The following is a 56954-nucleotide window of genomic DNA, read 5'->3' on the forward strand; positions in this document are numbered from 1 at the left end:
CAACCTCCTGCTGCATTATCCTCAGCGCAATGGCGGACGGAATCAGCGAACTATTATAAAACAGAGATAAGAGAACATATCATAAATCCTTTTATAGCATGGATTTCGAGAGAAAAGTAAGAAAATAAAGATAAAATCTCCGGGAAGGAAAGAGTCCCGGAGGTTTTTTTATGATGAAGTAAAATGGCTGGACTTTTCATAAAACTACTCCTACGTAAGCACAGTGTGTTTTCAGGCTTTTGCCCCTGGCATCATAATAAAATATTAAGAATTTTGCAATGGAAATATTAACAATTAAGGAATATGCTTTCCATGTAAAGCAAATATACAGACGCGATGACAAGAATGGAGGAGAACAACATGAGGAAAGCATTAAGAAAGTATCTGTTTGTCGCAGCAATTTGCCTGTGCACGGCACTGACAATGGCTCCGGCACATGCGAAGGCAGCCGGTAAAGTGAAGAATCCGGCGTTTGTCAGACTGAAACCGGGGAAAACTTATACAAAATATGATATTACCGGGGATAAAAAGAAAGATAAGATCAAGATTACACTCGGAAAACGTGATGAAAGTGACTTTATCAAGCGGATCACAGTATCTGTCAACGGAAAGAAAATTGTGAAAAAAGGAATCGGTTCTTTCTATTATAAGACCAGCCTTGTAACACTGAAAAACGGAAAAGTATATCTCTGGGTGAAGAGTTCTTCAGAAGATGCAGATGATACATGGGGATGCCTGTATCAATATCGCAAAGGCAAACTGGAAAAGAAACTGAAATTTGATGGATATGTAAAGAAATATTACTATCATCTGAGTACGGATGTAGTTAAAGTTTCCGGCAACACGCTTACTGTAAAGCAGAGCAATATGACGAGCCCGCTTGGTGAGGTTGTTTATAAATATGATTACAAATATGAGAATGGAAAATTCCATATCGTATCAAGAACTGCTGCTATCGTAAAAGCATCCTATTCTTATCGCACGAAGAGCAGCTGGGGCACATTGAAAAATAATAAAATGCTTTATACCAGTCCATCCACAAGTAAATCAACCGGTGTTGCTGTGACTGCGGGAACAAAAGCAAAAGCAACAAATATTTATATGTGCGATAAATTTATAAGCGTAAAGATTAAGACTGCTGACGGTAAAACCGGATGGTTAAAATGCAGCAAGAAATTTGACGAAAGCAAATTGCTCTTTAAAGAGTGCTTTTATGCGGGATAGATAGTAAGAGTTAGTTGAAAAAATATATAAATGGGGACGGGGCTTTTTTAGAAAAGAACCGTCCCCATTTAACGGTAATTGCACTTTTGTCACTGAAAAATCGGAACAGAAAAGCGAATATATGACTGGTAGTATCTTGTGTGATCTGCAAGTCAATGCTATCATCAAAGTATCAATTGTTGCAGGAAAACATAGAAGAAAAGGAGGAGCTTATGAGAAAATGGAAAAAGGCAGCAGTAGCTGCAATGGTATGCTTGACAGGAGTTTTATTTATGTCGCCGATGAAAGCAGAAGCAAAGAATCCGTCCATGGTGGAACTGAAAGCAGGAAAGACTTACAAAAGTTATGATATCACCGGTGATAAAAAGAAAGATACAGTGAAGATCAGTATTCCAAAAGACCAGTATGACAGATACGGGACTGTAAAGATTACGGTGAACAAGAAAACGACAAAGATTACAAGAACATGGACTTCCTATGCAATCCACACAAGACTGGTAACATTAAAGAACGGAAAAGCGTATCTCTGGGTACAGGGTGAGACGGATAATGAAGACGATCCGTGGGAATGTATTTACCAGTATAAAAAAGGAAGATTTAAAAAAGTCGTTGATTTCTCAAAGACATCTTACAATTATACGAACCATCATCATACGGATATCCTGAAAGTGTCAGGCAACACGATCAGCACAAAACAGTATATTATGTCTACAGCGATGGCTGGTGTTGAGTACAAAGTAAATTATACTTATAAAAAAGGCGCATTAAAGAAGACATCTTCCGCATATGAGATTACAAGTGCCGGTTACACTTATCGTGCAAATGGAAAATACGGAACGATGAAGAATACGAAAGCATTATACAACAGTGTTTCCTGCAAGAAGAAAGTAGCTACTGTAAAAGCCGGAACAAAAGCAAAAGCAGTGAAGATTTATATGACAGGCAAAGCATTTAACATTAAGATTAAAACCGCGAGCGGCAAGACCGGCTGGGTAAAAGGATCAAGAAAATTTAGCGACAAATCGTTACTTTTCAAAGAGTGCTTTTACGCAGGATAGATGATTAAAAATCAAGTATAGCAGGAAAAGGTGGTCTGAAAATGAGAAAGTTAAAAAAGAAAGTATGTTTAATTGCTTTTTGTATTTTAGGAATGATGTTAGTAACACCTGTTCATGTACATGCGAAAACAAAGAATCCTTCTATTGTTAACTTGAAATCTGGAAAAGTATATAAAAAATATGATATAACGGGTGATCAAAAGAAGGATAGAATATTAATTAAAAAGTATAAAGATAAGGCAGATTACTATACAGGTTTTACTATATCAATTAATGGAAAGAAAATAAAAAAAGACAAGAGTAATAGTTGGGGATCAATTACTCTTAGTACTAAACTTGTTACGTTAAAGAATGGTAAAGTTTATTTATGGGTACAAGGCATTGCAGATGGAGAAAATGAGGTATGGGGAGTCTTATATCGATATAAGTCGGGCAAGTTAATCAAGGCGCTTAGGTTTGCAAATTATAGTGAGAAATATGGACGTCATGTAATTACAGATAAGTTAAAAGTATCTGGAAATCGACTTATTACAGTAGAAGAATCCGTATGTGTTCCGTTAGGAGTTGCTACTTATAAATATAATTATATTTATAAAGATGGAAAATTAAAAATTGAATCTAGAGCTGCTAAGGTGACAAGTGTTGCAATGACTGATTTGATTACTGATAAAGTTTATTTACACGGATATGGAACAATGAGAAAAGCAAAGACTTTATATACGAGTCCATCTACTAAAAAGACTACAGGAACAGTGTTACGTGCAAAAACAGAGGCAAAGCCATTAGAAATATATATGTCTAAGAAAATTCTTAGTGTAAAGATTAAGACAAGAGATGGAAAAACAGGCTGGGTAAAATGTGGAAAAAAAGAAAAAGATTCAAATTTACTTTTTAGAGAATGTTTTTACGCTGGCTAGACGAGGAGGAACAGCCATGTTTCGAAAAGCGAAACAGGACGATATCGCAGCAGTAGCTGATATTTACGAACATATTCATGAATAGGAGTCAGCCGGTCTTGTAAAGATTGGCTAGCTTAAGGGTGTGTATCGGGTAGAGCAGACAGCAAAGGATGCATACGAAAGAGACGACCTTTTTGTGTGCGAAGAGGATGGAGAAATACTGGCAGCCGCGATCATCAATCAGACACAGGTGGATGTGTATGCAGATGGAAAATGGACGTATCCGGCAAAGGATGAAGAAGTAATGGTTCTGCACATGCTGGTAGTTGATCCACAGAAAGGAAAGCGCGGGATCGGCAAAGCATTTGTGGCATTTTATGAACAGTATGCAACCGAAAATGGATGCAAATTGTTGCGCATGGATACCAATGAGAAAAATGTGAGAGCAAGAGTTATGTACAAAAAGCTAGGATATAACGAGGCAGACATTGTGCCATGTGAATTTAACAGGATTCCGGGGGTACAGCTTGTACTTCTGGAAAAGAGATTATAATTGTAAAGATAAGCGTTGTTATGATATAATAGGGAAAGCAGTGAAACGAGCAAACAATATATTCTTATGAAATATAAGGAGGGAGAAACCGGTGAATTATTCACACGAGATTATTATGCCAAATGACGATATCCCTTTTAAAATGTTTGTTTTCGAGGGACGACGCGGTAATTACTCGAGAGAGAAGCACTGGCATCGTTCTATCGAAATCTTTGCTTTGTTCGAAGGAGAGATTGAATTTTACGTGAATGAGATTAAGTATTCCCTGAATCCGGGAGAATTCATGTTGGTCAACTCCAATGAGATCCATTCGATCCACTCTCCGAAAGAGAATTTTACTGTAGTGCTTCAGATTCCGCTGACAACGTTTGAACGATATTATACGGATGAGAAGTTTATTTATTTTACACACAGCAGAAGGATACATGATGAGGAATTCATGCAGGTGATCCGGGACATGTACGATGCTTATGAGAAGAAAGAGGTCGGATACGATCTGAAAGTACAGAGCTATTTTTATGAGCTGATCTATCTGCTTGTGAGTAAGTACAGAGAAGTATCTGTGGACAGTGAAATGATACGAAGCAACAAAAAACTGAACAAGTTATCGGCGATAACGGCATACATGAAGGAAAACTACACGAAGGATTTATCGCTTGAAAGCCTGGCACAGACTTTTGGATATTCCGCAACCTATCTGTCGAGGATGTTTCAAAAATATGCGAAGACGAATTATAAGAATTATCTCGATGACATACGTCTGGAGCATGCATATAAGGATCTGGTCAACAGCGATATGCCTATCGGAATGATCGCGAGTCAGAACGGATTCCCAAACAGTAAGGCATTTACAAAGGTATTTCAGAAAAAATACAATAAATTGCCTAGTGAATTCAGGAAAGAATTATAGGACAGAGCGCAGTAACAATATTTGTTACTGCGCTCTGTTTCTGTTTTTGCGGGGGAAATAGGAAGAAAATAAAAAAGTTCACAGGACAAAGTGCTCAAATTGCAAGAAGGACAAGAATTTGCCATGAACGGTTAAGTATTTGGTCGAAAGATCGTTAAAAAATTGCTATAATAATCTTGTGTTTTAGGAGGAATTATTATGAAAATTCAACAAGTGGAAGACAAAGCGTTTTCGACATATGGACGAGTACTGAAAGGGTATGCGTTATCACCGCTTTTAAAAGCCATGGAACATACACCGCTTCCTAAAGGGGAAGTGATCTATGTGCCGGGGATGGAAGAGCTGGAAGATCTTCCTGTTGCAAAGGCTTTTAAAGACCGTGCGTTTGGAGGACTGCCGATCCAGGTGGGATTCTGCAACGGGTTCAATACTTATCTGAACGCAGTAGAGTATCACAGAAGTTCAGAAATCAATGTAGCAGTGACAGATATGATTCTCCTCGTAGGAAGGCAGCAGGATATTACAGAAGATTATACTTACGATACAGATCAGATCAAAGCATTCCTTGTTCCGGCAGGAACAGCCGTAGAGATGTATGCAACAACGCTGCATTATGCACCATGTATGACGAGTGAGAAAGGGTTTCGCTGTGTTGTGATCCTGCCAAAGGGGACAAACACAGACGTAGAGATACCGGCGGATGCCAAGGGAGAAGCAAGACTTCTCACAGCGAGAAACAAGTGGCTCATCGCACATGAGGATGCAAAGATTGAAGGCGCCTTTTGCGGGCTGAAAGGCGAGAATGTGTCGGTTTAATGCCGGCGGCGTTACGAGTGTAACGGATTTATAAAACAAAAGATTTACAAAACATGTATTATGAAAAACAACATTTTTGAAGGAGGAATTGGTATTATGAACAACATGCCAGAAGTAAAACTTGGAATTGTAGCAGTAAGCCGTGACTGTTTCCCGGAGAGCTTATCTGTAAACAGAAGAAAGGCACTGATCGATGCCTACACAAAGAAATACGGAGCAGAGAACATTTACGAATGTCCAATCTGTATCGTTGAAAGCGAGATCCATATGGTGCAGGCACTCGAAGACATTAAGAAAGCAGGATGTAATGCACTTTGTGTATATCTTGGAAACTTTGGACCAGAGATTTCTGAGACATTGCTTGCAAAACATTTTGACGGACCGAAGATGTTCGTGGCAGCAGCAGAAGAGACAGGAGACAACCTGGTACAGGGACGTGGAGATGCTTACTGTGGTATGCTTAATGCAAGCTACAATTTACAGCTTCGCAATATTAATGCATATATTCCGGAATATCCGGTCGGAGATGCAGAAGAATGTGCAGATATGATCCATGAGTTTATGCCGGTAGCAAGAGCTGTCATCGGATTAAATGATTTAAAGATCATCAGCTTTGGACCAAGACCGTTAAATTTCTTAGCATGTAATGCGCCGATCAAACAGCTTTATAATCTGGGTGTAGAGATTGAAGAAAATTCAGAGCTGGACCTGTTTGAAGCATTTAACAAACATGCAGGAGATGAGAGAATCCCGGCAGTTGTCAAAGAGATGGAAGCAGAACTTGGAGCCGGTAATAAGAAACCGGAGATCCTTGAGAAACTCGCACAGTATGAGATCACATTAAAAGACTGGGTAGAAGATCACAGAGGTTACAGAAAATATGTTGCGATCGCAGGAAAATGCTGGCCTGCATTCCAGACACAGTTTGGATTCGTACCATGTTATGTCAACAGCCGTCTGACAGACCAGGGAATCCCGGTTTCCTGCGAAGTAGATATTTACGGAGCGCTCAGTGAGTTCATCGGAACGGTTGTCAGCGAAGATACAGTAACACTTCTGGATATTAACAACACAGTACCGAAGGATATGTATGAGAGCGAGATTAAAGGAAAATACGATTATACACAGAAAGATACTTTCATGGGATTCCACTGTGGAAATACAGCATCCAGCAAGCTTGCATTCTGTGAAATGAAGAACCAGATGATTATGGCAAGAACACTTCCGGAAGAAGTAACACAGGGAACTCTGGAAGGGGATATCATTCCTGGAGATATTACGTTCTATCGTCTGCAGAGCACAGCAGACTGCAAACTGCGTGCATACATTGCGCATGGTGAAGTCCTTCCGGTAGCAACAAAATCTTTCGGAGGCGTTGGTATTTTCGCAATTCCGGAGATGGGAAGATTCTACCGCCACGTACTGCTCGAGGGAGGATACCCACATCACGGAGCAGTTGCATTTGGACATTTCGGAAAAGCTTTATATGAAGTTTTCAAATATATCGGAGTTCCTGTAGAAGAGATTGGCTATAATCAGCCAAAAGGTGTAAGATATAAGACAGAGAATCCATTTGCATAAGAAAGGGGATAAAAACAATGTTATTCATTGGTGTAGATTTAGGAACATCAGCAGTTAAATTGTTATTAATGGATGAAGAGGGAGATATTAAGAAGATTGTCTCCAGAGAGTATCCGTTGTTCTTCCCGCATCCGGGTTGGTCTGAGCAGAAACCGGAAGACTGGTTTGCACAGTCTATGGAAGGAATCAAAGAACTGACAGCAGAGTGTGATAAGTCACAGGTTGCAGGAATCAGCTTTGGCGGACAGATGCACGGACTTGTTGCACTGGACGCAGAAGATAATGTGATCCGCCCGGCAATTCTGTGGAACGATGGAAGAACCGGAGAAGAGACAGATTATCTGAATACAGTAATTGGAAAGGATAAATTATCCGCTTACACAGCAAATATTGCATTTGCAGGATTTACAGCACCGAAGATTCTTTGGATGAAGAAGAATGAACCTGAGAATTTCGCTAAAATTGCAAAGATCATGCTTCCAAAAGATTACCTGGCATACAAGCTGTCCGGATCTTTCTGTACAGACGTATCCGATGCATCCGGTATGCTTCTTATGGACGTTAAGAATCGCTGCTGGTCAAAAGAAATGCTTGATATCTGCGGAATCACAGAAGAGATGCTTCCGAAGTTATATGAAAGTTATGAAGTAGTAGGAACTCTGAAAGAAGACATTGCGAAAGAACTTGGACTTCCTGCAGAAGTAAAAGTTATCGCAGGTGCCGGAGACAATGCCGCAGCAGCTGTTGGAACAGGAACTGTAGGTGACGGAAGATGTAATATTTCTCTTGGAACTTCCGGAACAATTTTCATTTCCAGCAAGAACTTTGGAGTAGATGAACACAACGCTTTACATTCCTTTGCACACGCAGACGGATATTATCATCTGATGGGATGTATGTTAAGTGCAGCTTCCTGCAACAAGTGGTGGAATGAGGAAATCCTCAAGACAACAGACTTTGCGGCAGAGCAGGCAGGCATTCAGAAATTGGGTGAGAACAATGTATTCTTCCTGCCATATCTGATGGGTGAACGTTCTCCACACAACAATCCGGACGCAAGAGCAATGTTTATCGGAATGTCTATGGACACAACAAGAGAAGACATGACACAGGCTGTTCTGGAAGGTGTTGCATTCGGACTTCGTGATTCTCTGGAAGTTGCAAGAAGTCTTGGAATTAAGATTGAGAGAACAAAGATCTGCGGTGGCGGAGCAAAGAGCCCACTGTGGAAGAAGATCATTGCAAATGTTATGAACATGAAGGTAGATGTTATTGAAAGCGAAGAAGGGCCGGCACTTGGCGGAGCTATGCTGGCAGCAGTCGGATGCGGAGCATATCCGGATGTTGAGACGATCGCTTCCAAACTTGTAAAAGTTATCGATACAGTTGAGCCGGAGAAAGAACTGGTTGACAAATACGAAGAGAAATACCAGAAATTCAGAAAGATTTATCCAACTGTAAAATGCTTATACTAAAAGCATACATAAAGGATTGAGATGCCGGTAAGGTTATTCTATAAAATCTTGTATCATATAATGGGACAAAAGGAGATTGCAAAGGAGATTTTGCAATCTCCTTTTTCTTTTCTTATAGATACCTATATGATACAATGGACAAAGTGAAATAATATAATTACACAAACTTAAAGGAATGAAAGGTACAGGAGGAAAACATGGGAGAACGTAAAATTATTCAAATTGAGGACAAAGTGCCATTTAAACTGCTGCTTCCACTCAGCATCCAGCATATGTTTGCAATGTTTGGGGCTTCGGTTCTGGTGCCGTTTGTATTCGGTATTAATCCGGCGATTGTATTATTTATGAACGGTGTCGGAACATTGATTTTTATGACAGTAACAAAGGGGCAGGCGCCGGCATATCTTGGCTCCAGCTTTGCATTTCTGGCACCGGCAGGTGTTGTTATTTCGAAAATGGGATATGAATATGCACTGGGCGGTTTCGTTGCGGTTGGATTCTGCGGATGTATCTTATCGCTTATTATTTACAAATGTGGAACAGACTGGATTGATGTTGTATTGCCGCCGGCAGCGATGGGACCTGTAGTAGCATTGATTGGATTGGAACTTTCCAGTTCAGCAGCGAGTAATGCAGGACTTCTGGATGACAAACTGGACATGAGAAATGTGATCGTATTTCTTGTGACACTCGGTGTTGCGGTCTTTGGGAATATTTTATTCCGCGGATTTTTATCGGTTATTCCAATTCTGATTGCGGTCATCGCAGGATATCTGACAGCGCTTGGCTGTGGCATCCTTGATTTTTCTAAAGTGGCTTCTGCATCCTGGTTTGCACTGCCGAACTTTACAATGGCAAAATTCGATACAGGTGCAATCCTGATGATTCTTCCGGTACTTCTCGTTATTACGTCAGAACATATCGGACATCAGGTTGTAACGAGTAAGATTGTAGGCCGTGATCTGTTGAAAACACCGGGCCTACACAGATCTTTATTCGGAGATAACTTCTCTACCATGATCTCCGGTTTGATCGGTTCCGTACCGACAACGACTTACGGTGAGAATATCGGTGTTATGGCGGTTACAAAAGTATACAGCGTGCGCGTGATCGCAGGGGCGGCAGTGCTTTCTATCATCTGCTCTTTCGTAGGAAAATTATCTATGCTGATCCAGACGATTCCGGGACCGGTTATCGGAGGAATTTCCTTCCTGTTATACGGTATGATCGGAGCATCCGGTATCCGTATTCTGGTTGACTCACAGGTGGACTATGGCAGATCAAGAAACCTGACACTTACTTCAGTAGTATTTGTAACTGGACTTTCCGGAATCAAAGTGGCGTTTGGGGATATTGAGCTGACCGGTATGGTGCTTGCATGTGTAGTCGGCATGATTTTAAGTCTTATTTTCTACATTCTTGACAGACTGCATCTGACGAACGATCAGGATGAAGAAGCGTAAAAACCAGAGACTGTGGAAAAAAGAAAAGTAAGAAAGTTGGCAAGAAAATGTCAGAGAAACAAAATATAATAAAAAATGAATTAACAGCAGCGAATCCGTGTGATCTGCATGTGCACACGACACATTCAGATGCATCCAGAACAGTTGCACAGGTGATAGAATACGCTGCAATGATCGGACTTAAGTATATTGCAATCACAGACCATGATACAATGGCAGGTGTGGATGAAGCTGTGGAGCTTGGCGGGAAACTTGGCGTGCATGTGGTTCAGGGCGTGGAAATGTCTACGCTTGATGAAGAAAGTGGAAGAAATGTGCATTTGCTCTGCTATCTGCCAAAGGATCGTCAGATGATCGATGGATTTCTGGAAAATACATTGAAATGGCGAAGAGAGCAGAAGCTGGAGATGGCGCGCAGAGTACATGAAATATATCCGCTTGTGACACCGGAACTGGTGGAATCTTATGCAAAAGACAGCGAATCGATATATGAATGTCATGTGATGCAGCCGTTATGTGATTTTGGCTATACAAATGTGGCAATCGGAGAGCTGATGAGTTCACTGATTTCTTCAAAGGGAAGCTGTTATGTACCGAAACGATATCCGACGACGTTAGAAGCGGCGACGGTAATCCGGGAAGCTGGAGGTGTTCCGGTGGTAGCGCATGCGGAGCAGTTTGACAGCTTTGAGCTGATTGAGCGATATGCCAAAGAGGGTCTGCTTGCAGGTGTAGAAGTATGGCATCCAAGAAACGGAACGGAATCCAGACAGCGTCTTCTGGAGATTGCGAAGAAATATGATCTTCTTACAACCGGTGGCAGCGATTTTCACGGGCAGTATACAAAGAAACCTCATCCGCTCGGCTTCTGTGGCTGTGAAATCGCAGATGTGGAAGCTATGCTTGCGCGGAAGTAGCAAAATGTCTTAATTTTAGAACTTATAGATTTGATAAAAAAGAAGCTGGATAAAGGAAAGTTCCTTCAATAGATTGTAGGTGAGTTAGAAAAAACAGAAGAGAGCATCCAGAAGATAATGGAAAAATATAAATTATAAAAAAGTTGCCAATGTTTTTCGTGATACATTGGCAACTTTTTTGCTAAGTGAAATTACTGTACGGAATATCCGCCGTCTACGATAATATCGCTTCCGGTTGTATATCCGGAGGCATCGGATGCAAGATAGAGAACTGCAGGGATGAGTTCTTCCGGTTTTCCCATTCTGTGCATTGGCATAAGCGGAATCCATGCGTCAATCAAGTCTTTCGGTACATCGACTGACATTGGTGTTGCAATATATCCAGGGCTTAAAGAGTTTACACGGATGCCGTATTCAGCCCATTCAATGGCAAGAGATTTGCTCATGTGGATAACACCTGCTTTGGAAGCGTTGTAAGAAACCTGCCACTGTGGGATGTTAACGATCGTTCCGGACATAGAAGCCATATTGATGATGCTTCCTTTGATGCCACGTTCGATCATGATACGTCCAACGGCACGGCACATGATAAATTCTCCGGTCAAGTTGATATCAACAACTTCGCGAAATTCTTCAACAGTAGCTTCTAATGTGGACTGATGCATGCAGATACCGGCATTATTGAACAGGATATCGATAGAACCTGAACGCTCAAGAATCTCTGCAAGAGCTTTGTCCACCTGTGTTTCATCTGTAACATCAGCTTTGAGATCGTAAGCTTTTCCACCTGCATCTGTAATTAATTTTACAGTTTCTTCAGCACCGGAACGGCTTAAGATTACAACTTCGGCACCTGCTTCGGCAAGCCCCTGTGCGATAACCTGTCCGATACCGCGTCCGCCACCTGTTACGATAGCAACTTTTCCGTTAAGTCCAAACATTTTTTCTAAGTACATCTTTAAGTTTCCTCCTGGTAAAATATATTATTTCTTTTTAATCCAGATAGCCTTCTCTTGGTGTTACACCAAAGCTTCTGGCAAGTTCGCCTAACTGCTCTTCCGGAATTTTATTTACGATCGGAAGCGGAGCAATCTTCATATAAATTTCAGCTGCTTTCTCGACTGTCTCGATCAGACCGAATGCCTCATCAAGCGTATGTCCGGCAGCGAAAATTCCGTGCTGTGCCCAGAGAATGATTCTGCGGTCGCGGATCTTCTCGGCTGTGAGTTCGCCGATTTTGTTCGTTCCTGCGATCATCCAAGGAACGATTCCGACACCGTCCGGGAATACAACGATACATTCTGTGCACATACCCCACAGAGTTTTTGTAAATTCTTTTTCGTCGATGGAATGTACAAATGTCATTGCAATTGTGTTTACCGGGTGGCAGTGCATAATAACACGGTGTGTAGGATCTACTTTCAGACGCTCCATGTGGTTCATCAGATGTGTTGGAAATTCGCTTGTCGGAGCGGCATTTCCTTCAAATCCCCATAACAACTCCAGACTTTTTCCATCCTGTGCCACACGTACGATACCAAGGTTCTCTGCCGGGTTTGGAGTAATATTTTTGAAATATTTTCCGGTTCCTGTTACCATAAAGATACGACCTGCAACATAAGAAGCATCGAAGTTAATCGGGATCGTACGGATAACATGATCAAGATCCAGATAATATTCCAGAGGTTCATCCTCAAGCAGCCAGCTGATGTTTCCGCCGTTTCGTTCATCCCAGCCAAGGCGGTACATGTTCGCTGTCATTTCAGAAATTTCCTGAATAAATGGTGCGGTTAAAATGTTTTTCATAGTTTTTCCTCCTCATAATGTATGTGATGTATGTGATTTATTTGTTAATGATACATTTCTGATATTTAACATCCCACTCTTCGTGATTCTGAGGTAAATATTCGCGCATTTTGGAGGCAGATGCCATGATATTTTTTGCTTCATCAAGGGAAGAAGCGGCTCCGATGGCAATTAACTGTACAGTAATATTTCCGATGGCAGTTGCCTCGTCCGGTCCTGCAATGACTTTGCGTCCGCAGGCGTTGGCAACAAACTGGCAAAGGATTTCAGCCTTGGAACCGCCACCCATCATGTTGATGACCGGTAATTCTTTTCCGGATACCTTCTCAAGCTGTTCGACTGTCCAGCGGAATTTCATGGCAAGGCTTTCGTAGATACAGCGGATAATCTCGCCGACTGTTTCCGGAGCCTCTCCGTAGTGTTCCATACAGTACTTCTGGATTTTCTTTGGCATATTACCCGGATTATAAAAAACAGGTTCATCCGGATCAAATAGAAAACGGAATGGTTCTGCAGCTTCGGCGAGTTCACCGAGTTCACTGAAACTGTAGTCTTTTCCATGTTCTTTGTAATAACGTTTGCTCTCCTGTATGAACCAGGAACCCATCACATTGCGCAGGATGCGGTGATGACCTTCGTAGCCACCTTCATTTGCCAGATTGGCGGCATAGCCTTCCGGGGTGATCACGCAGTGGTCAAGCTCCGTACCGATCAGTGACCATGTACCACAGCTTACAAGTGCGCAGTCTGTGTGGAGCGGTGAAGACAGATATGCAGAAGCAGTATCGTGCTCACAGACAACGGATACAGGGAATCCCTTTGTTCCCATCATTTCATTGTAACTTTCCTGCGTATTTCCAAGCAGTGTACCCGGCTTTGTAAGCGTGCCGAATAATTCGCGTGGAATATCATAACTGTCAAGGATTTCCTGACACCAGTCATCTTTCTTAAAATCATACAGCTGGCTGACAGAAGAAATCGTATATTCGGAAATTGTCTTGCCGGTCAGGAAATTGATCAGAAGATCCGGGATAAACAGAAGTTTATAAGCGTTATCTAATAAAAATCCGTGACCGTCTTCGCGCATAGCGCCTAATTGCAGATAAGTGTTAAAGAGTGCATTCTGGTTGCCGCTCAGTTCATAAAGCTTTTCTTTTGAAAGCTTGCTGTAAATCTTGTCTGCATGTCTGGCAGTACGCTCATCACGGTAGCAGCGTACCTGTGTGAGTAACTGACCGTTTTTGTCGATCAGACCAAAGTCATTGGAAAAAGAATCGATGGCAAATGAGTCGATCTGATCATCTGTCATTTCAATGGCTTTTTTGATTCCGACATTCATTTCTTTATAAATGTTAATGATGTCCCAGAAAAGTGCGCCGTTTGCTGAATAGGAAACATTGTCAAAACGGTGGATATTCTCAATCGATACATTGTCCCCATCGATTTTGGCGAGAAATAATTTGCCACCGCTTGCGCCGAGATCAAAAGCTAAAATATTCAATTGTACATCCTCCCTTACGCAGTGATGATCCGGACCCCATGTTTTTTTGTAATGGTCCGGAGAGTTTCGGAAACCTCTGGAGTATAGTTGAAGTTGTCTGTCACAATGCAGTCAATTTCATTGAAATTGCCGAGGAAGAAAGGACCTGCTACTTCAAACTTTGTGTGGTCAACAAGAAGGTAAGTCTCTTCAGACTTGTCCATCATTGCTTTCTTGGTGTCAATTTCGTTCAGACTGATATCTGTGAGTCTTTTGTTCAATGTAACTCCCGTGCAGGAAATAAAAGTTTTATCCGGATAAAATTCTTCGGAACTCTTAATTGTACGTGTTCCGTAAAGAGAATAGTTATTACCATTGTAAAATCCTGCAAGGCAGATCAGAGACAGATTCGGATTCTCTAATTTGGCGGCTTCCAGTAAAACTTTTACAGAGTTGGTAATGATAGTCAGATGCATCTCTTTTGGAATATAATCCAGTAAAAATAAAGTTGTGGAACTGTTATCAATAAAAATAGTATCCCTGTTTTCAATCAGAGAAGCAGCTTTTTGTGCAATGAGCTTTTTCTGTGGGATATTGCGCCCGTGACGCAGCAAAAAAGGAGACTCACTGTTTAAAACGGTGTCTCCATATTTGGCTGCGGTTCCTACATTTAAAGGATTCGCATTCAGAATGGCACCACCATGTGTACGGGTTAAAATGCCCTCGGCTTCCAGGCTTTTAAGATCCCGACGGATTGTTTCTTTGGATGTGTGAAGCATATCTGCGAGGACGTTCACACTGACCGAAGACTGAGCCCCCAGAAGATCTATGATTTTTGTTTTTCGTTCCTGACTATACATGTTAATACCATCCTTTTAATATATTTCATGATACCTACGGATTGCTATGTGCAGAGCACTCTCGCAATCCTACACAATATTCGCATATCGCAAGGCTACGCCTTAGCTTTTATGCTCATATTGCTATTAGGTACATTTCTAATGATACCTACGGATTGCTACGTGCCAGGCACTCTCGCAATCCTACACAATATTCGCATATCGCAAGGCTACGCCTTAGCTTTTATGCTCATATTGTTGCAGGTCTCTCAAACTCGCAAGCACTTTTATGCAAGCATAACGTGCATACGAGTTCGGAGACCTTAGGTATCATTAGATTAAATTCTTTGTAATTGTGCAGAATGCGTCGCATTCGATTCTCTCAAGCATGCTGTATGCGAGGTAGATGCTTGGACCGGATACAACAACGCCGTGTTTTGGCATGATCATTCCGATTGGTTTTTTCACTGCTGTCTCGCGGTGATCTTCGAAATACTGATATACATTTCTGCTCAGCTCTTCAGAGTAAGCTTTTGTCCATTCGATACATCCGACTTCGCCACGTCCCATAGTAGCTTCTGTTACGTTCGGAATCGGTTTGGACTGAGCAACGAATGGCATACAGTAGAACGGATGTGCATGGATTGTACACTCGATCTCTTTGAAGTTCTGTAAGATCAGTACATGCATCAGACTTTCTCTGGAAAGTTTGCCTTCGCCTTCAATGATGTTGCGGTCATAGTCGATCAGAAGGAAATCTTCCGGCTGCATCTCGCAATGTTTTCTTTCAGACATCAGAGATGGAGAGATTAAGATACGGTTCTCGTCTACGCGTACAGCAAAGTTACCGCCTGCAGCATTTGTCAGTCTGCGGTCCCACATCATTTTTGCTACCTTGCACATTTCCAGTCTCATTTCATAGTAAGATAAGTTGCTCATAATTCATTCTCCTTTTATTGTATTTGATTTATTTGTTTTTTTCAATTGTTACCTGTTGGTTTTGGGTATCTATTTGATCTTCTCGATTGTTACCTGCTCTTTTAATTCTTTCGCGCGTTCCAGATCATAACCGGCAGAAAGCTTGGATTCTGCGGTTGCGGCAGATACGGCAGTTGCGATACGAATGGTATCCTCAATGGAATATCCTTCGGATAAACCATATACAAAACCAGAAAGGAAGCAGTCGCCACATCCGATCGTGTTCTGTACATTTACTTTCGGCGGGTGTACACGGTAATAACCTTCCGGAGCTTTTACAATAGATCCGTCTCCGCCTAATGAAACGGCGATGATCGGGACATTGTAAGAATCCAGTGATTCAATCGCTTCTACTATAGAGGCGTCGTCTTCAGCAATCGGATGACCGGCAAGTGTGGACAGCTCATCCAGGTTCGGCTTGATCATATATGGAGTCTCGCGGATACATTCTTTCAGAGATTTACCACTTGTATCTAAGAAAAACTTTAAATCCCGGTCGCGGAACATCTCGAGGATCTTATTATATACGGAAGGATCCGGTGAGTTGGATGCGTCTCCGGAGAAAATAAGGTAATCACCCGGCTGGATGGTTGCTTTCATATCTTCAAGAAGTTCATTTAACTCCTCTGTCTTTAAAGTAACACCACGCTCGGCTGCAATTGTGCAGTCACCTGTATCTTCTATAATAAGGTAATTTGTTCTTGTCTCTCTGGAACCGTCATCATAATGTTTAAAACGGACCTCGATGCCGTATTCATTCAGCATATTTATGACTTTCTGCCCGCTTTTGCCATGGCTGATTCCGAATGCAGTGTTCTCTTTGCCGAGAATCTTCAGATTAATAGAAACGTGTGTACCTTTGCCTCCGATCGTATCGACAGTTTTTTGGATTCGATTTGTAATATTTTTGTCGAATCTGCTCAAATAAAGAATTCTGTCAATAGCGGGGTTAAGTGTCAATGTGTGTATCATATTCTACCCCTTTCTGTATTACACAAGTAAACAAACAAGTTCTGAAAGTATAATAACACAGAAACGGAAATAAAACAACACAAAACTAAGAAAGTTAATAAAATAACAAATGCAAACGGATAAGATTATGAACGAGATATGAACAAAAAAATCATAAATTTACAACAAAATTAACAAAAAAGACAAAAAATAACATGCCGAAAGGTGAAAAATTGACTTGACATACAACGCGATAGGTAGTAGTATTGAGTACATAGAAAGCGTATTGCATAAATAAATTGATATAAACGTGAACGGAATTATGAAAAATGTATAATCCAAAACATATACAATCATAAACGGTCACAAACAAACACAAAAGTAACATCAAAACAACATGCAAGAGCGAAATATTTAAGGGAGGGAATGGAAAGTGGAGAACATCAAAATGCGTGTCAGTGGAATTAACAAGTCGTTTCCGGGTGTTAAAGCTCTGGACAATGTTAATTTCGCCGTTAGAAAAGGAACGGTTCACGCTCTTTGTGGAGAGAACGGTGCCGGTAAGTCAACATTGATGAAAATCATTAACGGAATTTACAAAGCAGATTCCGGACAGATCTTTCTTGATGAGAAACCGGTAACAATTAAAGATCCGATTCAGGCGAGAGATTATGGTATCGCAATGATCGCACAGGAACTGAACTATGTACCGGAAATGTCAATCGAAGAGAACTTGTTCTTAGGACGCCTTCCGGTGACTAAATTTGGCAATGTTGATTGGAAGAGAGTTCGTAGAGAGACGATTGAATTTCTGAGACAGGAGAATCTTCCATATAAACCGGATCAGAAATTAAAAACATTAACAGTATCTGACATTCAGATGCTTGAGATCATCAAAGCAATTTCCAACAACGCTCAGATCGTAATCATGGATGAGCCTACATCAGCAATCACAAACCGTGAGGTTGAGGTGTTGTTCGGCAAGATCGCAGAGCTGAAAAAGAAAGGCGTAAGTATTATTTACATTTCTCATAAGATGGAAGAAGTATTCCGTATTGCGGATGACATCACAGTTCTTCGAGACGGTAAGACAGTTGAGACACATCCGGCATCAGAGATCGATCTTGACAAAGTCATTGCACTGATGGTTGGACGTAAGATGGACAATGTTTATCCGAAAGAAGAAGTTGAAATTGGTGAGCCGATCCTTGAAATAGAAGGACTTGGAAGCAAAGGTGTATTTAAAGATATTAACTTTAAAGCTAACAAAGGTGAGATCGTAGGATTTGCCGGACTGATGGGTGCAGGACGTACCGAAACAATGAGAGCAATCTTCGGACTGGATCCTTATGATGAAGGAAAGATCAAAGTTCACGGCAAAGAAGTTACTATTAAGAAGGTAAGCGACAGTATCGCACAGAAAGTCGTAATGCTTTCCGAAGACAGAAGACGTTATGGTATCATCCCGATCCGAAGCGTTATGGAAAATGCAAGCATTTCCAGTCTGGACAAGATTATCTATGGCGGAAGATGGCATCCGAAGGTAGAAAAAGAACTGGTAAGCAAATATTTTGAAAAGATGCATGTTAAAACACCATCTCTTGAAACTGCAATTCAGGGACTGAGTGGTGGTAACCAGCAGAAAGTACTTCTGGCTAAATGGATGTTAAGAGATCCGGATGTATTGATTCTGGATGAGCCTACCAGAGGTATCGACGTCGGAGCTAAATTCGAGATCTACAGACTGATGACAGACCTGGTTAAAGAAGGAAAGACAGTTATTATGGTTTCCTCTGAACTGCCAGAGCTGATCGGAATGTGCGACAGAATTTACATAATGAACAAAGGTAGAATCACTGGTTGTCTGAGCAAGGATGAGTTCTCACAAGAGACAATCATGAGATATGCAATGTAATTAGCGGAGGGATTGAGAAAATGAAAAATTCAAAAGCGAGAGATTTTATACACAAGTTTTCGATCTATATCATCCTGGTGGCAATGTTCATCATCTGTGCGATCGTAAATGACAACTTTTTATCTGCACGTAACTTAATCAACGTTGCCCGCCAGCTTTCAGTTGGAACAATCCTGGCATACGGTGAAATGTTACTGGTAATCGCAGGACTGATCGACTTGTCTGTTGGTTCTGTACTGGCACTCGCTGGTGTGCTTTCAATCGCAGCATACCAGTCAACCGGATCACTGTTAGTTGGTTTCCTTGTAGCAATCGCAGTTGGTGTTGCATGTAACTTCATCAACGCAATCCTGGTTACACACTTTGATGTACCGGCATTCATTGCTACACTGGCTATGCAGATGTCAGCCAGAGGTGCGGCACTTCGTTTCACAAACGGACAGAACTTACTTCAGTTAAAAGATTACACAGTATTTGGACAGGGTAACTTAGGACCGATTCCGATGCCTGTAGTATTCATGATCATTATTACAATTATTACATGGTATATTATGACACATACAAGATTCGGTCGTTCTCTTTACGCTATCGGTGGTAATGAAGGAGCAGCAATCGCATCTGGTATCAATGTTAAGAGGAACAAATACATCATCTACATCATCAATGGTATCTTTGCAGGTATCGCAGGTGTGCTCTTTATGTCTCGTGTAAATGCAGGTCTTCCGAACGGAGCTGTAGGATATGAGATGGAAGGTTTGACAGCTACTATCGTCGGTGGTACTAGTTTCTCAGGTGGTGTTGGTACAACAATGGGAACTCTTGCCGGTGGATTTATCATCGGTTTCCTGAACAACATCATGAACCTGATGGGTGTAGACTCTTATGTACAGCAGATCGTTAAAGGTATCATCATCGCACTCGCCGTAGTTGCAGATATCAGATCTAAGAATAAGAAGACACAGAAAGTTATCCTTGCAGCAGATGACAATGATGACAAGAAAGAAAAAGCAGCAGCCAAATAATGAATGCACAAGTTGCAGAACTTTTACAATATAAACCAAATAAGGAGGATTTCAATCTATGAAAAAGAAAGTAATCAGCGCTATCCTTTGCGCAGCAATGGTATCTACAATGGCAGTAGGATGTAGCTCATCCGACAGCAAAAAAGACTCTAAGAGTGACAAAAAAGACGGCTACAAAGTAGCTTATATCGCAAGAGCTCAGGAAGACTCTTTCGCAGCTTGGTTAGCTGACGAGATGAGAGCAGCATTCAAGAAAACAGGGGACATGTCATTAGAGGTATTCGATGGAGAAGCTAACGACGAGAAAGAGAACTCTATCATTGAGAACTGTATCGCAAACGGATATGACGGAATTATTGTTCAGGCTAACAATGGAGAAGCTCAGCTCCCATACATTCAGCAGATCGTAGAAGCTGACATCCCATGTATCACAACAAACCCACGTGTTGAGTGTGAAGGAACAGGATCTGTAGATGCTGATCCATACGAGCAGGCAAAAGTAAACTGTGAACTGGCTCTTAAGAAGATCCCGAAAAACGCTAAAGTTGTAGTTCTTCAGGGACCTGCAGGAAACTTCCACAGCACAAAGAGAAGAGAAGCATGGAAGAAAGAATTCTTCGACAAGAGATCTGATGTTAAGATCTTAGCAGAAGATATCGCTAACTGGAACAAAGACGAAGCTATGCAGCTCATGGAAGACTGGGTACAGGCTTATGGAAAGATTGACGCTGTTATCTCTATGAACGACAACATGGCAGCTGGAGCAATCGAAGCAGTTAAAGATAACGCTAAATACAAAAACATGCAGGCATATGGTGTAGACGGAACTGCAGAGGCTTGCTTACTTATCAAAGAAGGTAAGATGACATCTACAGGACTTCAGTCAGCTATCGACCTTGCTAAGATGAATACAGAAGCTATGCATGATGTATTAACAGGTAAGAAGAAAGTTACTGACATCAACGACAACGTTCCTGCACCACTTATCACATCTGACAATGTTGACGAATACATCCAGATGTACAAAGACAACGGACAGATTAAAGAATAATTTGAACGTATGAAAAATTAATCACAGAATTAGATTAATGACTTAATCAATGTCAGTGAGAAAAAGTATATTGTAAGAGTAGACATAACTGGCAGGTCAAATATCGGCTTGCCAGTTATTATTTTCAAAAAATAGTTCGAGAAATTTTTAACAGATTGAAAGGAGATACGTGAAATGAAAAACAGAGGAGCATTTATGACAGACCTGGATAAAATGGAAATCCGTGATATTCCAATGCCAACACCGAAAGAGAAAGAAGTTCTGGTTGAACTGGAATATGTAGGAATCTGTGGTTCTGATGTACATTATTTCCATGATGGAAGATGCGGAAGCTATGTAGTAGATGGAGACTTCATGCTTGGACATGAGTGTGCCGGAACAGTTGTAGAACTTGGAGAAGGTGTAGAGAACCTGAAAGTCGGAGACAGAGTAGCTCTGGAGCCGGGAATCACATGCGGACAGTGTGAATTCTGTAAATCAGGACGTTACAACCTTTGCCCGGATGTACAGTTCCTTGCAACACCACCGGTACAGGGATGCTATGAGAACTACATCGCATTCCCGGAGAACATGTGCTTCAAACTTCCGGACAACATCAGCACAAAAGAAGGTGCACTTGTTGAGCCATTATCAGTAGGTATGCACGCAGCTAACCAGGGAAATGTACAGCTTGGAGACTCTGTAGTAATTCTTGGAGCAGGTTGTATCGGACTTGTAACATTACTTGCTTGTAAAGCACACGGTGCTACAGATATCACAGTTGTTGACGTAATTCCAAAACGTCTGGACTATGCTATGAAATTAGGAGCTACACGTGTGATCAACGGAAAAGAAGTAGATGCTATCGAAGAAGTTAAGAAGATCACAAACGGAGCCGGTGTTGACAAAGTTATGGAAACAGCAGGATCTCCATTTACAATCAAAGAGACTCCATTCATGGTTAAGAGAGGCGGAACAATCGTATTAGTTGGTATTTCTGCTCAGGAAACGGTTGAATTTAACTTTGCTCAGATCATGGACAAAGAGCCGGAAATCAAATCTGTATTCCGTTACAGAAACATCTACCCACAGGCAATCGCAGCTATCTCTGATGGCCTGATCGATGTATCCGGAATCGTTACACATGAATTTGATTTCGATAACATTCAGGAAGCATTTGACTGTGCAATCAATAACAAGGACGATGTAGTAAAAGCTGTAATTAAGATCAAATAATGTAATACCAAGGTAAAAAGGTCGGTCGCCACGTGAGCTAGATCATATGTGGCGGACAGACCTTGGGACCTGTCCCACTATTCGCATAAAAGTGGGATATTAATCCCACGATATGCGAATAGTGGGTAGGATTGCGGGAGTGCAACGCACGTAGCAATCCGTGGGTATTATAAAAAACAGATTAACACAGCAAAATGGAGGTTTATGATGGTAGACTATAGAAATTTTAATGAAGATTTCAGTCTGGAAGGCAAGACAGCAATTGTAACTGGTGCAGCTAGTGGTATCGGATATGAGATTGCAAAAATGTATGCAAGAAAAGGCGCTAACGTAGTAAGCTTTGACATGAACAAGGCAGATGACCTTGACGATTACATGAAGGAGCAGGGCGTAGGCTATCTCGCATATGTTGGAAACATTACAAAAACTGCAGATATTGATGACTGTGTGGCAAAGACAGTTGAGACATTCGGAAGACTGGATATTCTTGTAAACTGCGCAGGAATCGGTGTTGTACAGAGTGTTCTGGATCATGAGGAAGATCTCTGGGATAAGACACTTAGCATCAACCTGACAGGAACAGTAAGATTTGGACGTGCTGCTGCAAAAGTTATGAAAGAACAGGGCGGCGGAAAGATCATCAACATGGGTTCCCAGGCAGGAGTTGTTGCACTTGACGGACATCTGACCTACGGATGTTGTAAAGCTGCTGTAATCTATGCTACAAAACAGTTCGCTATGGAACTGGCACAGTACAACATTAATGTAAATGCAATCTCTCCAACAATTATCCTGACTCCGATGGGAGAAGAAAACTGGAATAATGAACGTGGAGTAGAATTTAAAAAGAAAATTCCGGCACATAGATTTGGTTATCCGGAAGAAGTGGCAGCATGCGCAGTATTCCTTGCAAGTGACGCATCCAGCCTCGTAAACGGAGCAAATCTTGTGATCGATGGTGGATTTACCATCTGCTAAACAAGAGTAATTACTCAAATATTTTATTTCAATGATGCTTTCGCCGTGCAGTCGTTAGCCCCGCTGCATGGCGATATAGCTAAAAAAGCTAAGAAAACAATGACGGAGGTCTAAAACAATGGAAGAAAAAAGAGTGCAGGAGCTGGCTGCGAAGGCAGTAAATGTCCGCAGAACAGCATTAGAAGCAATCGAAGCCGCTCATTCAGGACACGTAGGTGGATCCTTTTCAGTGGCAGATATTTTGACAGTTTTATATTGGGAAAAAATGAACATCAACCCGGAGCAGCCTAAAGATCCCGACAGAGACAGATTTGTACTGTCAAAAGGTCATTGTACACCGACTATGTACGCGACATTGGCACTTCGTGGATTCTTCCCGGTAGAAGATCTGAAAACATTCAGAAATGTAGACAGTTATCTCTCCGGACACGTAGAGATGACAAAGGTACCTGGTGTAGATATGTCAGCAGGTTCCCTTGGACAGGGCTTATCCGCAGCAATCGGAATGGCTCTGTGCGGAAAAGTGGATAAGAAAGATTATCGTGTATATGCAGCATTAGGAGATGGCGAGATTCAGGAAGGACAGATCTGGGAGGCAGCTATGGCAGCCGGAAATTACGGACTGGACAACCTGACCGTATTCGTAGATAACAACAATCTGCAGATTGACGGAACCATTGAAGAAGTAATGTCACCATATCCGATTGAAGATAAATTCAAAGCCTTCAAGTGGAATGTACTTACAATCGACGGACACGATTATGCACAGATTGCAGATGCAATTGACAAAGCAAAAGAGACAAAAGGTGCTCCGACGGTTATCGTAGCAAAGACTGTAAAAGGAAAAGGTGTTTCCTTCATGGAAAACAATGTAAAATTCCATGGAAGCACACCGACACCGGAACAGTTTGAACAGGCATTCAAAGAATTAGATGCACAGGCTGCATCATTGGAGGTGTAATTATGGGAGAAGTAATAGCAACAAGAGAAGCCTATGGAAGAGCTCTGTGTGAATTCGGAGCAGATGAGAACATCATGGTATTTGATGCGGATCTTACAATTTGTACAATGTCCTGCTATTTTGCACAGAAGTATCCGGAGAGATTCTTCAACGCAGGTATCGCAGAGTGTAACATGGCAGGTATGGCAGCAGGAGCAGCATCCTGCGGAAAGACAGCATTTATCCATACATTTGCAATGTTTGCAGCAGGAAGAATTTACGATCAGGTAAGAAACTCCATTGCATATCCGGGACTTAATGTAAAAGTTGTCGGAACACATGCAGGACTTTCTGTAGGAGAAGATGGAGCAACTCATCAGTGTATCGAAGACTTAAGTCTGATGCGCACCATCCCGGGAATGACAGTTATCTGTCCATGTGATGCAAATGAGACAAGAGAAGTTGTAAAAGCAATGATCGATTATGACGGACCGTGCTATTTAAGACTGGGACGTTCCGGAGTTGAAAATATAACTGACTCTATTCCGGGATATAAATTTGAACTTGGCAAGGGTGCACAGTTAAAGGACGGAGATGATGTAACAATCATCGCAACAGGTCTGATGGTTCAGGAAGCATTAAAAGCAGCAGATCTTCTCGCAGCAGAAGGAATCAAAGCCCGTGTGATCGACCTGCATACGATCAAACCGATTGACAAAGACATTATCATCAAAGCAGCCAAAGAAACGGGTGCAATTGTAACAACAGAAGAGCACAATGTTATCGGCGGACTTGGCGCAGCAGTAGCAGAAGTCGTTACAGAAAGCTGCCCGGTACCGGTTGTGAAACATGGTGTAGAAGATGTATTCGGACATTCCGGAACTGCAGAAGCACTGATGGTAAAATATGGTTTAACACCGGAGAAGATTGTAGAAAAAGCAAAACAGGCAATCGCCTTAAAAAAATAAACTACAAACAATAATTCAATCGACAAAGGCGACAGCAAAGGAGAAGTTACTATGGACATGATGAAAGCAAACGTATATGACAAACCAGGTCATTGCGAAGTAAAACAGGTTCCGGTACCGGAGATCGGACCACATCAGGTACTGATCAAAGTTATGTCTTGCGGTATTTGTAAAGGCGCAGACGTAGCACTTGCAGCAGGTGGATTCCTTGCAGAGTTCCCACTGTTAAACGGACATGAATTTGCCGGATATGTATACAAAGTCGGTGAGCATGTAGACACATTTAAAGTTGGAGACAGAGTAACAGCAGATAACACAGTACTGTGTGGAGACTGCTACTACTGCAGAAAAGACGAGCCATTATATTGCAAAAATTTCTACTCACTGGGATGCAACGGCCCTGGAGGATTCGCTGAGTATGTAGCAGTGAATGCAGATAAAGTATTCCCGATCAGCGATAACTTGTCTTTCAACGAGGCAATTTTCGCAGAACCGACTGCATGTGCGGTACATTCCATGGACCGTATCCAGGTGAAATTCGGTGATGACGTTCTTGTATATGGATGCGGACCGACAGGAATCATCATGACACAGCTGCTGATGCACTCTAACGCAAATCGTGTTGTAGTATGCGGACCAAGCCAGGACAAACTGGATATCCTGAAGAAATATGGATGTAAAGAGACAATCCTTATGGATCGTAACGATCCAAGCAAACACGAAGCTAAATTAAGAGAAATCGCTCCGGAAGGATTTGATATTCTTGTTGATACAACTGCAAATGTAGATGTAATGGAAAGCATGATCAAATTCGGAAAAATGGGTGCAAAATTCATGATGTTTGCAATGCCGCACGCAGGTGCAAAATGGGCAATTGATCCAGAGTACTGGTATCTCCACGAGATCCAGCTGATCCCGACATGGGCACAGACACACTGCTTCGGGCGTGCACTGGAATATCTTGAGGCTGGAAAAGTACAGGTAAAAGAACTTGTTACACATGAAATGCCACTGGATGATTACGATAAAGGAATTGCGCTGGCTGCCAAGGGAGGTCCGGGCACACTGAAAGTCATCCTTCATCCAAACTACGAAGAATAATAACGGAAAATAAACAGTTAGTGTAGAATTTACAGATTGAATATAAGATTTTCATATGCGCTCCGACAGGTTACTATCGGGGCGCATGCTATATAAAAATTCAGAAGATAATCGTCAGATCGGTTTGGAAAAAGGGAAGGCAGGAAGATGAAAGCAATAGGATTAGATATCGGAACAACAACCGTATGTGGAGTGCTTGTAGACGCGAAGACAGGAGAACTTTTGGATGCGAAGACGCTTACCAATGACTCTGTGATAGAGAGTGTACATACATACGAACGCACACAGGATGCAGGTAAAATTCTTGTGAAATGCAAAAATATATTAGAAGAGTATCTTTCCGAACAGGAAGATATTGTGAGCATTGGCGTAACCGGACAGATGCACGGAATTGTCTATGTAGATGAAAATGGCGTGGCAGTCAGTCCGCTGTATACATGGCAGGACGGCAGAGGAGATTTAGTATGTGCTGATATCCAGAAGAAACAACCAGTAGTGGATTCTGAGGGCATGGGAAATACAGATACTGAAAGCAAAGTGGCAGACAATTCAGAGATGGGTGATTCTGGAAATATAGATAGCGGAAACAAAGTGGCAGACAACGCAGAGACTGGCGAATCAGGAAATGTTTGTATGACATATGCCGCTGAGTTATCTAAAATAACCGGCTATCACATGGCATCCGGATTTGGACTGACAACCAATTATTACAATACAAAACACGGACTTGTACCGGAAGAAGCAAAGTCATTTTGCACGATCCCGGATTATGTTGCAATGTCTCTGGCAGGTGAGAAGAGACCGAAGATGCATCAGACAATGGCGGCAAGTCTCGGACTTTACAATATGGAAGCCGGAGATTTCGACCGCACGTCGGTAGAAAAAGCCGGTATGAACCCGGAATTACTTCCGGAAGTAGCAACAACAAGCACGATATGCGGGGCTTATACAGCAGATATGGAGAAATATCCGGCATATGCGGGGAAAACAATCCCGGTCGCAGTTGCATTTGGAGATAACCAGGCAAGTTTCTTAGGTTCTGTCAATCAGGACTGCAAAGTATTGTTAAATGTAGGAACCGGCGGACAGGTATCTGTTTACAGCGAAGAGTTGATAAAAGCAGATGGAATCGAGTGCCGCCCATATTTGAAAGGTTCCTATCTGATGGCAGGCTCTTCTTTGTGTGGTGGATATTCCTACAATCTTGTGAAACGATTTTTTGAGGAAATCTATGCACTGGCAGGCGTAGGCTGCCCGAAAGATATTTACAGTATCATGAACCGGATCGCAGGAGAAGCTGCAGAAAAAGAGAAAACATTGACAGTCGATACAAGATTCAATGGAAGTCGTGAGAATCCGGCACTGACCGGAAGTATTACCGGGCTGACAGTAGATACCTTCCATCCGGGAGATCTGGCGTACGGTGTACTTCGAGGACTGTGCGAAGAGCTGTATCAGTTTTATAATGTACTGCCGGAGAAGCTGAAAGATGGCAGTCACTTTGTTGGAAGCGGAAATGGAATTCGCAAAAACCCACTGTTGCAGAAGATTGCAAGCGATCGTTTCCGGATGAAACTTCGTATCCCGAAATACGCAGAAGAAGCGGCATATGGAGCAGTGTTATTTTCCCTGCTTGCAAGCGGCGAGCGTGAAACTCTGGAAGATGTGCAGAGGCTGATACGGTATGAAGCGTAGAAAGCTGCAGAAGATTGTATTTGATGAGTGGATATATAAAAGACTCTTAGCAATACGTAGGAGGAAATGATGTTAAGAGGGCTCTTTTTAATAGATTTGTAAAAATATTTGGTAAAGATTGCTGAAAATGGAAAGAATTTCGAAACGAAAGTAAACGAAAGTAGACAAAAACAATCGATAATGCTAGAATAATTTTATAAGAAATTTACGTATTATATAGGAGGAATGAACCATGAAAATTGCAATCGGATGCGATCCAAACGCACAGGCAGCAAAAGAGGAAGTTATCAAGTATATCGAATCTAAAGGATACGGAGAAGTTACAGACTTCGGAAGCGAAGACCCGATTTACGCACATACAGCAGTTAAAGTTGCAGAAGCAGTTGCAGCAAAAGAATATGATCGTGGTATTCTGATCTGCGGAACAGGTATTGGAGTATCTATCGCAGCTAATAAAGTTAAAGGTGCATATGCAGCACTGATCTCTGATGTATATTCAGCACAGAGAGCAAGACTGAGCAACGATGCTAATATCGCTTGTATGGGAGCTTTCACAACAGGAAATAAAGTAAGAGAACTTCTTGTAGATGCATTCCTTGGCAACGAATTCGTACCGGGATGCTCATCACAGCCGAAGGTAGACGCATTCGTTAAATACGATAACGAGAGATAATAAAAAATAAGACAGACACCGCTTATGGAAAACCATAGGCGGTTTTTTTACAGCTTCTTTTATATATGAGAAGCCAAAACTATATAATTTTTGGATATTCCGTCCCTCTTATTCGTATATAAAGTGAAAACAAAAAGGAGGTGGAAAGATATTGGAATGGACAAAAGACAAATTCTATCGTATGTATGAAGAATATAATGGCATGGTGTATCGGTTGTGTATGTTGTACCTGAAAAATGAGAGTGATGCAGGGGATGCGGTTCAGGATATATTTTTGAAAATGTGGGAGAAGGAGCCGGAATTTGCAAATGAAGTACACATTCGTGCGTGGCTTCTTCGTACAACAAAACATACATGTCTGGATATATTAAAGAGTGGTTGGTTTAAAAGAAGAGCAGATCGCGAGCCGGATTTGCAACAAATTCCACAGGAACAAAAAGAAGAATATTGCTTGTTGGAAAAGGTTCAAAAGCTTCCGGAAAAGTATAGGGAAGTATTGTATTTTTATTACTATGAAGAATATTCAGTAAAGGAAATCAGTGCTATGACCGGAATAAAAGAAAGCACGATACAATCCAGATTATCAGCAGCAAGAAAACAGTTAAAAATGATGTTAGAAACGAGAAAGGAGGAAGAAATATGAAGTATGGGCAGATGAATAAGAATCAGATAAAAAAAGCATTTTTGCTGTTAGAGCCTTCAGCGCAGGTGCAGGAAGATATATGGAATAAAATAGAAAAACAGATAGATGAACCAACAGTGGGACGGATGATAAAATCGGAAAATAGGAAAAGAACAAAGGAAAAAGGATATTACAGGAAGTTTTTTCTAAAAGCGGCAGCATTTTTGGTGCTTGCAGTCGGAATTTTAGGAGCCATTGACAGTATGAATGGTGGAAAAATGATGGAGGTTCTTGCAAATTTCTGGAAAGTGGATAAAGACAGTCAACATGTAGTGCAGAAGATGACGGACTATCATGTGAAAGTAGATACTGCTTACGCACCGGAACTTCTGGAAGATACGAAAGAAAGAATTATTTTTGCAGGGACATTTGGCGTCGTTATTTATGATCAGGAGAGAGGACAGGTAGAAGGGACGATAGATCTTGATAAAATTCAAAGTAATTTCTTCGGTACAGAGACATTAAAGACAAGATTTATTGTTGATGGAGATAATTTGTATATTTACAATTGCCAAGAAGGGAAGCCATATGGAAAATATTATCGCTATGATCTTGGTATGTGTAAGGGAAATTTAAAGAAGAAGGAAATTTCTTCGCTGTCGCCGGTCGAGACAAAAAAAGTTACAGAAAATCTGGAAAAACAAAGAAAGAAATCACAAAGATATAAAACAACCTGGGAGCAATTTTCAAATGCAGAAAAAATATTTGAAGGAAAGATTTACAGTGAAAAATGTTTGAGAACGAAAGTAAAAAATGGGGGAATCCAGAACTCTTGCCTGGTATTGAAAAAGAATGCCGGTACATCAAAGTATCAGATGTATATATATCGACAAAACCAGAACACGAAAAAGATAACAAAAGATAAACTTTCTGTTTTTGCTACGGAACCGGATGCAGAAGAGAAAAACTATCCAAAATATTATGCAGCGGATAAAAATTCAGTGAAACAGGCATTAATTAATTGCTTTTATGAAAATCCAAAAGTATATGCAGGAAGTGTATATTATGGAAAGAATATAGAATCTACATTGCCTGAAAAGCAATATGAATTGGTGCTTCCGATTATTCAAATTACAGGTATAAAAAAGCAGGGTGATACGGTTAAAATAATTGGTACATTTTACTGGTATGGCTTTGTGACTTCAGGTAAGACATTATACGAGTCAGATGCGGATGGAAACAGAGCGGTTGCATATCTAAAAGAAACAAAAGATGGCTATAAAGTGGAGAAAATTATCTGTCCAAGAGGTGGAGGCTATTACCGGAAAGACTTGGAACAAATATATGGAAAAGATGATGTGGCAGTTCAAAAGACATTGGACATGGATGTCGAGAGTGGTGTAGTTGAAACATTAAAAGAATATGTGAAACAAAATCAGCAGAAATTTGTATATTATAAAGCGTTTGGACGGGATCCGCAAAATCTGAAATAAGACGGATGGGGTTGCCGAACGAATGATATATTCATTCTTTTTGATAATAAAATTTGCATACAAAAGTTGTGAAATAAGTTGAAAAGATGCTTTGATAGTGCTAAACTCCTATAAAAGCATCTTTTTCTTTTGCGCTTTTGAAGCGTGTCTTATTCATATCTAAAGTATCTGAAAGGAATTCATGCTTTTAAATTTCACTAATAGCAGCAGGAGTCCTTGAGGTACTTAAAAGACCGCACAAATTTCTTGTGAAGGACTCATAATCAAAGAAGGGAGAAATTCATGAGAAAAAACAGAGAGTACAAAAGCGATGTGTTTTCCATGTTAATGGAAAGCAAAGAAAATGCGCTGGAAGACTGGTTGAAAGATAATGACAAAGATTTATTCAGCAGAAGGCAAATACAGATACCGACACCGCACTTTATTGTATTTTATAATGGGATGCAAAAGAAACCGGAATACGAAGAAATGAGATTGTCGGATTCTTTTTACCACAAAGCACAGGAACCACAGATAGAGATCATCTGCAAGGTTTATAATATCAATCCGGAAAATAATCAGAAGTTGAAAAAGAAATCAACAGTGCTGGAGGGATATACATACTTTGTGGAAAAAGTAAGAGAGAATCAAAGACAGCAAATGAATCTGGAAGAGGCAGTTGACAGTGCGATACATGATTGTATAGATCATCATGTATTGGAAGATTTTTTCAGGAGAAGAAAGGATGAAGTAAAGAAAATGACACATCTGGATTACACATGGGAAAAGCGGGAAAGGTTAATACGCATGGAAGAATATGCAGATGGCGAAGCGGCTGGACTGCGTGAAGGCAAAGCTGTCGGAATACGTGATTCTCTACTGGAACTCTTACAGGAGTTTGGCGATATACCGGAAGCACTTCAAACCCGGATTGAATCAGAAAAAGATTTGCAGTTTTTAACAAGCTGGTTGAAAGTCGCCGCGAGAGCGGACTCCCTGGAAGAATTTCAAGAGAAAACAGGACTGCTGTGATGGTGGTATGAGTAAATAAAGTGAAGAAGCACCCACAAAACCTGCCACTGGCAGCTTCTTTCGGATGCAATAGATGTTTTAGAAAAGATAGTGTCGTAGTACCGATTAAAAAAATCGTTACTGCGACACTTTTTTTATATAAGTTATCTATAATACTTATATTAATTTCGAATTTGTTTTCCAACCACACCTTCTGTAGAATGGAGCTAAGAACTATTGGCGCAAAATAACATTATAACCAGAAGGAAAGGAAGGAAAAAGTATTGAAAAATCAAGCAAAACGAGTGCTGATGTTTGGACTGATGATAGCAGTAGCATTGTCTATGTTATTGCCAAATGTCAGTGAGGCAGCAGCGAAGAAACCGGCAGCAGTAAAGGCTAAGACAGTGAAAGTCTACAAGAGCACCAGCAACACGAAGACAGCAACCGTGAAAGTAAAATGGAAGAAAGCAAAAAATGCGAAGAAATACCGCGTTGCTTACAAAGCAAAGGGCAAAAAGAGCTGGAAGAAAGTGACAACCAAAAAGACAGCGGTCACATTAAAGAATCTGAAAGGAAATACAAAGTATTCTGTAAAAGTACGCAGTCTGAATGGCAAGAAGTACAGCAAATATAGTAAGACAAAGACATTTAAGACAAAGAAACTGGTGAAGAAGCCATCAAAACCGGATGAGCCGAAACCGCCGATTGACGAGAAACCGGAATTAAAAATTGATAAATCTGAAGTAACATTGTATGTAAAAGATGGATATACAGCGACAGTAACAGCAAGTGGAATCGATACAGACAAGCTGACATGGGAGTCTTCCGATGAAGCAGTTGCAACTGTAGAAAAGGGTGTGATCACACCGGTAGGAGAAGGAAAAGCAGTGATCAGTGTATCTGGAGAAGACCAGAAAAAAGAGTGTCAGGTTACTGTAAAATCCAGCGCATATCAGTATGTTACAGCGAAAGATGTACTTACGTCACTTGCATCCGGTAACAGCGAATACGAATTGATCGACGTGCGCCAGAACATAGATAAGAGCGGACTGGACATGGGTTCTTATACAAAAGCACATGTGATCAGCGCACTTGGTGCCCCGATGATGTCTGATGAATACGATTACCTTGCAGCTGATCAATGTGTAGAGAATCTGAAGAAAGTGGGCTTGTCCAATGAAAACGGTAAAAAACATGTATTTATCTGCTATTATGGTGGCGAAATTGCACAAATTGGAGTAAAAGTCGCAAGAAGTCTGATGGGAATCAACAATGATGACATCTATATCTTGGAAAGCGGACAGTGGTCTATGGATCCGGAATGGTCATCCATGGCAAAGAATCCATATGAAGCGCCACAGTATCTTATCGGAATGGGAACATTGAAAACAGGAGAAGCAGTGCAGACTATGACAAAGAGTCAACTTACAACAGCAATGACAGGAGAGATCAAGATCTGTAACGTACTGGATGTTCGTGTAAAAGCAGATTACGATGCAGGTCATATCGACGGAGCTGTGTCAGCATCTGTAAAAGAAAATGACGGAAGTGCATTGAAAGAAGAAGTGCAGAAAGCCGGAAAGACCTCTGTATTCGTACTTGTCGGAGATGGACAAGGCGAAGACGTAGCAGAAGCATATCAGAAAATGCTTGGTTACGGAGTAGCAACTAATCAGATCGTAGTACTTGACGGCGGTATGAGTAAATAAAATGAATAAGCAATTTTAAACAGCTCCCCGGTACAGTAGTGTATCGGGGAGCTGTCTTTGAAAATAGGATGAATTGAAGTTACTAAGCCTTAACCCACTTGCCAATCCATTTATGAGTCGTTTTATTGTATTTCCGCTTGTACAGAACACCATTTACTGTTTTATATCTCCACTCGATAACATCACCACGTCTTGGAGAGATAGAGATTTTCTGAGGCGTTGCCGTATAAGTGGAATGAGTAATATTTGTGGAAGCCTGCGTAGTACATGGTGCAAATAAGCTAAATACTAATAGATAAACTGGAATTAATTTGACTCTTTTTTTCATATATTTATTGCTCCTTTATCTGAAAATCGGTCATTTCCTCAGGGATATGATCTAAAGTTGTTAAATATTTTCCATCTACATATAAATCATAATTTGAAGAATGTTTGGGATGGATGAAGTAAGCATTTTCTGAAGTGATAGCCATAACGCCTTCGGGATCTGGGAAAACTAACTCTGTCACGAATACAAAAGAAAATATCAACAATATAGTGATAAATGCTGACTGAAAAATTCGGGATATATTTTTTCGTTTTTCATCAGTAAAATCTGTTGTGATAAATTTGATTCGTGTTCGCAAATTAGATGGACTCTTTCCAACAAAGTTCATGGATAATGCATGGTGTGCACATTGCCTGTAATGTACAGTCTTTGCAGTGGACACAATTAAATTGGCATATTGGATATGTTCTTTTCGGCTGCTGTTCTGCAGGATTGCCTGATCGTTGGAAACTTCCATAAAGAGTGTATACTCTTTTTTTAGAAGATAGATCAATGGATTCCACCAGTGAATACAGCAGACGACATCTACCAGTAACGTGATCCATAGATCATGTTTTTTATAATGCATGAGTTCGTGTTTGAAAACATATTCCAGTTCTGTGTCGGTAAAAGAAATATCCGGTAATAGTAATGTTGGTGTGCAAAGTCCGGTAATAGCCGGAGAAATAGTATCCGGCAGCACGGCAATGCGGATATTGTCAGTTGTATAGTGCGATGCCAGTTCATATAAGTGATGATACTCGGCAGTGTCTTTTACTTCAAATCCCTTTATATAGTTATTCAATCTTATCTTGCTGATCAATAGCCGGATTAATTGAATAACAGCACCAATAAAAACAATGCGATATAGGATATCTAAAATACTCCATCCATGAAATGGTGTGGTATCATATAGAAATCCGATTAACGTTGGCAAAATATGTTCTGATCGAAGTGTGTAAGTAAAAGGAAAATTCAAGGGAACTGCCATGCGCAGAAGAATCAATATGATTCCAATAAATACAAAGCGTTTTCCCTGTGCAAAAAATGTCTTTTTCCTATATAAAACATAATAAAAATACACGGTTAAAATCATACTTGTCGTCAGACAAGTAAGAAATGGTCCGAGAGAAAGTTCCATAAATTGCTTATTGCTCCTTTTTCAGTTCTTCTTTTTTCTTAGCAATTAACTGTTCTAATTGCTCTAATTCTTCGGCGTCCGTCTCCGCGTCTATCAATGAAGCGAAGAGAGCGAAGGGGGAAGATCCAACAATGTCTCTGAATGATTCATTGAAATATTCTTCTTTTGAAACACATGGTGTATAGCTTCGTGTCAATACGGTTCCGCTATATACAATATCTGCGACTTTGATATATTCTGCTTTCATCAGTGCCCGCAGACAAGCCTGTATGGTATTGATGTTCAAAGAAGGATTACTCTTTTCAATATCAGAGGCAATCATAGGGGTTGGACTGTTCCATAAGATCTTCATGATTTCCAGTTGCTTTTTAGTAAGCTTTTGCTTTTTAAATTTTTTCATCATGTCGTCCTCCTAAGTTGTTGCCTGTTCATGCTATAACGCAAAAGAGAAATTAAGTCTATAGGTAAAAAGTAATAAAAATATAAAATAATAATTTATTGACAAATTAAAAAAATAATGATACTGTAAACAAAACAAAAACGGATCCGAAAAATAAAGACAAAAGGAGAAAATGTTATGAAGAAAAGAATTGTATCGTTAGCATTAATTGGCGTATTGACAGGGGCATTAGTGTTTGGAGCATCTGTAAATTCCACAACGGTATATGCACAGGAATCAGATAATCAAGAAGTGCTTGAAAACGATAACGAAATATGTGACAATGAATCTGATGAAGATATTGTATTTAGCGCGGCTAAAGCTGCTGCAAATACATATACAAGAGAAGTATCAGAATACGATATGCTTAAAGCGGCTCAAAAAGCATCAAATGTTGAATTGAAAAATAATGGGTTTACAGAAGCGGATATTATAGCACTGAAAAAACCATTGAAAGGAAAAGAACACTATGGAAAAGTGACGTATACGATAAGCTGTTTAAAATTTACGCCTAAAAAAGATCAAACGGATTTAAAAACAAAAATGACATGGTCATGGAGCAAGGAACCAGCGGCATTAGTAACAGATATTGCGGCTACGACAACCAGTGAAAATTTTACAAAGGATTCTTCAAGTGCTACGGTTAAATATTATAAATACGGACATAAAGACCAGGGGGTAACTTCTCAGAATGCAATTGTAAAAACTAAAGATGCTGGAAGAGGTGTATTTACACGAATTACAATGGGAAAAAACTGGGATACAGATAAAAAAAGATATAAAAATGTAGCTATGGCTGGCAGCATTACAACATCATGGAGTATTGGAAAAAAGGTAACACAGGTAGGTATTGCGTCAAATTATGGTCATATAGTTGTATCAGCTGCGCCAACTCCGTCAGTATCGTTCGGAGGAGGTGCGTCAATTAGTTTTGCTCCGAAATTGGTATGCAGAAGTGGAGATGAAGCATATAAAAAGGTAGTTCAAAAATAAAGAGGTGAAGAAAATGAAAGGATGGTTATTGCTAGTGGTATCGATTTTTACTGCTGGTATTGGAATGCTTGTAGTAGGACTCCCGGGTGGAGAATTAACAGATGCAGCATTGATGGGAGGCGCAATTATTGGTTTCTTGGCACCGTCAATTGTGTATTTGGGAAATCATCTGAAATAAAAATGTGCTATATTTATAATTTAATTGGTTATCACGTTAGCAGTGCTTTTGATCCTTGCTGGGATTAACCTGGCAAGAAACAGCACATTTCCATAATTATATAAAATGCACAAAAATCACAAAACTTCCCATTTTATGTCACAAAATGGGAAGTTTTGTGGTTACTATATATGTAGAGGTTACAAGCGGAGTATGCGCTGGGGAAACTAAGGTATGAAGAAGAATCGGAGGTACGTGTATATGTTAAAACCGGGATTAATACTTTTTTGTATAGCACTTATAACAGGAGGAATCGGATTCTTCATAGGAGGGGGAGCTTTCATGCTTCTTGGATATTTAACGCCGTTTTTGCTGTATATAGTTAATCATATAAAATAGTTGCAGTTGTGAGCTTTGGCATCACCTGCTTTTGTGCTGGATACACATTCGGCAAGGATAATCATAAACCACAAAAATAACCGCCCCAGTCTGACAAACTAAGCGGTTACTTTTGTAATCATAAGTATGCGGATTAACCGTCTATCGGGAGTCCACTTAAATATCCTGCCTCAAATGAGCGACAAACTGCTCGGTGAAACTCTGAATATATGGAACTGCGGCGCCGATTGCTACGGCGTCTTTTTTGCATTTGCCGGAGAGAATGTAAGTAACATTGCTGTCGAATGTGGAGCGCGCGGCTACCTTTTCACGGATCAGATCGAGGTCCTCATCGGTGAAATAAGACGCAATGTGTCCGCCTAGAATGACCGGTGTTTCCAAAACCATGTGCAGGTTGTTGATCAGTACGGCAACATCGGAAAGATAGTGATCCAGACGAGCCAGGCAGTCGGAATCACCGGCTGCTTTTTTTTCAAAGAAGGTTTCCAGTTCCTGATGGATATCTTCGGCATCAGAACCTAACAGAGCATGACCGGAACAATAACATTCAGCGCAGCCTTTCTTGCCACAGTAACAGGTAAGTCCGTCCGGGACGAGCGTCATATGCTCGAAAGTACCGCTCTTTCCGGTAGCGCCGACCTGCAGTTTTCCGTCAATCAGCACGGCGCCGCCCAGATGCTGCCCAAGAGAAATGTAAATAGCATCAGTCAGAGAACGCCGCTCCCATAACTCGCTGTAGCAGGCACATTCCGCATCGTGAATGAGTTTGCATGGAAAACGAAATGCATTTGCAAAAGTATCCAGACGCAGTCCGGTACTGTTTAAGATCTCACCATAAGTAAAACTTTCTCCATCCGGGGAAATCAGTCCCTGTACACCAAGTCCGATGCCAAGCACCGTGTCTTCTTTGTAGTGATTGGTATTCATAAAGTTCCGCACGGTATCCTTCAGAGAAATGAAATAATCATCTGTCGGTGCAAAATCCAGAGAAATCTTCTCGCGTGCAATCACCTTTCCATATAAATTAAGTGCAACAATCGTCGCCCGGTGCGGTAGCAGTTCGATCCCGATCGCAATACGCGCAAGCGCTTCTACCTGATAGGCAACCGCACGGCGTCCGACCGTGGAATCCAGCCTTCCGCATGTCTTGATAAGAGAAGCATCCAGAAGTGTGTTCAAATGTTGGGATACCGTTGGAAGACTGATACACAGCTCATTTGCGATCATCTGCTTCGGGCAGGACGGATGCTGGTAAATAAATGAGTACACATCCGACAAATTCTTTAATTTTATATCTGTAAGTGTGAAAAAATCCATAATCTAGTCCCCTATTTTACAAAATCAATTAATAAAAAGATATAAGACAAGTATACATAATAAAAGCGCAATCGTCCAGAGACAGATTGAGATTGTAAGTATTTCACAAATTCGAGGGTAAAAGATTGTGAAGTTTACAGTATTGTATATTTTCTTTAAGTAGGCTATTCTGTAAATACATTATATAAAACGATTTTATAAAATAAAATTATAAAATGATTCAAAACGTAAAAACACACTATAAATAAGGAGGAATCATCATGGGAATTATTGAGAAAATGAGACTGGATGGAAAGAAAGGTTTTGTAACAGGAGCAGCAAGAGGAATCGGTAAATGTACCGCAACTGCATTTGCAGAGGCAGGAGCTGATGTGGCAATCGTTGACCTTGATATCGAGGAAGCAAAGAAGACAGCGGCAGAATTGGCTGAGAAGACAGGAAGAAAAGTCATTGCGATCCAGACAGACTGCACGAACAAAGAGCAGGTTGACGAGATGGTAGAGACAGTTGTAAAGGAACTTGGCGGACTGGATTTCTGTCATAACAACGCAGGTATCTGCATCAACGCGCCGGCAGAAGAGATGACTTATGAGCAGTGGTCAAAGGTTATTAACATCAACCTGAACGGTATTTTCTTAACAGATATCGCAGCAGGAAAATATATGCTGGCTCACGGCGGCGGATCTATCATCAATACTGCATCCATGTCTGCACATATTGTTAATGTCCCACAGCCACAGTGTGCATACAATGCATCTAAAGCAGGTGTGATCCAGTTGACAAAATCTCTCGCGATCGAGTGGGCAAAACGCGGTGTGCGTGTCAACTGCATCAGCCCTGGATATATCGGCACAGAACTGACACTGAACTCTCCGACACTGATTCCGCTGATCGAGAAATGGAACGAGATGGCGCCACTTGGAAGAATGGGTAAACCGGAAGAACTGGAATCCATTTGTGTATATCTGGCAGGTGATACAAGCACATTTACAACCGGATCTGATTTCGTGATCGACGGAGCATTTACATGTTTCTAAACATAGAATATAGGAGAATACAGATATGAGTGGCACAAATAGCAGAGAAATTGACTTGTTTTTATAAGTCAGTTTCTCTGCCTATTTGCTCGTTTCAGATGATTTCGGCAGGGAGAAGATAAATTCTGTTCCGACACCTTCTGTGCTGATAACGTTGATATTTTCTCCATGAGCCTGTATGGCTTCTTTGACGATGGCAAGACCGAGTCCGGTTCCTTTCTTATCTTTGCCACGGGAAAGATCAGTTTTGTAAAAACGTTCCCAGATCTTATTCAGTGCATTTCGCGGAATACCGATACCGTAATCTTTGACAGACGTGTAAACTTTATCGCCACGCTCGGTTGTCTCGATCGTAATGGAAGAATCCTGATCACTGAATTTGATCGCATTATCGATCAGATTATAAAGAACCTGCTGGATCTTCCTCTTGTCTGCAAAGATATAGAGATGTTTGGTTGCGAAAAGAAGTTCAATCGAAATCTTCTTCTGGGTGCAGCGCCCTTCAAAGGAAGCGGCTACGTTTTTGATTATCTCATGAATATCAAATGACACTTTATCTAACAGAAGATGTTCCGTATCAAATTCATTCAACGTCAGAAGATCGTGCGTCAAATCCGTCAGACGCTCTGTCTCAAATAAAATGATTTTCAGATATTTTCCCTGTAATTCCGGCGGGATCGTACCATCTGCCATCGCTTCCACATAGCCTTTGATGGAGGTCAGCGGAGAACGGAAATCATGGGAGACATTTGCAACAAATTTCTTCTGGTAGTCTTCCATATCCCGAAGCTGGGAAGACATATAGTTGAGGGATGCGGAAAGGTATCCCATCTCGTCTTCGGTGTTGACAGGTATCTCGTAATCCAGATTGCCGGAAGCATACTGCTTGGCGGCTTCCGTGATCTTGCTGAGCGGCCGGTAAACGAAAAACTGGAACGCCAGCAGAATCATAAAGGACAGAATGTAGATGACGAGAAAGCACGTATAAGCTGCATTCAGAAGATAATGCTGTGTCTCGGAAACACTGCTCAAGTCTTTGTGGATGATCAAATATCCCTGAGAAGTATAGTTACTGTTCACTGGTGCAATGACCGTGAGTACATCTTCATTAAAGTAACCGTGGTAATCACTGACCTCATATTGGTTATTGCCAATTTCTGCCGGATCAAAGTTCGCAATTCTGGTCGGAGCGGAAGGAAAATCACCGGAGGATGCCGAGGTCAGCACTTTGCCGTTGCGGTCAACAAACCAGCATGCAGCATTCAGATGCGATTCGATACCGGACAGTTGCAGATGAACATCGTTGAGCGTAATATTTCCATAAAAATATTGCGGCAGGTAATTCGTTGCAATGATATTCGCTTCCTGATGAACGGATGAACCGGTGTTGGCTGTCAGCGGATCACTGACTAAGCCAGAGCCGAGTGTTGCGATCGTAAAAAGGCTCAGGAAACCGAAAATGATATATACAATAACAAATTTCAAATATAATGTACTTTTCATGTAGTGCCTCTGTGGTTTATTTCTTATTTTACTTCAAATTTGTAACCAATACCCCAGACAGTAGCAAGTCCCCATGTAGCATGATCTTTGATCTTCTCGCGGAGACGTTTGATATGTACGTCTACTGTACGGGTATCGCCAATGTATTCATATCCCCAGATCTGATCCAGAAGCTGCTCTCTTGTGAATACCTGATTCGGAGAAGCAGCAAGGAAATAGAGAAGTTCCAGTTCCTTTGGCGGCATATCGACAGTCTGGCCATCCACAATAACCGAATAGTTGGTAAGGTTAATGGAAATGCCCGGATATTCGACACGCTTACTTTTGTCTTCCACCGGAGATTCCATCTTCTGTCCCGGTTGGTAGCGACGGAGAACAGCTTTTACACGGGCAACCATTTCTTTGGAATCAAATGGTTTCATAATATAATCATCAGCGCCCATTTCCAGCCCAAGTACTTTGTCAAAAACCTCGCCTTTGGCAGACAGCATAATGATCGGTGTGTTCGATCTTGCACGGATCTCACGGCAGACCTGATAGCCGTCAATGCCCGGAAGCATGAGATCCAGAAGCATCAGATTCGGCTGGTAAGTGTCAAATGCGACAAGTGCTTCTTCACCGTCATGGACCATCATCGTGTCAAAACATTCTTTTGTTAAATATAAGGAAATCAGTTCGGCGATATTTTCATCATCGTCTACGATTAAAATTTTCTGTTTATTTACCATATAAAATAGTCTCCCTTCGTTCGCAGTGTTCTATCTGAGTTCTGCGATTGTAACTCCGGCGTCACCTTCTCCGAAAGCACCGAGCCGGAAGGATTTGACATGTTTCTGGCGCTTCAGGTATTTGTGGATGCCCTGACGCAGTGCACCGGTTCCTTTTCCGTGGACAATGCGGACAGAGCTTAAATGTGCAAGGCTCGCGTCATCCAGATATTTGTCCAGTTCAGCGACCGCTTCATCGACTGTCTTACCGAGTAAATTGATCTCAGTAGCAACGGTAAGTGATTTGTTCATCTTGATCTTGCCTTTGCCGGTACGCTTCGCTGTCTTTTGAAGATAGTTCGGCTTCTCGTCGATGATCTCCAAATCGGAAATGTTTACTTTGGAGCGTAAAATTCCCATCTGTACATCCAGATTGCCCTTTGCATCCGGAAGAGATACAACCGAACCGGTAAGATTCATGCTCAGAACCTTAACCGATTCGCCAAGTTTGAAATCTGACGGTTTGTATTGTTTCTTCGGTTTCGCTGGTTCTGGTGTCATGCCGGAACGGGTTTTCGCCATCTTCTTGCGGAGACGTTCACGTTCTTTCTCCATCTCGGCGGCAGAAATATTCGCCTTGCCGAATTTGTGGAAATTTCGCATTGTCTCATCGGCAGTCTCTTTGGCATCTTCCAGAATAGCATGTGCTTTTTCATTTGCCTCACGTAAAATACGGTCTCGCTGGGCTTCTAACTTCTCCTGCTTCTGGGAGGTTTCCATTTTCAGGCGTTCGATCTCACGCTTGTAAGCAGCGATCGTCTCACGCTCTTTGTCCAATGTCTTACGGCTCGTCTCCAGATCTGTCAGAATGTCCTCGAAAGATTCATCCTGTTCGGTCAGATGTGTCTTCGCATCTTCGATGATGTAATCCGGAATCCCCAGTCTGGAAGCGATAGCAAAAGCGTTACTTTTTCCAGGAATGCCGATCAGAAGCCTGTAGGTCGGGCGGAGCGTCTCAACGTCGAACTCACAGGACGCATTTTCCACGCCCGGCGTAGACAGTGCATAGACTTTCAGTTCGCTGTAATGCGTTGTTGCCATCGTGCGGATGCCGCGGCTGTGAAGATGATTCAAAATAGAAGTCGCAAGTGCTGCACCTTCGGTCGGATCAGTTCCGGCACCCAGCTCATCAAAAAGAACGAGAGAGTGTTCGTCTACCTGTTTCAAAAAGGAAACGATATTCGTCATATGAGAAGAGAATGTACTGAGGCTTTGTTCAATGCTCTGCTCGTCTCCGATATCGGCATATACATCATGAAATACGGCAAGCTCGGAACGGTCCAGTGCCGGAATGTGAAGCCCTGCCTGTCCCATCAGAGTAAAAAGGCCAACGGTCTTAAGCGAAACCGTCTTACCACCGGTATTCGGTCCGGTGACAATGAGAAGATCAAATGTATCCCCCAGTGTAAGCGTGATCGGAACGACATTTTTCTTATCTAAAAGGGGATGTCTTCCTTCCCGGATGTGGATTCTTCCTTCCGTGTTAAAAATCGGCTGGCTCGCATTCATATCAAGTGCAAGCGCACCCTTTGCGAAAATAAAATCAAGCTGACGCAGGATTGTATAACAGGTGTGGATTTCCGTTGTATATTCGGCAGCGTCTGCACTCAGACGTGCCAGAACCTTCTGAATCTCTTCCTGCTCCTGCCCATATAATTCTTTTAAATCGTTATTCAGTTTTACGACAGCCATCGGTTCAATGAAAAGTGTAGAACCGGTTGCAGACTGATCGTGGATCATACCGGAAACCTGGCTGCGGTACTCAGCTTTGACCGGGATGCAATAGCGGTCGCCACGCATCGTAATGATCGGATCCTGTAAATAAGTGCGGAGAGATCCATTTACCATATTGGAAAGAGTGGCGTGTACTTTGTCATTGATCTGGTTCATTGCCCGGCGGACATGTTTTAATCCTGGACTGGCATCGTCACTGATTTCATCCTCGTCGATAACGCAGCGGCGGATCTCATTTACCAGAATGGTTACCGGATTGAGCTGTTCAAAATAGCCGTCCAGACAATCTTCCATCTCATCGGCATTGTCATGTCTGCCATAAGCTCTTGCACGACCGGCAGTCTCTAATAATTTGCAGATGCGGAGAAGTTCCCCGCTTCCGAGCACTCCGCCGATCTCTAGTCGGCGGATGGAATCGTTGACCGGATTGCAGCCGCTAAAAGACGGGCGTCCCTTCTTCACGATCCTTGTAAAAGCGGCCGCAGTCTCATCCTGCGCGCTCCTGATGGCAGAAATGTCTGTCATCGGTTTCAGTCTTCTGCACAGTTCTTTTCCACTGAAAGAAGAGGCATGTTCTATTAATTGTTCGATAATTTTGTTATATTCCAGTTTTGCTAATGTTTTCTTATTCATAATTCTCACCTGGATATATTCTACCTTATTTGCAGGATAAAGAAAAGGATAAATATTGAACATTTGCAGGTGATACGCTATACTAGAAAAAGGATTGCGAAGGAGACGCGAAGACCTATGGATGAGCAAAAAAGACAGCAAGAAGAATCAGAAATGAACGAGACTCCGGAGTATTCTTTTTTACAGGAAGTCATCAAAGATGAAGTGGGTGGCACAGGAAAGCGGAAGAAGAGAATTCTGCGTAAGATAGGCGTGGGAATTTTTATCGGACTGGTTGCCTGCTTTACTTTTAGTGTGTTCAAACCATGGGTGGAAAGCAGAATGTCCGGCGATCCGGATGAAGTGACGATTCCAAGAGACACGAAGCAGACTGCAGAAAATGAAACAGACAGATCCGGGAAAGATGGAAACGGACAGAAGAAAGATAATTACAGCAAGTCTGTGAAGTCATTAAGTGATGTTGCGAAGAAAGGAAAGAAAAGTGTAGTATCGCTTCTTGTACTGACGGGTGCAACGATTGGCAATAAAGAGTTTGTCAGTGAGAGTCAGTCGGTATCCGGTGTCCTGATCGCAGACAACGGGCAGGAACTTCTGATCCTGGGACCGACGATGGAAGTGGGAGAAACACAGCAGATCCAGGCAACATTCTGTGATGGAAAAAAGTATCGGGTTACAGAGAAGAAGAGCGATGCGAATCTAGAACTGACGATTTACGCAGTGAAGGAATCACAGCTGGAAGAAAAGACGGCAAAGAGTATCCGGCTTGCAGCGCTTGGCAGTTCCTATGAGGTGAAGAAGGGTGACACCACCGTGTTGCTTGGTATGCTTTTCGGGCAGGGCGATGCAGTGGGATATGGTGTGCTGAGATCCAGTACCGAGAAAGCAGAGTGGGCTGATGGTACATATCATATTCTGGGAGCAGAGCTTGCCGGATTTACCGGAGGCAGTGGTATTATGTTTAACCGGCAGGGAGAAGTGGTTGGAATTATCTGTGATGCGGCAGGCGAAGATGCGAAAGAAGAACTGATGCATGCATATGCGATTTCAGACATCAAAGATGTTATGCAGTTTCTGGCGAACGGAGAGAGCGTTCCGTACATCGGAATCCATGCAACGGATGTGTCCGAGAATATAGCGGAAGATCGCGGGATTCCAAGAGGAATCTATGTAGATAAAGTAGAAGCAGATTCTCCGGCGATGCGTGCCGGTATCCAGAGCGGGGATGTGCTGACTGCGATAGGAGGAACAGATATAGAGAATTTTGAACAGTATCATGAACTTTTGATGGAAGAAAAAGAAGGCACACATTTGTTGATCAAAGGTTACAGACGCGGTGCGAAAGATCAGTATGTTGCTGTGCATTTTAATGCTACAGTGGGAAATAAATAATAGAAAGAGGCTATAAAATATGAGATATATCAACACATTAGTAGAAGGCGAAACCATCCGAAATATTTATCTGTGCAAAGGAAAAAGAAGCGCAGAGACAAGAAACGGGAAGCCATATGACAATCTGATCCTGCAGGATAAGACAGGAACACTGGACGGAAAGGTCTGGGATCCGAATTCTAATGGAATCGCAGACTATGATGAGATGGATTTTATCGAAGTATTTGGCGATGTGATCAGTTATAATAACAATCTGCAGCTCAATATCCGTCAGATCCGTAAGGCGTATGAAGATGAGTATGTGGCAGCAGACTACATGCCGACAACCGAGAAAAGCACAGACAGTATGTTTGAAGAACTGATCGGATATGTGAAGAAGATCGATAATGACTATCTGCGTCAGGCGGTAGAGTATTATTTTGTAAATGATGAAGCATTTATCAAGACATTTGTCGGACATTCTGCAGCAAAGACCGTTCATCATGGATTTGCCGGAGGACTTCTGGAACATACATTAAGCGTCGTGAAAATGTGCGAATACATGGTGAGTGCATATCCGATTCTCAACAAAGATCTGCTATATGCTGCAGCCATTTGTCACGATATCGGAAAGACAAAAGAATTGTCACCGTTCCCGACAAATGATTATACAGACGATGGACAGCTGCTTGGACATATCGTGATCGGTGTGGAGATGATCTCTGATGCAGTCAGAAGTATTCCGGGATTTCCGGAGCAGTTGGCAAGTGAATTAAAGCACTGTATCGTTGCGCATCATGGAGAATTAGAGTATGGTTCACCGAAGAAACCTGCGCTGGCAGAGGCACTGGCACTGAATTTCGCAGATGCAACCGATGCGAAGATGCAGACACTGACGGAACTTTTCAAAGACAAGAAGAACAATGACTGGCTTGGATACAACCGGTTATTTGAATCCAATCTGAGAAAGACGATTGTGTAGGAAAATAAAATTACAAAGATGCAGCGATAAGATTCAATTTAAGTGGAGAAAGATATGCAAAAAAACAATGTTGTAACAGTTACAATTGAAGATATCGGCGTAAATGGAGAGGGCATAGGCAAAGTTGATGGCTATACCCTCTTTATTAAAGATGCCATGATCGGAGATGTGATCGAAGCGAAAGTCATGAAAGCGAAGAAGCACTATGGCTATGCGAGATTACAGAAGATCCTGACGTCGTCCGAGGCGAGAGTGAAGACACCGGCATGTCCGATGGCGAGAAAATGTGGTGGCTGTCAGATTCAGGAAATGAAATATTCGGCGCAGCTTGCATTTAAAGAGGGAAAAGTGTGCGGCAATCTGGAACGGATCGGTGGTGTGCCAGCGGAGCTTTTAGATGAGATCATGGAGCCGGTTGTTGGGATGGAACGCGGCGAAACCGCAGAAGTTGCGGCTGCTGCGGGTACTGAAAAGGCAGGTGCAGCGGACTATCAGCCGTTCTGTTACAGGAATAAGGCACAGTTTCCAATCGGCACAGATAAAGAAGGACATGTGATTGCCGGATTTTATGCCGGAAGAACGCACAATATTATTTCAAATACAGACTGCATTCTTGGTGTTCCGGTAAATAAAGAGATTCTGGAGTGTATTCTTGCATTTATGGAAGAATACAAGATTCTATCTTATAATGAAGAAAAGCATACCGGTCTTGTGCGCCATGTGTTGATTCGTTACGGTTTCAAAACCGATGAGATTATGGTCTGTCTGATCTTAAATGGAGAAAAACTGCCGCACGCAGAAGTTCTTGTGGAGCGTCTGCGAAAAATTCCGGGAATGACAAGTATTACTGTTAATGTGAATCGTGCAAAGACGAATGTTATTATGGGAGATAAGATTAAACTTCTGTGGGGACAGACATTTATCACAGACTATATCGGAAATGTAAAGTATCAGATTTCACCACTGTCATTTTATCAGGTGAATCCGGTGCAGACAGAGAAATTATATGAGCTGGCGTTGGATTATGCAGACCTGACCGGTGAGGAAACGGTGTGGGATCTGTACTGCGGAATCGGAACAATTTCCCTGTTCCTTGCTCAGAAGGCAAAGCGGGTGTACGGTGTGGAGATCGTGCCGCAGGCGATTGATGATGCAAAAAATAATGCTAAGATTAACGGAATTAAAAATGCAGAATTTTATGTCGGAAAAGCCGAGGAAGTTCTGCCGGATTATTATAAAGAATATGCGAAGACGCACAATGGTGAGAAAGCACACGCAGATGTGATTGTTGTCGATCCGCCGCGCAAAGGCTGCGAGGAATCGCTGCTTCAGACGATTGTTGACATGCAGCCGGAGCGTGTTGTGTATGTCAGCTGCGACAGCGCAACACTCGCAAGGGATGTGAAGTTCCTGCGCGAGAAAGGCTACGAGCTTACGAAGGTGCGCGCGGTGGATCAGTTCCCTCATACGGTGCATGTGGAGAGCGTAGTTCTGTTGACTAAGGTACACAAGTAAAAGTGTAAAAAAGGCTTGAAATAAGGCAATTTCGATAGTTTTGGTTACTGGAAATAATACCGCAAAAAATGTCCTAAAAGCCTTGAAAAATCTAGGAAATTTTATGGTTGGATAGACAGGAATATTGAGATTGGGTCGATTATACAGAAGTGTTTACTTGTGATTTGCGAAAAATAAACGCAGTAATATGGAGCAAACGGAAGATGGTCCTAAAAGAAAGCAAACCAAGTACGGCTCTAAAAAGCATAATTAACACAGTTAGTTGATGAAAATTAGATGAATTTTTGTGTTCTATGTTACTTGATAATATAGAAGAAAAGAGTGATATATGGTAGTGCCAAAATAGTAACGGAGATATTATCTTTATGCTTTATTTAAGAACATCAGGTAAAAACGGAATAATCAGTCTTCATCCTTTGAACCCAGATGAAATGTATTATAAATGTGAAGTATGCGGGAATTTTTATGGCATTGATAATTTATCAGAATTTTCATTTGGGGATGATGTGTTTTTGAAGGAATATATATGTCCACAATGCGAAGCAGAGATAGAAGAAAATTATGAACTTGAACAAGAGGAAGAATTTCAATCCAGAATTGAAAAGGCTCTTAAAATGAATAATCTAATAAAATAGCCTATTTTCGCAAGAGGACTGAGTAGATGATTAAGAACAAGAAAAGACGCTATAATCATTGAAAAATAGTGCTATAACCGATTATGCATGAAATAGCCTAATAATTTCATGTGGAGATGGTAGTCTTGATGTCGAAGGTGAACCCTAACAAGTAAATATAGTGTAAAAAACAAAGGACTTTCTCAAAGACTAGCGTTAAAAGATATATGAAGTCTTGCGGAAAGTCCTTTTTTGATGCTTGCAGATAGCTGAGTGGGTATTGGTTTACTCAGCAGGGTTGACACTAGGAAATAAATAACAAGAAGTTGAACCCTAGAGGGGTTCAGTCTTAAATATATAAAGGGCGAAATATTTTATTTCTCCATTGATAAAAATGATTTCTCTATATATAATATAAATTGGGTTTGATTATGCATCTGAATCGGAGGAAAGAGATGGAAGTAAGCTATAATAAATTATGGAAATTAATGATTGATAAAGGAATGCCCAATAAGAGTGATTTGAGAAAAGTTACGGGTATTGGGACAAATACACTTGCAAAGTTAAGTAAAAATCAAGTTGTTAGCATGGAAGTGCTAATGAAAATATGTTCAAGTTTAGATTGCGATATTTCTGATATTTGTGAGTTTAAACAAGAAAAACTAACGGAGGATAACAAATAAATGAATGCAATAGATTTATTCGCAGGATGCGGTGGATTATCGAAAGGATTTATGGATGCGGGATTTGATATCATTGTTGGCGTTGACAATGACCAAGATGCCCTTAACACATTCGCACTTAACCATAATGGTGCAAAGCCGTTGAATGCAGATTTATCCAAGCAGGAAACGTTTGATGAGATAAAGAAAATAGCTAGAGATAAAACAATAGATGTAATTATTGCAGGACCACCTTGCCAGGGATTTTCATTAACAGGACCTCGTAATTTTGATGACGAGAGAAATAAATTATATCTAGCTGTAATTGAAATGGTAAAACAGTATAAGCCTAAAGCTTTTATTATTGAGAATGTTCCAGGAATGGCAACTTTATATAAAGGTCAAATCAAGGAAGAAATTCTCAAGAGATTTCGAGATATGGGATATAATATTGATTGTGAAGTATTAAAAGCCTGTGATTATGGAGTGCCACAGATGAGAAAACGTCTGATTTTTATGGGAATTAGAAAAGACTTAGGAGAACCTTGTTTTCCAGAAGCTCAGTTTGGCCCGGGAACAGATAGACCTTATCGTACTTGCCGTGAGGCAATATCGGATTTACCTACAAGAAATAATGAATTAGGCACGAACGAAGATGTTTATTCGCAAGATGCAGTTACAGAGTATCAGAAAATGATGAGGAAGAACTGTATGGTTCTTTCAAACCATGTTGCAACAAATCATAAAGATTTTGTGAAAGAAACTATCGCATTAGTTCCGGAAGGTGGTAATTATAAGGACTTGCCTGCAGGGGTTGGAGAGAGCAGAAAATTTCATATGGCTTGGACACGATTGGATGGTAATGCTCCGGCACGAACTGTAGATACAGGACATAGAAATCTTTTTCACTATGAATTGAACCGTGTCCCAACTGTAAGAGAAAGTGCAAGAATTCAATCATTCCCAGATGATTTTGTGTTTACAGGAACCAGAACAAAGCAAGATAGACAGGTTGGAAATGCGGTTCCACCTTTGTTAGGTGAAGCATTAGGAAAAGCTATACTAGAAATTATAGGAGAGAAAAATAATGGCTAAGATTAAAGCAATCGACTTATTTGCTGGATGTGGGGGCCTTATGGATGGCTTTGAACAATCAGGGCATTACGATACTATTGCAGCAGTTGAATGGGAAAAGGTGCCATGTCAAAATCTCGAAAACAGATTAAGAACAAAATGGAAGTATTCGGATGCGGATCAGAGAGTCCTAAGGTTTGACATACAAAGAACTGATGATTTATTTAAAGGGTGGACTGATGATCCAGTCTATGGTTCATCTATAGGCTTGGATAAACTCATTGAAGATGCAGATGGGATTGATGTGATTATTGGTGGACCTCCATGTCAGGCATATTCGATTGCAGGAAGAGTACGGGACGAACATGGAATGAAAAATGACTACAGAAATTACCTTTTTGAAAGTTATATAAAGGTTCTTGAAAGATATAAACCTAAAGCATTTTTATTTGAAAATGTCCCAGGGATATTAAGTGCAAAACCTGGAGATAGGCCGATAATTGATATTATTCAAGAGAGTTTTGAAACAGTTGGCTATCATATCATGAAAGATTTGAAAAAAGCTGTTATAGATTTTACTGAGTATGGGGTTCCTCAGAATCGTAAGAGAGTAATCATTTTTGGTGTGCGAAAAGATTTATTTAAAGAAAATAGTGAGGAAATTGTGAAATCTTTCTATTTTTCTGTTTTGTCAAAATATAAATCTTCTAGAAAAATAACGGTAAGAGAAGCTATTGGTGATTTGCCTAAATTATACCCACAGGAAGAAGACTCGAAATATAATGGGGCTAGAACAAGACATTCATTACCAGATCCCATGGTTGCAAATCATGTAGCTAGATGGCAGAGTGATCGAGATGTTGGGATTTTTAAACTTTTGACAGAGGATATTGAATCCGGAAGAAATAAATATGTATCGATTTCTGCACTAAAAGAATTATATACAAAGATGACAGGAAAGAATTCAAATGTTCATAAATATCATGTCATCAAGTGGGATGAACCAAGTAATTTAATACCTGCACATTTATATAAAGATGGATTAAGACACATTCATCCAGATTCATCACAATGCAGAACCCTTACGGTTAGAGAGGCCGCTAGACTGCAAACCTTCGCAGATGATTATATTTTTGAAGGTAGTAACATGGAACTATACAAAATGATAGGAAATGCAGTTCCATCACTTGCCGCAAAATGCTGTGCAAATGCAGTCTATGATATTCTCACAGAGAATGGGAATTAGGAGGTAATGAAAAGTGGCATACACTACAAACCAAGCATTAGAAACCCTAAATCGTTATCTAGGAATAACTGATGATGAAAAACAAATAATAGAGAATACAAAGCGCAGAGGGTTCGTATTCTCTTTGCCAAATGGTGAAAAGGCCGCAGTTTTTGTTTATCCCTTGGTTCATAAGCAAGATAATACAAAGAATTATTTTGATACAAGAGATAGTGGCGCTTATGAAAGAGGAGTAACATGGAATTATGCGATTACAAACAACATGAAATACTTTTGTATAGGTGTTAACGATACGGTAGACAAATATAATGATTATTCATTTAGTTTAGAGTGTAATGAATCTGATATTGAAAAAATATCAGGCACTTTAAATGGATCAAGAAATGGGCCTGGAAATCAAATAATTATTCCAAATGACTATGTGCCATCTAAGGGGATAGAACGTATTGCTAATAAACTAGGAATTTATATCACGGCAGTTCACAAGGATAATTTGTTAGATTACCTTACATATTATGACAATCGACCATATATGGAAAATTCTGCTTTGGCAAATTTAGATGAATTAGTTGTAGATGATTCATATGTGGAACGGGAAGATCCTTTTAAGACTGGTTACGAATCGCCATTTCCAAGAAACAGAATTCTTTTCGGTGCACCGGGAACTGGTAAGAGTTTTACTATCAATAGCGACCGCGTGAAGTTGTTAGGCAAGGACAATGAGGATGATTATGAACGTGTAACTTTTCACCCAGATTATTCTTATGCAAATTTTGTAGGAACATATAAACCGGTAATGATTGATGATTCTGCAGAGGTTATTTCTTTGGCAACAGAAAAAGATGTCTTGGCGGTATTAACTGATGAAACAAAGTCTGCACAAGAAAAGTATGATCAACTCTATGACAGATTCAAAGGTGATGGATTAACAAGACTTCCACTTTTGTTGGGGCTTTATACAGATGAAAGTTTCAAGACAAGAAAAGCTGATGGTTCAGACGCAGCAGGTGATAATAGTGTAGAACGCAATCATGGAAAGGCAATCAGACCATATGTAAATCTTTTAAAGCCATCAAGTGGCAAGAAGGATATTTCCTATGAATATGTTCCTGGACCTTTCATGCGTATGTATGTTAAGGCACTGAAGAATAGCAGAACGGATAATATTAAGCCATTCCTATTAATTATCGAAGAAATCAACAGAGCAAATGTAGCCGCTGTATTCGGAGACATTTTCCAGTTGCTTGATAGAGGTGATGATTTTGTCAGCGAGTATCCAATCCAGGCAACCGAAGATGTTAAAAAATATCTTGCGAAAGAACTGGGTGGGGATCCAAGTGATTATAATAAAATAAAAATTCCGGATAACATGTTTATTTGGGCAACTATGAATAGCGCAGACCAGGGTGTATTCCCAATGGATACAGCATTTAAGAGAAGATGGGATTTTACATATATCGGAATTGATGACAGCGATCAGGATCTCCAAGGCAAGTATGTATATCTTGCTGATGATAAATCCCAAAAAGTGGAGTGGAATAAGTTAAGAAAAGCTATCAATAATTTTCTTGCAAAAGAGAAGATTAACGAAGATAAACAGCTTGGACCTTATTTCATTTCAAGAAGCATTGTTGTACCTAAAGATGGTGACGAGATTAATAGAGATAGATTCATTAATACCTTTAAAAATAAAGTTATTATGTATTTGTTTGAGGATGCAGCAAAACAGAAGAGACCTAGATTATTTGAGGGATGTTTCCAAAATAGCAGCAGATACTCAGAAATTTGTAGAGAATTTGAAGCAAAAGGTGTCGGAATCTTTAATCATGACATTCAGTTAGATTGTGAAGTGGAGGATGTAAAATACGGTGATACCACACAAGAATAAGGAGGTCTGATTATGATCTCTGAATTTGTACGAGAACAAAAAAGATATACACAAAATGAATTGTGTCACATTTTAAAGTGCAGTGAAGAACATGCGATTCCGTTAATCAGAAAACTAAAGGAGTTCGGTGTATTAAAGGCTGTTAAGGCTTCTGATATTCAGAAAAATATGGCGGATCTGTTAGAAGAGGATATCGAGATGGTGGATGTAGAAGTAGGAGAAAATGAATATTTCTATGTGTTCACCTTCGTTGGAGTTATTGTTGTAGCCGGACGAGTTCTGAAATGTTATCCCAAATATCTTTTGAACGCAAAGGAACCTACGGATGAACTACGAAAGGTTATAAAGGTTTTGGAAAAATATAATGCCAAAGAACAGATTGTTCGTATGTTCAACGATAGCAGTGAAAGTAACTCATTTAATCTGTTGGCTGTGCTGTTATTTTTGTTACAGGATTACTTTGAAAATGATGCATATACCAATACAGAAGATATTATTGAATGCAATGGTTCTGGTGAAATACTGTGGGATAAGACTATTAATGAAACCTTTACTTTGCTTTCAGAGAACCGTCCGTATTATACAGAATTACAAACTCGTAAAAGAGTCACCAATGATTTTGATTATTTCAAGAGGCTCCATGAGTGTTTAGTAACGATGGCTTCAAAAGAACTCCAAGATGCAGAGTTACTTGATTTATTTGAGATGACAGGTGTTGATCTTACTGATGCAGAGTTGGATGATTTCGGGGATAAAGAATATATTTTATATCGAATTGAAAACGAACTTAATACTCAGTTCAACACAAGAAAACAGTTGGTTTTGAAGACAATGTATGCTTATATCGATAGAAGAGGAAGTCTCTACGATACAGAGTGCTTGTCATTATTTGGAACAAATAGCTTCAATCTGGTATGGGAAAAAATTTGTGCAGATATTATGGATAATCAGTTGGATGTCCCTCTTGGCATTTTAAAACTGCCTGTGCCATTGAAAGAAGGTTATAACAGAAGACAGAAGCTTATTGAATTAATCGAGAAACCATTGTGGACTATTACAGGAAAGTGTGCAAAAGATACATTGATACCAGATTTAGTTTCTATTTGTATGGTTAATGAACAGCATCAATTTATTATATTTGATGCAAAATATTATAATGCCCATTTGGAAAAGGGAATTGTTCCGACAGGACAGCCCGGCATAGAATCTATCACCAAACAGTATCTTTACCAATTGGCATATCAACAGTTTATTGAAGACCATAATTTCTCTTCTGTAAAGAACTGTTTTCTACTTCCAACAGAAAACAACGAGATAGAGGATAAGGGTGAAGTTCGAATGGAGATGCTTTCTAATTTGGGACTTCAAGATATAAAAACAAGGTTGATTCCTGCAACAATGGCATATGATTTGTACCTTTCAGGAAGAAAAATGGATATAGAAATTTTGGAATTGTAATGATTCAATAGGAGGTCGTGAAAATGAAGCAGATATGCTTGGGAACAATAATTACCCTAATATATCAAAGCCGCACACGAAGTGCAGATACAATCAAATCCATGTGTGGTGGCATTTTTGCGGCCTATGATTTGGATATAACGTCCTATAACAAAGAATTACCGAGTCACCTGAAAAGTGGACATGATCCTGTACCAAGTGAATTGATATCATCAGCGCGACTATTCTAAGCAATTAGAACGTTGTTATACTTTGCCAGAAGGACAGGAATTATGCGATATTGTTGCTACTGTTGGACAGGATAAGCAGAATGTTGTTTATTGCAGTTCACGAAGAAGTGTATTGGTTCAAGCTGTAAAATATGCGAAAAACATACCACTAAAGGATGATGAATCATTAAAATCACTTGCTGCAGAAATCAGAAAAGAGGTTCATGATGATTGCTATTCGGCTGATTTAATAGTGCGTGGTGTTGGAATTGTATCAGAAGAAAGGTGAAGAATAAATAGACATGGATTTCTTTGAAATAAGAAAAATCATACGTTTAAAACAGGAAGGCGGATACTGGGATTTCAAACGTGAATGGTATTCTCAAGATAAAAAAGCAGATTTATTACATGATATAATTTGCATGGCGAATAATTTAGAAAATAGAGATGCCTATATTATTATCGGAGTAGATGAAGAGAATGATTATTCACTGGTCGATGTGACTACAGACGTGAATCGTAAAAACACACAGAAAATGGTTGACTTTCTGCGAGATAAAAAATTCGCAGGTGGTGTTCGTCCAATAGTATATGTTCAAGAAGTAAAATTGTCTGGAAGAGCAATAGATGTTATTGTAATAAAAAATAGTTATGAGACACCTTTTTATCTTACTGATAATTTTCAAGGAGTAATGGCTAATAATATTTATACAAGAATTATGGACAGTAATACTCCTAAAAACAAATCAGCAGACATTTTCCATATCGAATATTTATGGAAGAAACGATTTAGATTAATCACAACACCATTAGAGCGTATGAAATATTACTTGCAGTCTAAAGAAGATTGGGAAAACTCACCGACTAATTGGGAGTCAGAAAAGAAATATAATAAATATTATCCTGAATTTACGATAGAGTATACCTTGGACGATGATGGAAATGGATATCAGTATTATCTGTTCAATCAAACAGACAGCAGACCACATTGGAGAAAAATTAGGTTATATTATCATCAAACAATGTTGGAAGAGATAGAAGGTGTATCTCTTGATGGTGGACGATATTTTACACCGACACCTCTGACAGAAGGGATTTCTTTGACAAAATATCATCATTGGGATATTGTATATAAGTATTTTATTGCAGGAACATTGCGATATACGATATATAAGTTTTATTATGAACCTGATGGAGATGAAGAAACTCATGCACATAGATGTTTTGAGGAATGTGTATTAATTTTCAGTTCTGAAAGAGAAAAAGAAGAATTTAACAGATATGTGGTGAAGCATTGGAATAAGAAAGACAATTTCTCGTACGGAATTCATATTCCGTATATGCCACCGATTGAAGGATACATAATGGAAGAGTTTGAGAAAGAATATCGCAATGTGCAGATTTTGAAGAATATGCTAGAAAAATTTCGTTTGGAAAATGAGATGGAGGAAGATAGAGGAAGATATAACCAATGACGGGGGTATCAAATCTCTACAATCTGCCGATGGAAGACCGCTGCCTCCTCAAACGAGAATTTTCGCAGAATTAAGCAGGTGGGATACCCTGTTTGAGGGGAAAACGCAAGAAAGTCCAGAATATATAAGCGTTTTTTATAAAAAGTTTCGCCAGTTTATTTGTAAAAAAGGCTATATTTTGTGGCGAAAAAAGTAAATTTTAATAAGGAAAATATGTACACAGGGGTCGGCATACACCGGCTCCTGTTTGTATCTTACGCTATGGTAAATGTTTTGACTGCTTCTGGTCGGATGAGTTTTCCGTCAAGGTGTTCATGTGCTGCGAAACCTATAAGTCCTTCAATGGCATAACGTTCACGAAGAACTTTTACAGAAAGTGATCTTTGTTCCATAATCCAGTAGTAGGATAAATCTCCGAAAGAGATGGGTTTTGTCCCGGTTTCAATGTTTGGCATATATGGTGTGTTGATGACTGGTCTTCCGAAGATTGTATCATCACTATGTCTCCAGATATAACTGCCATTTGCATCTTTTATAGAACGAAGTGCAAGTGCTGTTTCATCATTCATTATCCATACGGAGTGTTTACGATATTCTGGTTTTACAGAAAGATATAATGCAACAATATCATCAAAACTGATATCTGTAGTAGTGTATATTCCATTTAAGTAGTGCATCTTTTCCAGAAATTCAGAGCACCTAAATCCGATA

The 56954-nt window shown here is 40.6% G+C and carries 52 protein-coding genes; 38 read left to right on the forward strand and 14 right to left on the reverse strand.

Annotation, left to right across the window (positions count from 1 at the left end):
• Positions 1-360: 360 nt before the first annotated feature.
• The 10 genes from DWY31_RS12300 to DWY31_RS12345 all read left to right on the forward strand — a co-directional run bounded on the left by DWY31_RS12300 (position 361) and on the right by DWY31_RS12345 (position 10896).
• Positions 361-1224, forward strand: a complete 864-nt coding sequence (locus DWY31_RS12300; RefSeq protein WP_118520743.1) for a hypothetical protein — start codon at positions 361-363, stop codon at positions 1222-1224.
• A 212-nt stretch (positions 1225-1436) separates the two neighbouring features.
• Positions 1437-2282, forward strand: coding sequence for a hypothetical protein (locus DWY31_RS12305; protein WP_118520745.1), 846 nt, complete (start codon positions 1437-1439; stop codon positions 2280-2282).
• 41 nt (positions 2283-2323) lie between these two features.
• A complete protein-coding gene (locus tag DWY31_RS12310) occupies positions 2324-3199 on the forward strand; it encodes a hypothetical protein (RefSeq protein ID WP_118520747.1) in 876 nt (291 codons plus the stop codon).
• A 124-nt stretch (positions 3200-3323) separates the two neighbouring features.
• Positions 3324-3734: a GNAT family N-acetyltransferase gene (locus DWY31_RS12315; protein ID WP_243060583.1), complete on the forward strand. Its 411-nt coding sequence runs from the start codon at positions 3324-3326 to the stop codon at positions 3732-3734.
• Between the two features lie 91 nt (positions 3735-3825).
• Positions 3826-4644: an AraC family transcriptional regulator gene (locus tag DWY31_RS12320; RefSeq protein ID WP_118520749.1), complete on the forward strand. Its 819-nt coding sequence runs from the start codon at positions 3826-3828 to the stop codon at positions 4642-4644.
• 198 nt (positions 4645-4842) lie between these two features.
• On the forward strand, positions 4843-5460 hold the full coding sequence (locus tag DWY31_RS12325; protein WP_118520751.1) for a DUF4867 family protein: 618 nt from the start codon (positions 4843-4845) through the stop codon (positions 5458-5460).
• 96 nt (positions 5461-5556) lie between these two features.
• Entirely contained in the window at positions 5557-7041 is a 1485-nt protein-coding gene (locus tag DWY31_RS12330; RefSeq protein WP_118520753.1) for an L-fucose/L-arabinose isomerase family protein, read from the forward strand.
• Between the two features lie 17 nt (positions 7042-7058).
• Entirely contained in the window at positions 7059-8516 is a 1458-nt protein-coding gene (xylB, locus tag DWY31_RS12335) for a xylulokinase (protein WP_021859764.1), read from the forward strand.
• Between the two features lie 197 nt (positions 8517-8713).
• On the forward strand, positions 8714-9979 hold the full coding sequence (uraA, locus tag DWY31_RS12340) for a uracil permease (RefSeq protein ID WP_117538526.1): 1266 nt from the start codon (positions 8714-8716) through the stop codon (positions 9977-9979).
• Between the two features lie 47 nt (positions 9980-10026).
• Positions 10027-10896, forward strand: coding sequence for a PHP domain-containing protein (locus DWY31_RS12345; RefSeq protein ID WP_118520755.1), 870 nt, complete (start codon positions 10027-10029; stop codon positions 10894-10896).
• Between the two features lie 191 nt (positions 10897-11087).
• On the opposite strand, the gene DWY31_RS12350 is transcribed toward DWY31_RS12345, so the two are convergent.
• The 6 genes from DWY31_RS12350 to DWY31_RS12380 form a co-directional block, all read right to left on the reverse strand.
• Positions 11088-11852: an SDR family oxidoreductase gene (locus DWY31_RS12350; RefSeq protein ID WP_118520757.1), complete on the reverse strand. Its 765-nt coding sequence runs from the start codon at positions 11850-11852 to the stop codon at positions 11088-11090.
• Positions 11853-11889: 37 nt separating this feature from the next.
• The gene (gene rhaD, locus DWY31_RS12355) at positions 11890-12702 is read right to left on the reverse strand and encodes a rhamnulose-1-phosphate aldolase (protein ID WP_021859760.1); all 813 of its coding nucleotides are present in this window, start codon (positions 12700-12702) and stop codon (positions 11890-11892) included.
• A gap of 37 nt (positions 12703-12739) precedes the next feature.
• Positions 12740-14203 carry a rhamnulokinase gene (locus DWY31_RS12360; RefSeq protein WP_021859759.1) on the reverse strand — a complete coding sequence of 488 codons (1464 nt, stop codon included), beginning with the start codon at positions 14201-14203 and terminating at the stop codon, positions 12740-12742.
• A gap of 14 nt (positions 14204-14217) precedes the next feature.
• Positions 14218-15042, reverse strand: coding sequence for a DeoR/GlpR family DNA-binding transcription regulator (locus DWY31_RS12365; protein ID WP_117538529.1), 825 nt, complete (start codon positions 15040-15042; stop codon positions 14218-14220).
• Between the two features lie 312 nt (positions 15043-15354).
• A complete protein-coding gene (locus tag DWY31_RS12375; RefSeq protein WP_021860293.1) occupies positions 15355-15960 on the reverse strand; it encodes a class II aldolase/adducin family protein in 606 nt (201 codons plus the stop codon).
• Between the two features lie 69 nt (positions 15961-16029).
• Positions 16030-16971: a 1-phosphofructokinase family hexose kinase gene (locus DWY31_RS12380; RefSeq protein WP_021860292.1), complete on the reverse strand. Its 942-nt coding sequence runs from the start codon at positions 16969-16971 to the stop codon at positions 16030-16032.
• Positions 16972-17383: 412 nt separating this feature from the next.
• Between DWY31_RS12380 and DWY31_RS12385 the strand changes: the two genes are divergently transcribed.
• From DWY31_RS12385 to DWY31_RS12450, 14 genes are all read left to right on the forward strand, one after another.
• Complete coding sequence (locus DWY31_RS12385; protein ID WP_330411938.1) at positions 17384-18865, forward strand: sugar ABC transporter ATP-binding protein; 1482 nt, start codon at positions 17384-17386, stop codon at positions 18863-18865.
• A gap of 20 nt (positions 18866-18885) precedes the next feature.
• The gene (locus tag DWY31_RS12390; protein WP_117538499.1) at positions 18886-19887 is read left to right on the forward strand and encodes an ABC transporter permease; all 1002 of its coding nucleotides are present in this window, start codon (positions 18886-18888) and stop codon (positions 19885-19887) included.
• A gap of 58 nt (positions 19888-19945) precedes the next feature.
• Positions 19946-20938: a sugar ABC transporter substrate-binding protein gene (locus tag DWY31_RS12395; protein WP_117538500.1), complete on the forward strand. Its 993-nt coding sequence runs from the start codon at positions 19946-19948 to the stop codon at positions 20936-20938.
• Between the two features lie 174 nt (positions 20939-21112).
• A complete protein-coding gene (locus tag DWY31_RS12400; RefSeq protein WP_117538501.1) occupies positions 21113-22153 on the forward strand; it encodes an NAD(P)-dependent alcohol dehydrogenase in 1041 nt (346 codons plus the stop codon).
• Positions 22154-22360: 207 nt separating this feature from the next.
• Positions 22361-23131, forward strand: a complete 771-nt coding sequence (locus tag DWY31_RS12405; RefSeq protein ID WP_021860286.1) for a GolD/DthD family dehydrogenase — start codon at positions 22361-22363, stop codon at positions 23129-23131.
• Positions 23132-23249: 118 nt separating this feature from the next.
• On the forward strand, positions 23250-24092 hold the full coding sequence (locus tag DWY31_RS12410; protein WP_118520763.1) for a transketolase: 843 nt from the start codon (positions 23250-23252) through the stop codon (positions 24090-24092).
• 2 nt (positions 24093-24094) lie between these two features.
• Positions 24095-25039 (forward strand): transketolase family protein, encoded by a 945-nt coding sequence (locus DWY31_RS12415; RefSeq protein WP_117538503.1) that lies wholly within the window; start codon positions 24095-24097, stop codon positions 25037-25039.
• 51 nt (positions 25040-25090) lie between these two features.
• On the forward strand, positions 25091-26140 hold the full coding sequence (locus tag DWY31_RS12420; protein WP_117538504.1) for a zinc-dependent alcohol dehydrogenase family protein: 1050 nt from the start codon (positions 25091-25093) through the stop codon (positions 26138-26140).
• Between the two features lie 147 nt (positions 26141-26287).
• Positions 26288-27835, forward strand: coding sequence for a sedoheptulokinase (locus DWY31_RS12425; protein WP_118520765.1), 1548 nt, complete (start codon positions 26288-26290; stop codon positions 27833-27835).
• A 232-nt stretch (positions 27836-28067) separates the two neighbouring features.
• Positions 28068-28508 (forward strand): RpiB/LacA/LacB family sugar-phosphate isomerase, encoded by a 441-nt coding sequence (locus DWY31_RS12430; RefSeq protein WP_021860281.1) that lies wholly within the window; start codon positions 28068-28070, stop codon positions 28506-28508.
• A 151-nt stretch (positions 28509-28659) separates the two neighbouring features.
• Positions 28660-29151 carry an RNA polymerase sigma factor gene (locus tag DWY31_RS12435; RefSeq protein ID WP_118520767.1) on the forward strand — a complete coding sequence of 164 codons (492 nt, stop codon included), beginning with the start codon at positions 28660-28662 and terminating at the stop codon, positions 29149-29151.
• Positions 29148-30623 carry a hypothetical protein gene (locus DWY31_RS12440; protein ID WP_118520769.1) on the forward strand — a complete coding sequence of 492 codons (1476 nt, stop codon included), beginning with the start codon at positions 29148-29150 and terminating at the stop codon, positions 30621-30623. Before DWY31_RS12435 ends, DWY31_RS12440 begins: the two co-directional genes overlap by 4 nt.
• 282 nt (positions 30624-30905) lie before the next feature.
• Positions 30906-31634, forward strand: a complete 729-nt coding sequence (locus tag DWY31_RS12445) for a hypothetical protein (protein ID WP_118520771.1) — start codon at positions 30906-30908, stop codon at positions 31632-31634.
• 263 nt (positions 31635-31897) lie between these two features.
• Complete coding sequence (locus tag DWY31_RS12450) at positions 31898-33325, forward strand: rhodanese-like domain-containing protein (RefSeq protein WP_118520773.1); 1428 nt, start codon at positions 31898-31900, stop codon at positions 33323-33325.
• Positions 33326-33407: 82 nt separating this feature from the next.
• Here DWY31_RS12450 and DWY31_RS12455 read toward each other — a convergent pair whose 3' ends face one another.
• Genes DWY31_RS12455 through DWY31_RS12465 form a run of 3 tightly spaced genes read right to left on the reverse strand, consistent with a single transcriptional unit; the run spans position 33408 to position 35176 of the window.
• The gene (locus tag DWY31_RS12455) at positions 33408-33653 is read right to left on the reverse strand and encodes a hypothetical protein (RefSeq protein ID WP_117538510.1); all 246 of its coding nucleotides are present in this window, start codon (positions 33651-33653) and stop codon (positions 33408-33410) included.
• Positions 33654-33657: 4 nt separating this feature from the next.
• A complete protein-coding gene (locus DWY31_RS12460) occupies positions 33658-34773 on the reverse strand; it encodes a M56 family metallopeptidase (protein ID WP_117538511.1) in 1116 nt (371 codons plus the stop codon).
• Between the two features lie 7 nt (positions 34774-34780).
• Entirely contained in the window at positions 34781-35176 is a 396-nt protein-coding gene (locus DWY31_RS12465; protein ID WP_242993006.1) for a BlaI/MecI/CopY family transcriptional regulator, read from the reverse strand.
• 174 nt (positions 35177-35350) lie between these two features.
• On the opposite strand from DWY31_RS12465, the gene DWY31_RS12470 reads away from it, so the two are divergent.
• Positions 35351-36205 carry a hypothetical protein gene (locus tag DWY31_RS12470; protein ID WP_117538513.1) on the forward strand — a complete coding sequence of 285 codons (855 nt, stop codon included), beginning with the start codon at positions 35351-35353 and terminating at the stop codon, positions 36203-36205.
• 13 nt (positions 36206-36218) lie between these two features.
• Positions 36219-36383, forward strand: coding sequence for a hypothetical protein (locus DWY31_RS13960; RefSeq protein WP_021860271.1), 165 nt, complete (start codon positions 36219-36221; stop codon positions 36381-36383).
• Positions 36384-36917: 534 nt separating this feature from the next.
• Here DWY31_RS13960 and DWY31_RS12475 read toward each other — a convergent pair.
• Positions 36918-38078 carry an ROK family transcriptional regulator gene (locus DWY31_RS12475; RefSeq protein ID WP_118520775.1) on the reverse strand — a complete coding sequence of 387 codons (1161 nt, stop codon included), beginning with the start codon at positions 38076-38078 and terminating at the stop codon, positions 36918-36920.
• Positions 38079-38338: 260 nt separating this feature from the next.
• Between DWY31_RS12475 and DWY31_RS12480 the strand changes: the two genes are divergently transcribed.
• Complete coding sequence (locus DWY31_RS12480; RefSeq protein WP_021860268.1) at positions 38339-39115, forward strand: SDR family oxidoreductase; 777 nt, start codon at positions 38339-38341, stop codon at positions 39113-39115.
• Between the two features lie 81 nt (positions 39116-39196).
• Here the strand turns inward: DWY31_RS12480 and DWY31_RS12485 are convergent, their stop codons facing one another.
• The 3 genes from DWY31_RS12485 to DWY31_RS12495 are packed head-to-tail and all read right to left on the reverse strand — an operon-like array spanning position 39197 to position 43752.
• Complete coding sequence (locus tag DWY31_RS12485; protein ID WP_118520777.1) at positions 39197-40618, reverse strand: HAMP domain-containing sensor histidine kinase; 1422 nt, start codon at positions 40616-40618, stop codon at positions 39197-39199.
• 23 nt (positions 40619-40641) lie between these two features.
• Positions 40642-41346, reverse strand: coding sequence for a response regulator transcription factor (locus DWY31_RS12490; protein ID WP_021860266.1), 705 nt, complete (start codon positions 41344-41346; stop codon positions 40642-40644).
• A 30-nt stretch (positions 41347-41376) separates the two neighbouring features.
• Positions 41377-43752, reverse strand: a complete 2376-nt coding sequence (locus DWY31_RS12495; RefSeq protein WP_118520779.1) for an endonuclease MutS2 — start codon at positions 43750-43752, stop codon at positions 41377-41379.
• 117 nt (positions 43753-43869) lie between these two features.
• Here DWY31_RS12495 and DWY31_RS12500 point away from each other — a divergent pair, with 117 nt between their 5' ends.
• From DWY31_RS12500 to DWY31_RS12555, 11 genes are all read left to right on the forward strand, one after another.
• Positions 43870-45141 (forward strand): S1C family serine protease, encoded by a 1272-nt coding sequence (locus DWY31_RS12500; RefSeq protein ID WP_118520781.1) that lies wholly within the window; start codon positions 43870-43872, stop codon positions 45139-45141.
• Between the two features lie 19 nt (positions 45142-45160).
• On the forward strand, positions 45161-46102 hold the full coding sequence (locus DWY31_RS12505) for a 3'-5' exoribonuclease YhaM family protein (protein ID WP_021860263.1): 942 nt from the start codon (positions 45161-45163) through the stop codon (positions 46100-46102).
• 54 nt (positions 46103-46156) lie between these two features.
• Positions 46157-47617, forward strand: coding sequence for a 23S rRNA (uracil(1939)-C(5))-methyltransferase RlmD (gene rlmD / locus DWY31_RS12510; RefSeq protein WP_118520783.1), 1461 nt, complete (start codon positions 46157-46159; stop codon positions 47615-47617).
• A gap of 365 nt (positions 47618-47982) precedes the next feature.
• Positions 47983-48252 carry a hypothetical protein gene (locus DWY31_RS12515; protein ID WP_118520785.1) on the forward strand — a complete coding sequence of 90 codons (270 nt, stop codon included), beginning with the start codon at positions 47983-47985 and terminating at the stop codon, positions 48250-48252.
• 434 nt (positions 48253-48686) lie between these two features.
• The gene (locus DWY31_RS12520) at positions 48687-48914 is read left to right on the forward strand and encodes a helix-turn-helix domain-containing protein (protein ID WP_118520787.1); all 228 of its coding nucleotides are present in this window, start codon (positions 48687-48689) and stop codon (positions 48912-48914) included.
• Positions 48915-49988: a DNA cytosine methyltransferase gene (locus DWY31_RS12525; RefSeq protein WP_118520788.1), complete on the forward strand. Its 1074-nt coding sequence runs from the start codon at positions 48915-48917 to the stop codon at positions 49986-49988.
• Positions 49981-51213, forward strand: coding sequence for a DNA cytosine methyltransferase (locus tag DWY31_RS12530; RefSeq protein ID WP_118520790.1), 1233 nt, complete (start codon positions 49981-49983; stop codon positions 51211-51213). Before DWY31_RS12525 ends, DWY31_RS12530 begins: the two co-directional genes overlap by 8 nt.
• Positions 51214-51226: 13 nt before the next feature.
• Entirely contained in the window at positions 51227-53101 is a 1875-nt protein-coding gene (locus DWY31_RS12535) for a hypothetical protein (RefSeq protein ID WP_118520792.1), read from the forward strand.
• 12 nt (positions 53102-53113) lie between these two features.
• Positions 53114-54559 (forward strand): LlaJI family restriction endonuclease, encoded by a 1446-nt coding sequence (locus tag DWY31_RS12540; RefSeq protein WP_243060585.1) that lies wholly within the window; start codon positions 53114-53116, stop codon positions 54557-54559.
• A 252-nt stretch (positions 54560-54811) separates the two neighbouring features.
• Positions 54812-55057 carry a hypothetical protein gene (locus DWY31_RS12550; RefSeq protein ID WP_118520798.1) on the forward strand — a complete coding sequence of 82 codons (246 nt, stop codon included), beginning with the start codon at positions 54812-54814 and terminating at the stop codon, positions 55055-55057.
• 13 nt (positions 55058-55070) lie between these two features.
• Positions 55071-56243, forward strand: coding sequence for an AlbA family DNA-binding domain-containing protein (locus DWY31_RS12555; protein ID WP_118520800.1), 1173 nt, complete (start codon positions 55071-55073; stop codon positions 56241-56243).
• A 254-nt stretch (positions 56244-56497) separates the two neighbouring features.
• On the opposite strand, the gene DWY31_RS12560 is transcribed toward DWY31_RS12555, so the two are convergent.
• The coding region (locus DWY31_RS12560; protein WP_147364905.1) for a phage major capsid protein at positions 56498-56954 on the reverse strand (457 nt) is incomplete at its 5' end.

Source organism: Dorea sp. AF24-7LB (assembly GCF_003478575.1).
GTDB lineage: Bacteria > Bacillota > Clostridia > Lachnospirales > Lachnospiraceae > Dorea_D > Dorea_D hominis.

Coding starts and splice junctions, on each gene's coding strand:
- DWY31_RS12300 (WP_118520743.1), top strand. CDS start 361: ATGAGGAAAGCATTAAGAAAGTATCTGTTTGTCGCAGCAATTTGCCTG.
- DWY31_RS12305 (WP_118520745.1), top strand. CDS start 1,437: ATGAGAAAATGGAAAAAGGCAGCAGTAGCTGCAATGGTATGCTTGACA.
- DWY31_RS12310 (WP_118520747.1), top strand. CDS start 2,324: ATGAGAAAGTTAAAAAAGAAAGTATGTTTAATTGCTTTTTGTATTTTA.
- DWY31_RS12325 (WP_118520751.1), top strand. CDS start 4,843: ATGAAAATTCAACAAGTGGAAGACAAAGCGTTTTCGACATATGGACGA.
- DWY31_RS12330 (WP_118520753.1), top strand. CDS start 5,557: ATGAACAACATGCCAGAAGTAAAACTTGGAATTGTAGCAGTAAGCCGT.
- xylB (WP_021859764.1), top strand. CDS start 7,059: ATGTTATTCATTGGTGTAGATTTAGGAACATCAGCAGTTAAATTGTTA.
- uraA (WP_117538526.1), top strand. CDS start 8,714: ATGGGAGAACGTAAAATTATTCAAATTGAGGACAAAGTGCCATTTAAA.
- DWY31_RS12345 (WP_118520755.1), top strand. CDS start 10,027: ATGTCAGAGAAACAAAATATAATAAAAAATGAATTAACAGCAGCGAAT.
- DWY31_RS12350 (WP_118520757.1), bottom strand. CDS start 11,852: ATGTACTTAGAAAAAATGTTTGGACTTAACGGAAAAGTTGCTATCGTA.
- rhaD (WP_021859760.1), bottom strand. CDS start 12,702: ATGAAAAACATTTTAACCGCACCATTTATTCAGGAAATTTCTGAAATG.
- DWY31_RS12365 (WP_117538529.1), bottom strand. CDS start 15,042: ATGTATAGTCAGGAACGAAAAACAAAAATCATAGATCTTCTGGGGGCT.
- DWY31_RS12375 (WP_021860293.1), bottom strand. CDS start 15,960: ATGAGCAACTTATCTTACTATGAAATGAGACTGGAAATGTGCAAGGTA.
- DWY31_RS12380 (WP_021860292.1), bottom strand. CDS start 16,971: ATGATACACACATTGACACTTAACCCCGCTATTGACAGAATTCTTTAT.
- DWY31_RS12390 (WP_117538499.1), top strand. CDS start 18,886: ATGAAAAATTCAAAAGCGAGAGATTTTATACACAAGTTTTCGATCTAT.
- DWY31_RS12395 (WP_117538500.1), top strand. CDS start 19,946: ATGAAAAAGAAAGTAATCAGCGCTATCCTTTGCGCAGCAATGGTATCT.
- DWY31_RS12400 (WP_117538501.1), top strand. CDS start 21,113: ATGAAAAACAGAGGAGCATTTATGACAGACCTGGATAAAATGGAAATC.
- DWY31_RS12405 (WP_021860286.1), top strand. CDS start 22,361: ATGGTAGACTATAGAAATTTTAATGAAGATTTCAGTCTGGAAGGCAAG.
- DWY31_RS12410 (WP_118520763.1), top strand. CDS start 23,250: ATGGAAGAAAAAAGAGTGCAGGAGCTGGCTGCGAAGGCAGTAAATGTC.
- DWY31_RS12415 (WP_117538503.1), top strand. CDS start 24,095: ATGGGAGAAGTAATAGCAACAAGAGAAGCCTATGGAAGAGCTCTGTGT.
- DWY31_RS12420 (WP_117538504.1), top strand. CDS start 25,091: ATGGACATGATGAAAGCAAACGTATATGACAAACCAGGTCATTGCGAA.
- DWY31_RS12425 (WP_118520765.1), top strand. CDS start 26,288: ATGAAAGCAATAGGATTAGATATCGGAACAACAACCGTATGTGGAGTG.
- DWY31_RS12430 (WP_021860281.1), top strand. CDS start 28,068: ATGAAAATTGCAATCGGATGCGATCCAAACGCACAGGCAGCAAAAGAG.
- DWY31_RS12440 (WP_118520769.1), top strand. CDS start 29,148: ATGAAGTATGGGCAGATGAATAAGAATCAGATAAAAAAAGCATTTTTG.
- DWY31_RS12445 (WP_118520771.1), top strand. CDS start 30,906: ATGAGAAAAAACAGAGAGTACAAAAGCGATGTGTTTTCCATGTTAATG.
- DWY31_RS12455 (WP_117538510.1), bottom strand. CDS start 33,653: ATGAAAAAAAGAGTCAAATTAATTCCAGTTTATCTATTAGTATTTAGC.
- DWY31_RS12460 (WP_117538511.1), bottom strand. CDS start 34,773: ATGGAACTTTCTCTCGGACCATTTCTTACTTGTCTGACGACAAGTATG.
- DWY31_RS12465 (WP_242993006.1), bottom strand. CDS start 35,176: ATGATGAAAAAATTTAAAAAGCAAAAGCTTACTAAAAAGCAACTGGAA.
- DWY31_RS12470 (WP_117538513.1), top strand. CDS start 35,351: ATGAAGAAAAGAATTGTATCGTTAGCATTAATTGGCGTATTGACAGGG.
- DWY31_RS13960 (WP_021860271.1), top strand. CDS start 36,219: ATGAAAGGATGGTTATTGCTAGTGGTATCGATTTTTACTGCTGGTATT.
- DWY31_RS12475 (WP_118520775.1), bottom strand. CDS start 38,078: ATGGATTTTTTCACACTTACAGATATAAAATTAAAGAATTTGTCGGAT.
- DWY31_RS12480 (WP_021860268.1), top strand. CDS start 38,339: ATGGGAATTATTGAGAAAATGAGACTGGATGGAAAGAAAGGTTTTGTA.
- DWY31_RS12485 (WP_118520777.1), bottom strand. CDS start 40,618: ATGAAAAGTACATTATATTTGAAATTTGTTATTGTATATATCATTTTC.
- DWY31_RS12490 (WP_021860266.1), bottom strand. CDS start 41,346: ATGGTAAATAAACAGAAAATTTTAATCGTAGACGATGATGAAAATATC.
- DWY31_RS12495 (WP_118520779.1), bottom strand. CDS start 43,752: ATGAATAAGAAAACATTAGCAAAACTGGAATATAACAAAATTATCGAA.
- DWY31_RS12500 (WP_118520781.1), top strand. CDS start 43,870: ATGGATGAGCAAAAAAGACAGCAAGAAGAATCAGAAATGAACGAGACT.
- DWY31_RS12505 (WP_021860263.1), top strand. CDS start 45,161: ATGAGATATATCAACACATTAGTAGAAGGCGAAACCATCCGAAATATT.
- rlmD (WP_118520783.1), top strand. CDS start 46,157: ATGCAAAAAAACAATGTTGTAACAGTTACAATTGAAGATATCGGCGTA.
- DWY31_RS12515 (WP_118520785.1), top strand. CDS start 47,983: ATGCTTTATTTAAGAACATCAGGTAAAAACGGAATAATCAGTCTTCAT.
- DWY31_RS12520 (WP_118520787.1), top strand. CDS start 48,687: ATGGAAGTAAGCTATAATAAATTATGGAAATTAATGATTGATAAAGGA.
- DWY31_RS12525 (WP_118520788.1), top strand. CDS start 48,915: ATGAATGCAATAGATTTATTCGCAGGATGCGGTGGATTATCGAAAGGA.
- DWY31_RS12530 (WP_118520790.1), top strand. CDS start 49,981: ATGGCTAAGATTAAAGCAATCGACTTATTTGCTGGATGTGGGGGCCTT.
- DWY31_RS12540 (WP_243060585.1), top strand. CDS start 53,114: ATGATCTCTGAATTTGTACGAGAACAAAAAAGATATACACAAAATGAA.
- DWY31_RS12555 (WP_118520800.1), top strand. CDS start 55,071: ATGGATTTCTTTGAAATAAGAAAAATCATACGTTTAAAACAGGAAGGC.